We start from the raw sequence: 42,727 nt of genomic DNA on the forward strand, positions 1-42,727 counted from the left end.
CTTTCTTTCGCAATAAACACCCCAGCGAGAGCCGAGTCGCCGCTGGGGTGTTTATTACTGTCTCCGTGGGGGTTTAGCTCAGCTGGGAGAGCGCGGGCTTTGCAAGCCTGAGGTCAGGGGTTCGATCCCCCTAACCTCCACCATGATGGACCTGTAGCTCAGTTGGTTAGAGCGTCCGGCTGATAACCGGGAGGTCACAAGTTCGAATCTTGTCAGGTCCACCATCAAAACTGTGAAGAGCCCCGGGGTGTTGCCTCGGGGCTTTTTTCTTACCTACTGAAAGTAGTCAAAAAAGCCCCGTCCCAAATTAACTACTTTGATTTTGTGTGCTGTGCGAAAGTTTGGGTAGTATAGCTATTCAATGCGGCGGGCTGCCGCGTGTTAACCGCTACGTACCGGAGGTGTTCCATGGTTCGTGTCGACATAGAGACCATCGTCATGGCCGCCGGTCCCGTGCCATCGCTTATCGTACTTCGTGAGCGCAGCAGCAAATCGGACTCGCCCGCGCCGCTGCGTTCCCTTTCCATTCAGACTGGTTCGTTTGAAGCTGCTGCCATCAGCCGCGGCATCGATAGCGGCCGCGCCGAGCGCCCGATCACCCATGACCTGTTGCTCGATACCGTTGACGCCCTGGGCGCCAAGCTCGAGCGCATCGAGATCGTTCGCGCCGAGCCGCCGGTGTTCTACGCGACGATCGTCGTACTGGCCGATGGCGAGGAGCGCAAGATCGACGCTCGTCCCAGTGATGCCATTGCCCTTGCCGTGCGCAGCAATGCCCCCATGTTTGTGGAGGACGACATCATGAATCGCCTGGGCACTGTTTCTACCCACGCCGAGGAAGTCGACGACGAGCAGGAGTTCGAGAAGTTCGACGAGTTCGTCCATACGCTCTCCCCCGATGACTTCTAAATGCGGGGCGGCAGAGTTGCGGAGTGTTCGCTGATGGCCGGCGGTATGTCGGCTGAGGCGGCGGCCATTGCGCGCGAGGCCCAGATGCGCTCGGAGGCTTCTGAGGCGGCACGCATTGCCTATGTGACGCAGGCCCGCACGCTTCGCGAGCGCCGCGGCTCGTTTATCAAGATGGTTGTCGTCTCCGCCCTTGTCGCGGCAATCTGCTCGCGCCTTCGTGGTACAGTTGGTGCGCTTGGGTTTTCGATTTCAACAGGCTTGGTAATCTGGGGTGTGGTCGATGCAGTAATGCTGACCAACCAGATCAAAGTACTCGACAAGCGCGCGATGGATATGATGCGCGCCCGCGACGCTGCCGCCAAGATCGCTGCCGAGGCACAAGAACTGTAACGACGCCAGACTCGATGGGAAGGTCTAAAGATGGCACAGGATATGCAGGACGCCGGTAACGTCTCCGCCGAGCTCGACGCCATGGTGTGTGACCTGATTGGTGCGTTCTTGGACGACCTTGCCGCCGGCGAGAATCCGGGCGTAGTTGTGGCGATCGAGGACGCTGCTTCCAACCGTTATCTGGCGGCGCTCGATGAGGATGGCGAGGAGGCGTGCCTCGAGGCGGCCACCAACTTTATCTCCGAGCACAAGATGGGTCTTAAGGACGAGGGCCTGGGCCGCATCGCCCGCTATGCCATCGGCTACACCGGTTGTGTCGAAATTGACGGCGGCTATCACGACGCCCTGCTCGTGAGCTTCTTCGAAACCACGCTCGAGAGCGGTTTTTCGGCATACGTGTTGTATGAGGGCATGGGTGCCGGCGATGGTTTTATGTGGAGCGACCCTGAACCTGCAGGTGAGGAAACCCCTCTCATCTAAAATCGCTAAAATAAACGAGTTTTCGGTAAAAGGCTCAATATTCCCGCTGAGCGTTGTGTCGCTGGGCGGGCCGCATACGCGTGCCGTTTGTATATGGATAGAAGATAGGGGAACTACATGCGCGTAGACAATCTGAGGAACATCGCCATCATCGCTCACGTCGACCACGGCAAGACGACGATGGTCGACAAGCTCCTGCGTGCCACGGACGCCTTCCGTGCCAACCAGCAGGTCGAGGATCGCGTTCTGGATTCCAACGACCAGGAGCGCGAGCGCGGCATTACGATTCTCGCCAAGAACATCTCTATCGAGTACAAGGATGTCAAGATCAACGTCATCGACACCCCGGGCCACGCTGACTTTGGCGGCGAGGTCGAGCGCGTGCTGCGTATGGCCGACGGCGCCCTGCTGCTGGTCGACGCTTTTGAGGGCCCCATGCCCCAGACTCGCTTCGTGCTGCGTCACGCTATCGACACCGGCCTCAAGATCATGATCGTTATCAACAAGATCGATCGTCCGGGCGCCAACCCCGAGAAGGCCTACAACGACTGCCTGGACCTTATGGCCGACCTGGGTGCCACCGACGACCAGCTCGAGTTTGCCATGGAGCACGTCATCTACGCCAGCGGCGTCAACGGCTTTGCCCGCCTCGATCCCAATGACGGCAACATGGATATGTATCCGCTGCTCGATATGATCATCGACGACATGCCCGCTCCTGAGGTTGACGAGAACGCCCCGCTGGCCATGCAGTGCGTGACCATTGACCACTCCAACTTCGTTGGCCGCATCGGCATCGGTCGCGTGTACTCCGGCACCATCCATCAGGGCGATCAGATCCTGGTCGTCAAGAACGACGGCTCCAGCGCCACCGCTACCGTCAAGCAGCTCTTTACCTTCGACTACCTGGGCCGCACCGAATGCCAGGAAGTCGGCGCCGGCGACATCGCCGCCGTCGTGGGCATCGACCGCACCGATATCGGCGATGTCTACACCGATCCCGAGAACCCCGTCGAGCTCGAGCCCATCGAGATCGACCCGCCGACCCTGTCCATCGTCTTTGAGGCTTCGACCTCCCCGCTCGTCGGTCGCGACGGCGACATCGTGGGCGCCCGTCAGCTCAAGGAGCGCCTGTTCAACGAGGCCGAGAACAACGTAACCATGAAGATCGAGGAGCTCGAGGACAAGAGCGGCGTCGAGGTCTCGGGTCGCGGCATCCTGCACCTGTCCGTTCTGATGGAGTCCATGCGTCGCGAGGGCTTTGAGTTCCAGGTTGGCCGTCCCCGCGTTCTGTTTAAGAAGGACGAGAACGGCAACAAGATGGAGCCCGTCGAGCAGGCCGTCGTCGAGTGCCCGGACGAGTACTCGGGCAAGGTCGTTGAGGTCTTCGGTACCTCCGGCGGCATCATGACGAGCATGGATACCTCGGGCATCGTGACGCACCTCGAGTTTAAGATCCCGACCCGCGGCATCATGGGCCTTAAGAACCGCATCATGAACGTCACCCACGGCGAGGGCGTGTTCTACCACACCTTCTTGGAGTATGGCCCCTACGCCGGCGAGATCGGCAACCGTCAGAACGGCGCTATGATCTCCATGACCACCGAGAAGGCCGTTGCCTACGCCCTGGGTACGCTGCAGGAGCGTGGCCAGCTGTTTGTTGAGCCGGGCACCGAGTGCTACGAGGGCATGATCGTGGGCGAGCGCAGCAAGGCTGGCGACATGGTCGTCAACATCGCCCGCACCAAGAACCTGGGCAACCAGCGTTCCTCGACCTCCGATATCTCCGTCCAACTGGTGCCGCCTCGCACCTTCTCGCTGGAGGAGGCGCTGGAGTACATCGCCGATGACGAGCTGGTGGAGATCACTCCCAAGAATATTCGCCTGCGCAAGCGTCTGCTCAATGCCACCGACCGCAAGAAGGCCGCCGTCCGTGCCGGTCAGGTCAACAAATAAGCGCTGGGGCTTATAACCGCCAATAAGAAAGGGCGTCGACCGCGATGGTCGGCGCCCTTTTTGGTGCAAGGGGGACAGGTTCGCTTGCACCACCACAAAGGTGCCTGTCCCCTTTGTGGTGGTTGGCAGCTAGGCGGTGGGGAGTTCCGGCGTATTAGCCGGCTGTTGCGACTTGAGGTGAGCGTTGCGCCAGATGATCTGGATAACATAGCCGAGCGTGAAGACAAAGGCCACGCCGCTGATGAAATCGCCTACGAGGGGGATTGCCGTAAGTGCACCTGCGATCACGCCGCCGGCGGCCGCCATGGCGTAGCGGTTCTGGCTGTGTCCGACCATGCGCGCGATCGCGCACCCTGCAAAGGCACTCGACACCAGCGCGATGCCAATAACACCGCACATGAGGGCTCCGGCAAGCGACGGACCAGCGATAGAGATAATTAGCAGTAGGACGGCGGGGACGATAGCAATCGTGCCCAGAAGACCGCTCACCCACAGGGGCATGGGGCGCTGGTGGAGCATGCCGGCGGCGCTGGCGGTTGCGCGCGGAAAGACGAGTTCGAGCAGTAGGGCGACAAAGCAGGCCGAGAGTGCCGCGGCGACGATACCGCCGATGACATCGTTAACGGTGGAAGTATCCTCGCTCTCGGTGCGGTCGATCTTGAGCGCGCCGACCTCGGCTCCCGCGGCGCGCTCGGGGTCCTCGGAGACGTGCGCGTTCACGGTGCCGGTGATGTGGGCGTTCTTGCCCAGGATGAGCTTATCGGCCCAAACCTCGACATCGCCCTCGACGGTGCCATCGATAGTCACCGTATCGCCCGCAAGCGCTGCCGACTTGGTAGAGCCGCGCAGGGCAACCGTCTCGCCTATCGCATAGAAACAGTTGGTGGTGCTGTCGGAATTGAGCACGACATGCTGGCCGGCAACGGTCACGCTGCCATCAACCGTAGTCTTGGCAATGTCGATGGTGCGCGCCGCCAAGCGGACGGCGCCGCCCACCGTGCAGTCGCGGATGGAGAGGCTCTCGCCTGCTGCAATTATGTCGCGGCCGATGGACGCATCGTCCAAGTTGAGGGCCTGACCTGCCCAGTACAGGTCACCTTCGACGCCGGACGAATTGGCGTCATTGTCGGTCGCAAGTACGTTGCCTGCGGTGTCTGTGCCGGCGAACGACGCCGTGGGAAGTGCGGTGACCGCTAGGGCGACGAGCGCGAATAGGATCGTGATGCGGACCCACGCTTTACGGCGCTGGGTCGACGGGAATTGATTACAGGGCATAGTGAATCCTTCGTCAGATGCTCGACATACACCTAACAGGGTACCCAACGCGTGGGCGCTCTAAAAGAACCTCTCGGTTGCATTTCGAAGGGTCGTGCCGTGCTGTTTACTTTTTACGGTGCAAGAAGCGCGCGATATCTTCTTCGGTGGGGCTTTTGATGTCAAAGCGCAGCGAGAGCCAGCGCAGACCCATGGTCACGACAACGCATACGACCAGCGCGGCGACATTGCTCATAATGCCGCTCATAACGAGACACACATAGCTTGTCGATCCGGCGATGGCGGCGATGGCATAAAAGTTAGTACGTTGGAAAATGCCCGGAACCACGCCCATAAAGCCGTCGCGCAACATGCCGCCGCCCACCGCGGTGAAAAAGCCCATCATGATGCACACCGCCGGTGCAAAGCCGTAGACCAGCGCCTTGTCTGCTCCAGTGGCGGCGTAGATGCCGACCGAGATGATGTCGAGCAGGGGAATGAGTTTTTCGGGCTTGTCGACGATTGCCGGGAAAATATAGATGATGGCTGCCGTGGCAATGGAAAGCGGCAGCGCCATTGGCTGGTTGAGGATGTAGACGTTGCCCACCTGCAGCGTCATGTCGCGTAAAAGACCGCCGCCCAAGCCACAGACCACGGCAAGCGCGACCGCGCCCACCAGATCGAGCTTGTGCTCGCGCGCGACCAACACGCCCGAGATTGAAGCCGCGACGACGGCGAACATTTCGAGCCAAAACGGGATGGCGACCATGGCATCTGTGGCGTGTGAGGTAACGGTCATAGCGGCGACGACGGGCAAGATGGGGTCCTTTTGGTTGCGGGTTTAGACAATGCCCGTACATAGTACATGGTTGGCGGGCGTGGTGATCCTATTGCTCGGTAAACGGTCGGGACTGGGTGGGGGCGTAGGTTCCATGTTTGGGGATCTGGGTCGATGCTGAACGCGATGGGGGCGTGGCTGAATAGGAGGGATGTCCAAATTTTGAGCAGCGCTCAAAATTTATCCGGTCGGCTTACGCCGACCGCGCTGCGCTAAAAACGCGCCACTGGCGCGTTTTCTTTACGCTTTGCGCCCTGGCGGGTTCGAATCCCTCCTCCTCCGCCGTATTTGCTTGTAAGGGACTCTAAACAAAAAAGCCCCCGTTTTCGGGAGCTTTCTCAACCAAAATGGCGGAGGAGGAGGGATTCGAACCCTCGTGACCTTATACAGGCCAAACGGTTTTCGAGACCGCCGCATTCAACCACTCTGCCACCCCTCCGCGTGGGGTAAAAACAAAGCAGGCTCGAAGGCCTGCTTTGGAATTAACTGGCGGAGAGTCAGGGATTTGAACCCTGGAGACGCTTTTGACGCCTACACGATTTCCAATCGTGCTCCTTCGGCCACTCGGACAACTCTCCGTTAAATGCGAAAGTCAGTATACACGAGGAACCGCAAAGTGCAAACAGAAAAGTTGGCATTTTTTAAAACGCTTGGCCGCGCTTGTCGTTGCAGTGGGGTTTGAGGTGCCAAAAAACGGCTTCCGACCAGCGTGGTTGATTAACTCAATTGTTCAAAAGGGGTATTCATAAGCGACTTGGCAATGAATTTAAAAATCTTTGGGTGGTGCTGTGGGCCACTGGTATGCATTTTGCGACCACAGCCTTGTGCCCGTTGACCTGCGGCTTGGCTCAGCTTGTCCCCACGGCACCGTATCTTGTCAACAGATCCGTCAAGCTTTTGGTCAGCATTTGGTTGGAATGCGCATGAAACGTGGTGCGAGCATGGGCATATGTGGAGGTCATGAGGTTGTAGCTGCATATTCTTGCAGCCTAGGAGGTTGAAAGATATTATTACCAAGTCTTTTCCTGCTTCAGGCGCACCTTCACGACCTGAAGCCACATTTGCCCAGAGGAGGTGACAATATGAAGGCTTATGAACTGCTGTTCTTTGTTGACCCGTCGCTCGACCCCGAGACTCGTCTCGCTGTTATGAAGCGTATCGATACCACGATCGCTGAGGGCGCTGGCAAGGTCGACTCCGTTGACGAGTGGGGCAAGCGCAAGCTCGCCTACGAGATCAACGACCTCACCGATGGTGACTACACCCTCATCAACTTCCACGCAGATCCTACCCAGATCGCCGAGCTTGATCGCGTCCTGCGCATCACCGACGCTGTGGTCCGCCACATGATCGTCCGTCGCGACGACCAGGAGTAAGACTGTCGTTTTGGACTGGGCTTGTGCCCCAAGAGGAAGTAGTGAGTTATGAGCATCAATCGAGTGAACATCACCGGTAACCTCACCCGCGATCCCGAGCTGCGCGCCACCGCCGGCGGAACCCAGGTTCTGTCCTTTGGCGTCGCCGTGAACGATCGTCGCCGTAACGCGCAGACTGGCGAGTGGGAGGACTATCCCAACTTTGTCGACTGCACTATGTTCGGCACCCGCGCCGAGGCCGTGAGCCGTTTCCTGGCAAAGGGAAACAAGGTCGCGATCGAGGGCAAGCTGCGCTACAGCTCTTGGGAGCGCGACGGTCAGCGCAGGAGCAAGCTTGAGGTCATCGTCGATGAGATCGAGTTTATGAGCTCCCGTGGTGGCCAGGGTGGCTACGATCAGGGCGGTTACGCCCCCGCAGCTCCCGCGCCCGCAGCACGTCCTGCCGCACCGGTGGCTACGCCGCCCGCGGTCGACGTCTACGATGAGGACATCCCGTTCTAAGGGTTGTTCACCTATTTTTGAGTGAGAGGCTGCTTCGGTTCGCCGAAGTTGCCAAATGAAAGGTATTTTGACATGGCTAATGATTTTTCTGCACGTCAGCCGCGTCGTAAGTACTGCCAGTTCTGCAAGGAGAACACTGAGTTCATCGACTATAAGGACACTCAGCTTCTCCGTAAGTACATGACCGATCGTGGCAAGATCAAGCCCCGTCGCGTCACTGGCGCTTGCACGCAGCATCAGCATGACATCGCCAACGCCATCAAGCGCGCCCGCGAGATGGCTCTCCTGCCGTACACCGTCCCCGTGGTTTCCTCTCGTGGCAACCGCGACCGCGGCTAAGAAGGGAGACGCATCATGAAGGTTATTCTTCTCGATGAGATCAAGGGCAAGGGCGGCGAGGGTGACGTCGTAGAGGTCGCTCAGGGTTACGCTGAGAACTTCCTGTTCCCCAAGAAGCTCGCTGTTGCCGCCACCAAGGGCAACCTCAAGCAGCTTGACGAGCGTCGCAACAACATCGCCAAGCGCGAGGCCGTCCGTCTGGCTACCGCCAACGAGACCAAGGCTGCCTTCGAGGGCAAGACGGTCACCGTTGACGTCAAGGTCGGCGACGAGGGCATCCTCTTTGGCTCCGTTACCGCCGCTATGATCGCTGACGCCATCAAGGCTCAGCTCGGTATGGACATCGACCGCAAGCGCGTCGAGCTCGGTAAGCCCATCAAGGTTGCCGGTGCCCACACCGTTGCCATCTCGCTGTACCGCGAGATCAAGGCCGAGGTTGTCGTTCTCGTCGGCGTTACCGCCGAGGAGCTCGCTGCCGAGGCTGAGGTCGAGGAGGCCGCTGAGGTCGCCGAGGCCGAGACCGCCGAGGTCGAGACTGAGGCTGCTGCCGAGTAGCATTTGCTGCAACGCAACAATCTTGTTCTAAGAAGGGCGCTCTGGGAAACCAGGGCGCCCTTTTGTTTTATTTGCGCTGAGTGAGTGTCATGGTGAACGTTGCGTCGAAGTCCTATATACAGGACCGTTCATCCGTTTGGTTCGGTGATGATTGGCGGCGCGCGGCGCGTTTTGGGACCGTGGCTGATACTATGGATGCTCGCAAGCGATATGAATGAGGATGCTCATGGCATACGACGATAGGGAGACCGGGCTGACGGTTGAGGACCGCGGCTCAAAGTTGGGTCTTCCCCAAAACCAAGATGCAGAGGCCAATGTACTGGCCGCTATGCTGCTATCGCCCGAGGTGGTCGAAGAAGCCCAGGTCGAGCTGCAGCCCGATGACTTCTACCGGCCCATTCACAAGACCATCTATACCGCGATGGTCGATATGTACAACAGCCGCATTCCCATCGACTCCATCTCGCTGATCGATTACCTGCGAAGCATCAATAAGCTCGATGCCGTGGGCGGCGAAGCGTACATTTTGGAGTTGATGGGTCAGACCCTGTCGCTCGTCAACTGGCAGCATCATGCCGCCATCGTTCGCCGCGATTCGATGCTGCGTGAGCTGATCGGCGCCACCAACGAGATCAACGCGCTGGCATATAACGCCCCCACCGATACCAAAGAGGTTGTCGAGCTGGCCGAGAGTAAGCTGCTCAAGGTCACGGCACGCGAGGTCAAGTCGAGCTACAAGACGCTGACCGAGTTTATGGTCGAGGCCTATAACGAGGCCGAGGAAGTGTGCCAGGCCGGTGGCCAGGCTGCGGGCGTGCCCACGGGCTTCCCGTCGCTCGACCGCATGCTCATGGGTTTTCGCGAGGGCCAGCTCATCATCATCGGCGCCCGCCCTGCTGTGGGTAAGACGTCGTTCGCTCTAAATCTGGCGCTCAACGCTGCCGCTGCCGGTTATACCGTCGGCTTCTTCTCGCTGGAGATGTCGGGCAAGGAAATTGCCCAGCGTCTGATTTGCGCCTACGCCATGATTTCGATCAGTGACTTCCGCATGGGCCGCATTAGCCCCGAGCAGTGGGCCAATATCAACGAGGCCACGCAGACCTTGTCCAAGCTCGATATTCTGATTGACGATACGCCCGGCACCACAGTGACCGAGATTCGCGCCAAGAGCCGCCGCATGCTCCACAACAAGGAGAAGGCCATCATCATCCTGGACTACCTGCAGCTGGTGAGTCCTCCGCCGGGACGCCGCTCCGAGAGCCGTACCGTCGAGGTCTCCGAGATGTCGCGTGGTCTGAAGATCATGGCCAAGGAACTCAAGATCCCGCTCATCGCGCTGTCGCAGCTCTCGCGTCAGGTCGAATCCCGTACCGGCAAGCGCCCGCAGCTTTCCGATCTTCGTGAATCGGGCTCCATCGAGCAGGACGCCGATATCGTTATGTTCTTGGACCGCTCCGCCGATGAGGCCGAAGCCTCGCGCGACGATCGACCCGACGAGGGCGTTACGCGTATCGTCGTGGCCAAGAACCGTTCGGGCCCGATCGGCGACGTCGACCTGATGTTCCTGCCGGCATCCACCAAGTTCTATGAGCTTGATGGGGCACATGCCGAGGAGTAGGACAGGCGCCCGTTGCACGGGTATACTGGGAATGTTTTGTGCTTCTGCGTGCCGGCGTGGCGCGTAGACAGTCCATGAATGTAAGGAGTAAACATGCCGTCAACCGTTTTGGTCGGTGCCCAGTGGGGCGATGAGGGCAAGGGTAAGATCTGCGACCTGGTCGCTGGCGACTTCGATGCCGTCGTGCGCTACTCGGGCGGCAACAACGCCGGCCACACCATCGTCGTCAACGGCAAGAAGTACGGCCTGCACCAGGTGCCCTCCGGCATCATGTATTCCGACCATGTGTCGGTGATCGGTAACGGCTGCGTCGTCAACCCCAAGGTTGTCCTTGAGGAGATCGACATGTTCGAGGCCGACGGCATCACCACCAAGAACCTCAAGATTAGCGGCAACGCGCATGTCATCATGCCGTACCACATCGACCTGGATGGCGCCTTTGAGCAGAAGCTCGGCAAGAAGAACATCGGTACCACCAAGCGCGGTATCGGTCCGTGCTATCAGGACAAGATGGCCCGCATTGGCCTGCGCATGCAGGATATGCTGGACGAGGCGCTGTTCCGCGACAAGCTGGAGACCGCTCTCGCCCGCGTGAACCCCGAGCTTGAGCTCATCTACAACCTGCCCACCTACACCGTGGACCAGATTTGCGACGAGTACCTGCCCATGGCCGAGCGCCTGCGTCCCTACATCACCGAGACGAGCCTGCTGCTCAACAACATGATCGATGAGGGCAAGGACCTGCTGTTTGAGGGCGCCCAGGCGACGTTGCTCGACATCGACCACGGCACCTATCCGTACGTGACGTCTTCCAACTGCACCGCCGGCGGCGCCATCACCGGCTCCGGCGTGGGCATGAAGAACGTCGACCGCGTGCTGGGCGTCATGAAGGCCTATATCACCCGCGTCGGTTCGGGCCCCATGCCCACCGAGCTTTCCTATGAGTCCGAGGCCGGTCACACGCTGACCGAGGAGGGCTATGAGTACGGTGTGACCACCGGTCGCCGTCGTCGCTGCGGTTGGTTCGACGGCCCCATCGCCAACTACGCCTCACGCGTCAACGGCCTCACCGATATCGCCCTGACTAAGCTCGACGTGCTTTCGGCTTTCGACACCATCAAGGTGTGCGTGGCTTACGACGTCGATGGCGAGCGCTACACCAGCGTGCCCGAGCATCAGGTGCGCTTTGAGCATGCCAAGCCCATCTACGAGGAGCTCCCCGGCTGGAAGTGCGACATCACCGGTTGCCGCAGCTTTGATGAGCTGCCGCAAGAGGCTCAGGACTACGTGGCGTTTATCGAGGATCTGGCACACACCCGCGTGACGTTTATTGGCGTTGGCGCTGGTCGCGAGCAGATCATCAACCGATTCTGGAAGTAATCGGGACTATTTGGTTATTGCGATATACCCCTTTGCAGCCCGGACGGGCGGCCGAGGGGTATATTTGCTTGCAAAGGGCTCGCGCGGAGCGGGCCATTCATCCATAGAGGAGGCACCCTTGAAGGCGGACACTCAAACCATCGACATCCTGTTGTTGGGCAGCGGCGGCCGTGAGCATGCTTTGGCAGCTAAGCTTGCAGCATCACCGCGCGCCGGCAAGCTCTACATCGCGCCGGGCAACGGCGGCACCGCGAGCTGCGGCGAGAACGTTGTTCTCGACGACTGCGATCCTGCGGCCGTGGCGGCGTTTGCGCAGAGCCACGGATGCGGACTCGTGGTAATTGGCCCCGAGGCTCCGCTCGTGGCGGGCGTGGCCGACGCCGTGCGCGCGGCGGGTATTCCCTGCTTTGGCCCGGGTGCCGAGGGCGCCCAGATGGAGGGCTCTAAGCTGTTCTCCAAACAGCTCATGGAGCGCGCCGGTATTCCGACGGCCGCCTACGGCTCGTTTACCGACGAGGCTTCGGCTCTTGCTTATGTGCGTGAGCAGGGCGCTCCGCTGGTCGTCAAGGCCGACGGCCTTGCCGCGGGCAAGGGCGTTATCGTGGCGACCGAACTTGAGCAGGCCGAGGAGGCCGTGCGCGAGTGCTTTGGCGGCACCTTTGGTGATGCCGGCAACACCGTGGTTATCGAGGAGATGCTGACCGGTCCCGAGTGCTCGCTTTTGGCCTTTACCGACGGCAAGACCGTGCGTCCCATGGCCACCTCGCAGGACCACAAGCGCGCGCTCGAGGGCGACAAGGGCCCCAACACCGGCGGCATGGGTGTCTACAGCCCGGTGCCCGTCGTGACCGACGAGGAGCACGCCACCATGGTGAAGGTCATGGAGCAGACCGTTGCCGAGCTTGCTGCCGAGGGCATCGACTACCGCGGCTGCCTGTACGGCGGCTTTATGCTCACGCCCGCCGGCCCCAAGGTGCTGGAGTTCAATGCCCGCTTTGGCGACCCCGAGACACAGGTCGTGCTGCCGCGCCTTAAGAACGACCTGGTTGAGGTCATGCTGGCCTGCGCCAACTGTGAGCTCGATCAGATTGAGCTCGACTGGCGTGACGAGTGGGCCGTGGCCGTTGTCCTGACGAGCGCGGGCTATCCCGGCAGCTACGAGAAGGGCAAGGTCATCACCGGTATCGCCGACGCCGAGGCCATGGAGAACGTGACCGTGTACCACGCGGGCACTGCCGTGGTGGACGGCCAGCTCGTGACCAATGGTGGCCGCGTGCTTGCCGTGACCGCTCTGGGCGACACGTTCGAGAACGCTCGCAACCTTGCCTACGAGGCCTGCGAGAAGATTGATTTTGAGGGTAAGACCCTGCGTCACGACATCGGCCTGCGCGCGCTGCGCGGCCGCGACGCCTGGGATGCCTAAAGTCCGAGAGGAATGAGACGGATGGACGAAAAGAACGAAGAGCTCGTGGATGCGCAGATCGTCGAGGAGGACAGCCGCGTGTATGGGCACGCCGAGGGCGAACCTGGTGGCGAGGTCGCTGACGAGTCGGCGCTGGTGCTGGGCGACGATGACCCGCACGATGCCGAGCTGCACGAGAAGATTCTTTCGGAGGAGTGCGCCTGGAAGGGCAAGATCCTCGACGTCCACCGTCTTGAGGTTGAGCTGCCCAACGGTCGCCGCAGCGCCCGTGATATCGTTCGCCATCCGGGTGCGGCGGCCGTTGTGGCGCTGACCGAGAGCGGCAAGATCGTACTGGTGCGTCAGTACCGCACCGCCATCGACCGCGTGACGGTCGAGATTCCCGCCGGCAAGCTCGATCCAGGCGAGGACCCGCTCGATTGCGCCAAGCGCGAACTGCATGAGGAGACGGGCTTTAGGGCTGGTCGTATTCGCTTTTTGACGTCGATTGTCACGTCCTGCGGTTTTTGCGATGAGATCATCCACATCTACTTGGCTACCAAGCTCGAGTTTGATGCGCCCAACCCCGACGATGACGAGTTTGTCAACGTTGACCTGGTGCCGCTGCACGAGCTGATCGACGCCGTGCTCGACGGCAAAATCGAAGACGCCAAGACCGTCGTGGGCGCCTTGGCCTGCGATAGCATCGCGCACCGCTTGGGCGGAGCGGAGCTCTAGGTTACGCGGTTTTACCAAACCGCGTAACGAGTCGACGCTGCAAACGCCCCTAAGCGGCAATCTGCCTTTCAATCGTCGCTCGCGTACCGAAGTACGCGTCGCTCCTCTTTCAAGGCACCTTGCTCGCTTAGGGACGTTTTCGCTGACGCTGCCAGAACATCGGCGTTATGCTTGTTGGGACGTTTTGTTTTCAGCCTGACCGGTTCAACCGGATTTCTCACGCTATTTATTTCTCTTCGAGGATTGCATGTTTAAAAGGTTTCTTTCGTATTACAAGCCCCAGATGGGGCTTTTTGTTGCTGATACTGTTTGTGCTCTGGTGCTTGCCGCCATTGACCTGGCGTTCCCCATTATCCTGCGCAATTTGACCGGCGGGTTGTTTACCCAGGGTCAGGCTGCCATTATGCAGGCGCTCGGTATGATCGCGGTGGGTTTGGTGCTGATGTATGTCATCCGTTGCGCCTGCCGCTACTTTGTGAGCTACTGGGGCCACGTGATGGGCGCGCGCATGGAGTCCAAGATGCGCGAGGACCTGTTCGACCAGTATGAGCGCTTCAGCTTTGCGTACTTCGACTGCAACAGCTCGGGCGACATGATGAGCCGCGTGGTCAACGACCTGTTCGATATCTGCGAGGCGGCGCATCACGTGCCCGAGTGGATCATCATCTGCGGCATCGAGATTATCGGCTCGTTTGTGATCCTCTTTACCATCGCCCCGGTTCTGGCGCTCGCCATGGCCGTGGTGACGGCGGCGTTTGCGGTCATTATGTTTTGGCAGAACATGCGCATGCGCGAGGTCTTTAGCGACAACCGCAAAAAGATCAGCGGCATCAATGCGCAGCTGCAGGATTCGCTGGCGGGCATGCGCGTGGTCAAGAGCTTTGCCAATGAGGAGACCGAGCGCGCCAAATTCCGTGCCTCTAACGACCGCTACCTTTCGTCCAAGGAAAACATGTACCACGCCATGGGCGTCTATACTGCGACGTATGGCCTGCTCTCGGGCGTGCTGTACGTGATCGTGGTGCTGCTGGGTGGTTGGCTCGTTGCCCAGGGTCAGCTGCAGGCGGTCGATATGGCGACGTTTGCACTCTACATTTCGCTGTTCTGCACGCCGCTCGAGACACTCGTCAATTCGGCCGAAACGTATCAGAAGGCCATTGCCGGCTTTAAGCGTATGGACGAGGTGCTCTCGACCGCGCCGGATATCCAGGACAAGCCGGGCGCCACGGATCTGCAGGTGACCGCCGGCGCCGTGGATTATCACGACGTGTGCTTTAACTACGAGGATGTTGAGCTGGGCGAGGGCGATGCCGACGAGCGTCCCGTTATCGACCATATGGATCTGTCCATCAAGCCCGGGCAGACCATCGCTTTGGTTGGCCCTTCGGGCGGTGGCAAGTCCACGACCTGTTCGCTGCTGCCGCGCTTTTATGACGTTGCTGCCGGATCCATTAGCATCGACGGTCAGGACGTGCGCGATGTGACGCAGCAGAGCCTGCGCCGCGCCATCGGCCTGGTACAGCAGGATGTCTACCTGTTTGACGGAACAATCGGCGAGAACATAGCCTACGGCAAGCCGGGCGCCACGGCAGAAGAGATCGCCGGAGCCGCCCGTCGTGCCAACATCGATGTCTTTATCGAGTCGCTTCCACAGGGCTATGACACGGTCGTGGGCGAGCGCGGCAGCCGTCTTTCGGGCGGCCAAAAGCAGCGCGTTGCCATTGCGCGTGTGTTTCTCAAGAACCCCAAGATCCTGATTTTGGACGAGGCGACGAGTGCTTTGGATAACGAGAGCGAGGAGGCGGTGCAGGAGTCACTCGAAGAGCTGGCACGCGGCCGCACCACGATTATCATCGCCCATCGTCTTTCGACCATTAAGCATGCCGATGAGATTGCGACCGTTGAGCATGGTCGCGTTGTGGAGCGTGGCACGCACGAGGAGCTTCTCGCCCGTGGCGGCACCTATGCCCGTTACTATCGAATGCAGTTCGAAGGTGCGCGTGCGCACGAGCTCGACTGATTGATATGACAGGAAGTTTATGGCTGACAAGAACCCTTTGACTCCGGAAGAAGTGACGGAGTTATTCTCCGAAATCGATGCATCCGGTGTCTTGGATCCCACGCTTGCCAAAAAGCGCACCGAGCGCATGCGTGAGAAGGAGGCTGCGGCCAAGCGCGGTGACAAAGCGGCGCTAGCGCAGCTGCGCAGCGAGGACCGCGCGAGCCAGGCAAAACATATCGACCCGCTGTCCGAGGACGACCCTTCGGGCTCGCAGGTGAGCCATACCATTACGAAGACTGCCATGGCCGTGGTCATTGGCATCTTGGTGCTGATTGTGGGCATGCAGATTGGCTACGGCGTGATGCGACGCCTGAACACCGCCAACCTGTCCGAGAGCGTTTCGGTGGATACCGTTTCGACGGCGCTGAAGGGCGGCCTTGAGTGGGGCAACGGCTTTACGCAGTTCCCGCTCGACTTTACCGTCGATGAAGCTGATGAGCGTACGGGCACGGTCGAGGTGACGGTGTTGGACACATCGTCTGCCAACGAGCTCGAGCTGCTGTCCAACGGGCAGATTCAGGCCGCTGCGCTTGCGACCAACGCGCTGCTCAACGATAAGATCGACCGCGTGGTGTATAACGTTCACGCCTATATCGACGAGGATAGCAACATTCAGCACGATTCCTTCTTTGGCATGTTTCCCGCGCGGGGTCATCAGAGCGCCATTTTGACGTTTGTGTGGACCAAGAGCTCATCCAACGCCACGAGTATCGACTGGAAGATGCGCATCGTAAGCATGGACGACACCATTGCCGAGCGCATTCAAAAACAGGTGAACTCGGTTTCGTCGCTGATCGAGGACCCGGTGGTGAGCCAGACCAAGATTGACGAGGAAAAGGCCGAACGTGACCTGGAGCATCGTCTGCATGGCCGCGAGATTTTCCGCGGCGGCAAGCCCGATCGCTCACCGTCCGATCTGCTGGAACAGGACAAGCAAAAGTAAGAGGCCATTATCCCGCGTGAGCCACAAGCCCACGCGGGATAATTTTTCTGGGACGGGGATTAAATAATCATTATGCATAGAAAGTCATAATTATCATTTCGTAAACATTTCGATGAAATTAACGCCATGAGGCATGCTTGCGGTTACAATACCGCGAGGCCTAACTACACACCTTTAAGCCGGTCCTGTGAGACCGGGAAGGAGAATTATGGCGAACAACCATACCGCGGGCGCTGCCGCCCGCACCTTCGCGCCCAGCGAGCTTTGCCAGCGTATGCTGGCCAAAACCAGCAAGGGCACCTGCGGTCCCTGTATCCTGTATCTTGAGGATGGGACCATTTTTTATGGACGTGCATGCGGCGCCGAGGGCACCGCGACCGGCGAAGTCTGCTTCAACACCTCGCCCGAGGGCTACTTTGAGGTCATGACCGACCCGAGTTATGCCGGCCAAATTGTAACCATGACCTATCCGCAGATCGGCAATTACGGTATCGACGAGACCGATGTCCAGTCGGCCTTCCCCGGCGACGCCGTGCGCCCTGCGAGCGCTCCGGCTATGCGCGGCATGATCGTTCGCGATATGTGCGCCACGCCTTCTAACTGGCGCTCGGCCGTCAGCGTGCCGGAGTACCTGCGCGCTCACGGCATCGTCGCTATCGAGGGTATCGACACCCGCGCTCTGGTGCGCCATCTGCGCGACAATGGTTCCAAGATGGGCATTATCTCGACCGAGATCTTCGACGTCGACGAGCTTGCCGAGCGCTTGTCCGCTGCGCCCACGCTGGTAGGCGAGAACCTGGTCAAGACCGTAAGTTGCCCCGCGCCTCACGAGTTTGTGGCCGCCGACCTGCCTGCCACGCATGACTTTGCGCTTGCGGCTGCCGCTCCTGCCCGTCACAAAGTGGTCGCCTACGACTGCGGTGTGAAGCGCGGTATTCTGGAGGGCCTGGTCCGTGCCGGCTGCGATCTCACCGTCGTGCCGTGGGATACGCCCGCCCAGCAGGTACTCGACATGAATCCCGATGGCGTCTTTTTGTCCAACGGCCCCGGCGACCCCGATGCCGTGGTGGAGACCTATGAGCAGGTGCAGCAGCTGATCGGCAAGGTGCCGGTCTTTGGCATTTGCCTTGGTCACCAGATGATCAGCTTGGCGGGCGGCGCCCAAATGGAAAAGCTTAAATTCGGTCACCGTGGCGGTAACCAGCCGGTTATGAATCTGGTGAGCCGTCGCGTGGAGATCACCGCGCAAAACCACGGCTTTGGTCTGCTGTTCCCCAGTCTGGGCAAACTGATTCCGGAGCTTTCCGGCGGCGAAACCGAGCATGCGGCCGATGGCGACCTGCGCGCCTGGGTGCGTCGCGGCATCGCGCCGGTCGTGATGAACGAGCGCTTTGGTCGCATTCGCCTGACACATGTGAACCTCAACGACGGCACCGCCGAGGGCATCCAGCTGCTCGACGCCCCGTGCTTCTCGGTCCAGTACCACCCCGAGGCTTCGCCTGGCCCCACCGATGCCCACTATCTCTTTACCGCCTTTACGCGACTCATGGACGGCGAGGAGAACTACCTGGACATCGACACCGCGAAGGACCGCCTCGCCGGCTGGAATTTCGCCGAGTCCGAGAACGCTGCGACCGAGGAGAACTAACAATGCCGAAACGTACTGACATCAAGCGCATCCTCGTCATTGGTTCTGGCCCCATCGTTATCGGTCAGGCCTGTGAGTTTGACTACTCCGGCGCACAGGCCTGCAAGGTGCTCAAGGAGGATGGCTTTGAGGTCATCCTGGTCAACTCCAACCCGGCGACCATCATGACCGACCCCGGTCTTGCCGACCGCACCTATGTTGAGCCCATCACCGCCGAGTTTATCGAGCGCGTGATCAAAAAGGAGCGCCCGGACGCGCTGCTGCCTACGCTGGGCGGCCAGACCGGTCTGAACGCCGCCGTCGAGCTGGCAAAAGACGATACGCTCGACAAATACGGCGTCGAGATGATCGGCTGCGACCTGGCCGCTATCGAGCGCGGCGAGGACCGCAAGCTCTTTAACGAGGCCATGGCCGAGATTGGCCTGGAGGTCGCGCGCTCGGGCTACGCCTACAGCGTGGCCGACGCCGAGGCTATCGCCGAGCGCGTGGGCTATCCCTGCGTACTGCGCCCGAGCTTTACCCTCGGCGGCGCCGGCGGCGGCATCGCTCACACCCACGAGGAGCTCGTCTCCATCGTGGGTCAGGGCCTCGAGCTCTCGCCCGCCCACGAGGTGCTGGTCGAGGAGTCCATCGAGGGCTGGAAAGAGTACGAGATGGAGGTCATGCGTGACCACGCCGGCAACGGCATCATCGTGTGCTCCATCGAGAATCTCGACCCCATGGGCGTGCATACCGGCGACTCCATCACCGTGGCGCCGGCGCAGACACTAAGTGACCTTGAGTACCAGCGCATGCGTGTCGCGTCGCTCGCCATTCTGGAGAAGATTGGCGTCGAGACCGGCGGCTCCAACGTGCAGTTTGCCGTGAACCCTCAGACCGGCCGCCTGATCGTCATCGAGATGAACCCGCGCGTGAGCCGTTCGTCCGCGCTGGCCTCCAAGGCCACGGGCTTCCCCATCGCTAAGGCCGCCGCGCGCCTGGCCGTGGGCTACACGCTCGACGAGATCGTCAACGACATTACCAAGGCAACGCCTGCCTGCTTTGAGCCCACGATTGACTACTGCGTGGTCAAGGTGCCGCGTTTTGCCTTCGAGAAGTTCAAGGGTACCGACCCCACGCTCACCACGCGCATGAAGGCCGTGGGCGAGATCATGGCGATCGGCCGCACCTTTGAGGAGGCCTTCGGCAAGGCCATGCGTTCGCTGGAGGACGGGCATCAGGGCATTTGTGCCGGTGGCAAGGAAGGTGCCGACAAGCTGAGCGACGATGAGCTCGCTCAGGCCGTGGCAACCCCGACCGAGCATCGCATCTTCTTTGTGGTCGAGGCCCTGCGCCGCAGCTGGGACGTTGCGCGTATCCATGCCATTTGCGGCATCGACCCGTGGTATCTCAACCGCATCAACGACATGGCGCAGGTCCAGGAGAGCATCCGCGGCCTGCGTGTGGAGGATATCGACGCCGATGCGATGCGCCTGCTCAAGCAGTACGGCACGAGTGACGCCGAGATTGCCGCGCTGACCGGCTCGGACGAGCGCTTTGTGCGCGCTTACCGCAAGAGCCTGGGCGTGGTTCCCAGCATGAAGACGGTCGATACCTGCGCCGCCGAGTTCTCGAGCGCCACGGAATATCACTACAAGACGTACGAGAACATCTACCGCACGAGCCCGGACGCCAAGAAGTGCGTGGCTCCCGACGAGACCACGCCGGCGGACAAGCCCAAGGCGATGATCCTGGGCGCCGGCCCCAACCGCATTGGCCAGGGTATCGAGTTCGATTACTGCTGTGTGCACGCGAGCTACGCGCTGGCGGCCCGCGGCTTCGAGACCATCATGGTCAACTGCAATCCCGAGACCGTCTCGACCGACTATGACACGTCCGACCGTCTGTACTTTGAGCCGCTCACCTACGAGGACGTCATGGACGTTATCGATGTCGAGCGCCCCGACGGCGTCGTGGTGACGCTCGGCGGCCAGACCCCGCTTAAACTGGCGCGCATGCTCGAGGAGAGCGGCGTCAACATCATGGGTACCAAGCCCGACGCCATCGACTTTGCCGAGGACCGCGAGCGCTTTGCCGCCCTACTCGACAAGCTGGGCATTATGTATCCGCCGGCGGGTCAGGCAACCTCGTTTGAGGAGGCCGAGACCGTGGCCGCGCACATCGGCTACCCGCTGCTGGTGCGTCCGAGCTACGTGCTGGGTGGCCGCGGCATGATGATCGCCTACGATGCCGAGCATCTGCGCGATTACATGGGCGAGGCTGCGCGCATCAGCCCCGACTACCCGGTGTATCTGGACCGCTTCCTGGAGGGTGCGATCGAGTCCGATGTCGACGCCCTGTGCGATGGCGAAGAGGTATACATCGGCGGCATCCTGGAGCATATCGAGGAAGCCGGTATTCACTCCGGCGACTCTGCGACCTGCATCCCACCGTTTAGCTTTAGCGAGAGCCTGCAGGCGAAGCTCCGCGAGACCACGCGCCGCATCGCGATGGCGCTGGGAGTCCGCGGTCTGGTCAACGTGCAATATGCCATCAAGGGCGAGACCGTCTACGTGATCGAGGCCAACCCGCGCGCCAGCCGTACCGTGCCGTTTATCTCCAAGGCCACCGGTGTGCCGCTGGCCAAGTGCGCGGCGCGCATCATGGCAGGCGATTCCATCGCGAGCTTGGGCCTGCCGAGCGACGAACGTCAGCTGGACTGGTTCTGCATGAAGGAAGCCGTTATGCCCTGGGGCCGTTTCCCGGGCGCCGACGTTATCCTGGGGCCTGAGATGAAGTCGACGGGCGAGGTCATGGGTATCGCCAAGAGCTATCCCGAGGCATACGCCAAGACGCAGCTGGCGATCGACTACAAGCTGCCCGACCCGAGCGCCGGCAAGGTGTTCATCAGCGTGTGCGACCGCGACAAGCGCCACATCCTTTCGGTCGCGCGTATCCTGCGTTACCTGGGCTTTGACATCTGCTCCACCGAGGGTACGGCGCGCGTGCTGCGCGGAGGCAACGTGACGTGCGAGATCGTGGAGAAGATTAGCGGCCCGCACGACGGCGAGCGCCCCAACATCGTCGACCTCATCGCCGATGGCAAGATCGCGGTGATCATCAACACGCCGTACGGTCCGGGCTCGCGCGGCGACGGCTATCTGCTGCGCACCGAGGCAGTGCGACGCGGTGTGACCTGCGTGACCGCGATGTCTGCCGCCAACACGTACGTGAGTGCCATCGAGGCGGTGCGCGAGGACCAGCAGGGTCACGGCAGCGCCAACGACATGGGCATGGACGTCATCGCCCTGCAGGACCTGCCGCAGTACACGGTGTAGCGTGGGCTGTCCGGCCGGGGCGGGAGGGGCGGAGATTTCCCCCTTTCGCTCCGGCTGCAAGCAGAGTCGCTCAGGAGGAAACTCCGCCCCTCCCGCCCCGGCCTGCGGTGACTCGGCTGCACCGTGTGCTGCCGAAGGGGCTTTGCGCGATGACTAGGGCTAAATAGAAAATGAGTGTGGGCGCCGTCGTTCGTTTGAACGACGGCGCCCGCGTTTTGGATTTATTGGGCTGTGGCGGTGAAGGTTGTTTTGTCGGCGGCGATGTGCACGTGCAACTTTGCCTGACCGTCGCAGCTGATGAGCACGCCTACCTCGAACGGGGTTCCCGTCTTGTCGTAAGTCGAACGCACGATGCGCATCGCCGCCTTACCGGTGTTCTGTCCCAAAAGGCGCGCCTCATGCTTGTCGAGGTTGACCGTCTCGTAGACGGCATCGACGCTTGCGGGCAGGATGCCGGTCTTTTCCGCGATGTAGGCGTAGAGCGAGCCATCCACGTCTTTGCGTGTGAGCTCGGGGCAAAGTGACACGGGGATATAGACGTAGTTGAGCTCCATGGGTTTGTCGTTGGCGAGACGCAGGCGGCGAATCTCCCAGACGGGTGTCCCTTCGGGCACTTTGAGCCCGGAGGCGATGCCGCGGACGGCCGGTATGCTTGAAAAGGCGAGAATCTGTGAGCTCGGAACCCGTCCCGCTTCGCGCATCCGCGCGCTGAAATTCAGGGCCAGGTCGATGCCGGGCGCTGAGGTTTGGGGCTTGATGAACGTGCCCTGCCCGCGTTTGCGCACCACGCGCCCCTCGATGACGAGATCTTGGAAGCAACGGCGCACGGTCGCGCGCGATAACTCCAGCCGCTCACAGATTTCGAGCTCGCGTGGCAGCGGCGTCTTGGTGTCGAACGCCTGGCTGGCGATAAGCAGGGCGATTCGATGTTTAAGTTGGACATAGAGCGGCGTATCACCGCTGCGATCGAAGGGTTCGGAGGCGAGAAACGAGATCATGTCCATGGGGTACCTCCATGTCGTGAGCATACGTGACATGGTCTGACACTGCGGGACAAACCGGTGATGTCAGGCCCGATTCTTGTCGGTATGTATGGTACATAAGGAACATAAAACATTTACCAGGCAATCTACCTGCTATTTTAAAAATAATTGGAAGAAAAAATAATTTAGGCACAAAAATAGTTGCTACCGTTAACCGATGAATAGTTGCCGTTCGCAACTATTTTCTTGTACCGAACATGCCCCGGCGCAACAATAATCTCGGCAAAAAGCAAAGCCGTGCGACACACGGCAGGTCGAGAGGAGACCGCATGCGGTATCTGGTAATGGTCAGTCACGGAACGCTCGCTCCCGGACTGCACAGTGTCCTCAAGATGCTCGGCAATGACGCCCCGAACATCTTGTCGACGAGTCTCGTGGACGGCATGGGCGCTGACGAATATGTCGAGAACGTCAAGGCGATGGTCGCTCCCGTTACCGCCGATGACGAGGTTGTCCTGCTCGGTGACATCCTGGGCGGATCGCCGCTCACCAATGCTATGAACACGATGGCCGAGAAGGGCTTGCTCGCCCACACCATTGCCTTCGGCGGTATGAATCTGCCCATGGCTATGACCGCCATGATGGGGCTTGCCACCATGGACCTGGATTCTCTCAAGCAGATGATGCTGCAGGAGGGCAAGAACGGTATGTCCGAGCTTGTGGTCCCGACCGATGACGCCGACGACGAGGACGACGACATCTAGGCCGCACCAAGGTTTCATCTAGCTGCAAACGTTAGGAAGAAGGGGCCGCGACCGCGGGCCTCATGAAGGAAAGGGGAGAACGTATGATTTCGTTCATCCGTATTGACGACCGTATGATCCATGGACAGACCGTTACCCGTTGGGCCCTCGAGTATCCCTGCGACGGTCTTATCGCCGTCAACGACGCCGCGGCGTCCAACCCCGTGCTCAAGGAGGCCTACAAGAGTGCCTCGGGCAAGAAGACGTTCGTGTGGACCAAGGAGCACTTCAAGGAGGTCTCCGAGAAGGTTCTCAAGTCCAACACCAAGTACTTCCTGATCACCAAGAACCCGCTCGACATGAAGGAACTTCTCGTCGATTTTGGCTTTAAGCCCGGCATGGACCGCATCATCGTCGGTCCCTGCAACGATCGTCCCGGCACCACCAAGCTCGGCAACAACCAGTCGATCACGCAGGAAGAGGCCCAGGCGCTCGAGGATCTCACCAACGCCGGCTACACGGTCGAGTTCGCCCTTATCAAGGAGAAGTCCATCGGTGAGTGGCCCAAGTTCCGCGGTCAGTTTGGCTTCTAGTTAGGCGCCAGCCGCATTTTGGTACCTACAGCCCTGGGGGAAAGGGCTGAGGAATAAAGAAAGGGGAAAGCATGGCAATCAATGCATTCCAAGCCGCGCTGTTCGGCCTGTTCGCCTGCCTGGCATCACTGCCTGGCATGGGTGGCACGACGATCGGCAACTACACTCTGGGTCGTCCTCTGGTCGCCGGCCTCATCGTCGGCATCATCATGGGCGATATGCAGACGGGCATCCTCGTCGGCGCTGCCATCCAGGTTGTCTACATCGCTCTCGTGACCCCCGGCGGAACCGTCTCCGCCGACGTCCGCGCCGTGTCCTATATCGGCATCCCGCTGGCGATCCTCGCCATCAAGAACTCGGGCATCGATCCCGCCTCCGCTGAGGCTGCCGGCATGGCCGCATCCCTCGGTGCCGCCGTCGGCACGCTCGGCACTGTGCTCTTCTATGGCACCGCCACCATTAACCTGGTATGGCAGGGCATGGGCTGGAAGTGGCTCGAGAAGGGCGACCTCCACAAGCTCTACCTGGTCAACAACGTTCTGCCTTGGATCGGTCACATCGTCTGCTCGTTCCTCCCGACGTTCATCATCACCATGGGCGGCACCGCCATGGTCGACCTCATGAAGACCTACATGCCCATGGACGGCATCGCGATGAAGACGCTGTTCACCGTCGGCTCGCTGCTGCCTACCGTCGGTATCGCCATCCTGCTCAAGCAGGTCATCTCCAAGCCGACGGACTTCCTCACGTTCTTCTTCGGCTTCACCCTGTCCGCTGTCATGGGATGCAACCTGATTGCCGCCGCCGGCATCGGCTGCTTCTTCGCCCTGATCAACTATGAGATCGCTTCGCTCAAGATCGACCTCGCAAACGCTCCCAAGGCAGCTATCGCCTCGGGCTCCGATGATGAGGAAGAGGAGGACATCTAATGGCAGAGAAGAAGAAACTCTCTAAGAAAACGCTTGCCAAGTCGTTCCGCAACTGGTCCTATGGCAACCTGACTTGCTTCTCGCAGGAGCACATGCAGACCTTCGGCTACCTGTGCGCCATGCTTCCGATCGTCGAGGAGCTCTACGACACGCCCGAGGAGCAGAAGCAGGCCCTCCAGACCTACTCCGCGTTCTTCAACACCGAGCCGCAGATCGGCACCATGATTGTCGGCGTCACCGCCGGCCTCGAGGAGGCTCGCGCAAACGGCGAGGCCATCGACGACGACGCCATCAACGGCATCCGCGCCGGCCTCATGGGCCCGCTCGCCGGCCTTAGCGACTCGCTGATCGTCGGTACCCTGATCCCGATCCTGCTCGGTATCGCCCTCGGTCTCTCGACCGGCGGCTCTCCGCTCGGTGCCATCTTCTATATTGTCGTGTGGAACCTGCTCATGTTCCTTGGCATGCGCTTTGCCTACAACCAGGGCTATGAGCTCGGCGGCAAGGCGGTCGAGGCCCTCGTCGGCCCCAAGGCCAAGGCTCTGCGTGATTCCATCGTGATGGTCGGTACCATGGTCATCGGTGCAGTCGGTGCTACCTGGGTCTCCATCACCTGCAGCCCCAATCTGGTGCTGCCCGGCGGCGGTAAGTTCCAGGACACGCTCGACGGAATCTATCCGCACCTGCTGCCCATGGTCTTCATCATCTTCTGCTGGTACATGATGACCAAGAAGAAGGTCAACCCCATCGTTATGATGCTGATCCTCGTTGTGATCGCATTTGTGGGCGTTCTCATTGGCTTCTTCGACCCGGCACTGAGCTACTAGTCATCATCCCCTGGCCCCCTGTAAGGCCGTGCGGCCTCAACCGCACGGCCTTCTGATTTTGCGCCGCCCTTCAAGGGCAATATGGCCAGCGACCTCCATCGCCTACACGACACCCGCTATATTGCTCTTGAAAGATGACGTATTCGACAAACGATGCACTTGCGCATGATGCACACTTTGCACGAGGAGGACCATATGCACGAGAAACATGGACACGACCTTTCGCGCGACGACTTGATTCGCGAGGCAAAGATGCAGACCGATGCTATTCAGCGGCTCAATGTTTGGCTGCGCCTGGGCTATTCGCTCGTGGCGATTGGCTTTTTGATGGGGATGTGGGGTATGCAGGGCGGCCCCGGCTGGGGTGTCCCCGTGGGCATCGTGTGCCTGGTGGTGGGCACTCCGCTTTCGATCGTGCTTAAGGTCGGCACGACCAACGCCAAAAAGAATGTCGAGCGCATGCTCGAGGCCGCTGGTGTCGACGTTGAGGAGCTTATGCGACGCAAGAAGGACGAGCAATAGACTTCCGCGTTGGGGTATCATAAATAAATGTTGCGAATGTTAACTAATGTACGGCAAATGACGGTTTTATGGCCCTTCTAGAGTTGCAAAGGACAATATCCCCAGTGGATTACGATGACGTCGCTCGAAAACTGATTGTGTACTCACGTTCCCTTGCCAAGGGATCCTTGAGTGCTGCCGGCGGCGCCAGTGTGGGCGAGGCACCGGTTTTACAGTATCTATCGGGTATTGACGGTGATGTCATTCCCTCCGAGATTGCCAAGAAGCTGAAATTCTCCCGTGCGCGCATGTCGCATATCTTGGATTCACTCGAGAGTAAGGGTTACGTTCAGCGCGGGACTGATCCAAACGATCGTCGGCGTGTGCTGGTGAGCATTACCAAGGAAGGCCGTGATTTCGCGGCGAAAAAAAATGCCGAGAGTGTGGCATCGCTCTCGAAACAACTCTCAGCGCTCGGCGAGCACGATGCCCAGGAGCTCGTGCGCATCCTGAATAAAGCTTACAGCCTTACCTATGATGCCGACGACTACCTGGACAATCTATAAGGATAAAGACAGACATTTAGGTGCATCTTGAAATGCACCCGGGACAGTTGTGCCCATCAGCCACCGTCAACCTCTCATTCCAAACCAAATCAGCCAACGTACGTCATGGCAATCCCCGGTAGGTTGCAGGATGGCGGCTGAGCTTTTCTCTCGGGAAACTTCGCGAAGCCCAGTTCCCGAGGGAAAGGTATGGTCTGTGTAATACCAGATAAACAGTACATTTTTGCTAGATTGGTATTTGACTGAAGAACCAATTGGTATGGCTTATTAAGCCCACCTTGCCGTTGACGCTCATTTTACTGCCGCTGGTGGACTTCCGAACTTGGTTGCGCAAGTGCTCCCATATATTGATATGACCTAGTAGGTGGCTATCTGGTTACTACCAGTTGGCCCCTTGGTAACGGGTGGCCCCATTGTGCGGAATGTACCGAACATCCCCGTTTGATACGTTTTCCCATGCTGCCGGGGGGGGGCGTCCTCGGCACCTCAGCATCTCTGGAGAAAGGAGACCAGGTGCGTAGGAATTCCATTTTTACGAAACGGTGGGTGAAGGGAAGCGCGGTCCTCGTTGCCACTGCAGCGACGCTCGTGTTTGCCAATCCCCAGCAGGCGATTGCCACGCCACTCAAGGGCGTCGACTCAGCGACCGTGTCCCAGTCTGCCTCGAATGTCGTCGACATCGATTTCGCTGACGGCATCAAGGGCCGTATTACGTTCCTCGAGGACGGTATTTTCCGTTATAACGTCGACCCCAAGGGTGAGTTTTCCGATTACGCCACACCGCGCAGTAAGTCCCACACGGCTAAAATCCAGGCTCAGCCCGATACCTCGGACACCTACAGCAAGCCGAGTGCGACGGTTGCCGACAAGGGCGACACTATCGAGATCACCGGCGGAAAGGCGACCGTGATCCTGGACAAGGCGACTGGCAAGATGAGTATCAAGTCAGGCGACCGTGTCGTGGTTTCCGAGTCCGCGTCCCTCGACCTTGATAAGAAGGGTACCGTCCAGACGCTCGCCAAGGAGAAGTCCGAGAACTTCTTTGGCGGCGGCACCCAGAACGGACGCTTCCTGCACACCAACCAGACCATCGCCATCTCCAACACGAACAACTGGACCGATGGCGGCGTTGCCTCGCCCAACCCGTTTTATTGGACGAGTGACGGCTACGGCGTACTCCGAAACACGTTTGCAGAGGGTTCCTACGACTTCGGTTCCACGGACTCATCGACGGTCACGACTTTGCACAGCGAGAATGAGTTTGATGCCTACTACTTCGTGGCGACCAACGAGGGCGCTTCGAACGTGGCAACCGAGATGCTGCAGGACTACTACAAGGTGACCGGTAACCCGGTGCTGCTGCCCGAGTACGGGTTCTACCTTGGTCATCTTAATGCCTATAACCGTGATGGCTGGTCAACGACCTCGGGTCAAAAGAAGTGGGAGACCAAGGGCAGCAAGTCCTCGAGCGAGAAGGGCGACGTTAAGTACGAGTCTGGCATGTCGACGGGCTACAAGCTCGACGGCACACTTGCGGCCGAGACGCTCAACGGTAAGGGCCCTTCGGTTGATACCGAGAACATGAAAGCGACCGATTTCGACCGCCAGTTCTCTGCTCGGCAGGTTATCGATGACTACGAGGACAACGACATGCCGCTCGGTTGGTTCCTGCCGAACGACGGCTACGGCGCCGGCTATGGCCAGAATGGTTACTACAAGACCGGCGGCGTCAACTCCGACGGAACGAGCTCGGCTGACCGTCTTAACGCTGTGCGTGCCAATGTCGACAACCTTAAGAAGTTCACCGAGTATGCCAACTCCAAGGGTGTGAGCACGGGCTTGTGGACCCAGTCCAACCTTGAGCCCGACAGCAACTCCGAGACCCCGTGGCACCTGCTTCGCGACTTCGACGCCGAGGTCAAGACGGGAGGCATCTCTACCCTTAAGACCGACGTCGCCTGGGTTGGATCTGGCTACTCCTTTGGTCTTAATGGCATCAAGACAGCTTATGACACGGTGACGACCGGCGCCAACAAGCGCCCCAACATCATCACACTCGATGGTTGGGCCGGCACGCAGCGCTTTGGCGGCATTTGGACCGGCGACCAGTATGGCGGTAACTGGGAGTACATTCGCTTCCATATCCCCACGTATATCGGTCAGAGTCTTTCGGGCAACCCCAACATCGGCTCCGACATGGACGGCATCTTTGGCGGCGACCCCATCATCTCTGCGCGTGACTACCAGTGGAAGACGTTCACGCCCTCTATGCTCGACATGGACGGTTGGGGCACCTACCGTAAATCGCCCATGACGCACGGCGATCCCTACACAGGCATCTCGCGCTTCTACCTCAAGCTCAAGGCGCAGCTCATGCCCTATATCTACACGAGCGCGGCTTCGGCGGCCAACATCGACACGGGTAACGGCGATGCCGGCCTGCCCATGATCCGCGCCATGCTGCTTTCCGACAACTCCGAGTACGCCGCAAGCACTTCGACGCAGTACCAGTATATGTTCGGTGAGAACTTCCTAGTGGCACCGGTGTATCAGGATACCCAGGCAGACGAGAACGGCAACGACATTCGCAATGGGATTTACCTCCCCAACTACGGCACCGACGAGAATCCCACCATCTGGATCGATTACTTCTCGGGTAAGCAGTATCGCGGCGGCCAGGTTCTCAACAACTACGAGGCTCCGCTTTGGAAGCTGCCGCTGTTTGTGAAGGCCAACGCTATCGTGCCGATGTACGCCGAGAACAACAACCCCGAGGCAGTGAGCGACACCAACACCAAGGGTACCGACCGCAGTCAGCGTATCGTCGAGTTCTTCGCCACCGAGGGCGACGGCACCTTTACGCAGTACGAGGACGACGGCTCCTCCATCGAAAACAACACGACTGAGGACGATTCCTACGGCACGATCGACAATATCTCCTACGGTGAGCATGTGAGCACCGTCTACAGCTCCAAGGCCGCAGGCGGCACCGCGACCTTTACCGCCGAGGCCTCGCAGGGCGGCTACAACGGCTACGACTCCAACCGCACCACGACCTTCGTGGCCAATGTGTCCGCCAGGCCCACGAGCGTTGTCGCCAAGAACGGCGGATCCGCACTCAACGTGGTTGAGGTCGACTCGCAGGAGACCTTTGACGCCACGACTCCCGAGGCCGGCCAGGCGGTCTACTTCTACAGCGAGACCCCCAACCTCAACCACTACGGCAGCGATGCGGACGGCACCGAGGCCGAGCAGGGCGAGAGCTTCAACAACACCAAGATCACCACGAACCCCAAGGTCTACGTCAAGTTCGCGAAGACCGATGTTGCTGCAGCGGCGCAGACGCTTGAGCTGGGCGGTTTCGTGAACGCCGACGTCACGCTCACAGCCGATCGCCTCAACGAGAACCTCTCCGCACCCACGAACCTTGCTGCCCCCGAGGACGTCACGACCCCAACGAGCATCAAGCTCACCTGGGGAAAGGTCGATGGTGCTACCTCCTACGACCTTAAGGTCGACGGCACTGTGTTTGCCGTGGGTGATGCGGCCGAGTTCACGCACACCGACCTCGCCTACAATAGCAAGCACACCTACCAGATTCGTTCGCGCAACGCCGAGGGTTACTCCGCCTGGAGCGATGTGCTCGAGGCGAACTCCGCACTCGATCCGTGGCGGAACGTCCCCGACGCCGAGCAAATCACCTGGGAGGGCTCACTTTACGGCAGCCATAAGGCCGAGCTCGCCTTCGACCATGAGTTCCAGTCGGGCGACGGCGGTTTCCACTCCGGTGGCAACGATCTGGGCAAGGCGCTTACCGTTGACTATGGACGCGCTTACAAGCTCGATAAGCTCGAGTACTATCCGCGCGATGACGCCGGCAACGGCACTGTGACCAAGATGCGTGTTGAGACGAGTCTCGATGGCGTCCACTGGACGAGCCAGGAGGTCGATTGGGCACGTTCCGCTGATTGTAAGACGGTAGCGTTTGACGGCACTGTGGCCGCCCGTTACGTGCGCATGACACCGCTCGCCTCGGTCGGCAATTTCTTCTCCGCGTCCGAGATTGCCATCTACAAGACCGACGGCACGGATGGCTTCGCCGTGGGCTCCAACCTCAACAAGGCCACGATCTCCGACGGAGACTACTCCAACATGAAGAACTATCTGGGCCTCGAGAATCGCGAGCCCGATACCCCGACGTTCGGTTCGCAGATCCGCGACCACTTCGCCGACCTCAACGATAACGGCGTTTACGACGTCTACGATTACTCGTTCACCATGGCGGGTCTTGACGGCGGCACTAAACAAAAGGGCAAGGTCGCAGGTTCGCTCGCGGTGATTCCGAGCAAGACCGAGGTCGAGGCCGGTGATGAGATCACCGTTGATGTCTATGCGGCCGACGCCAAGAACGTCAACGCCCTGGGCGCTCTCGTCAACTTCAAGAGCGACCAGTTCGAGTTTGTGTCCGAGAGCATCGCGCAGGACGGCTCGACTGCCGGCATGGAGAACCTGTCTCGCGAGAAGGTCCAGTTCGCGGACAGAACGCAGACTATCAATCTCGCCTTTGCCAACCGCGGCGATGGCAAGCTCTACAACGGTACCGGCGCGGTGGCGAGTTTCAAGCTCAAGGCCAAGACCGCCGGCAAGGTCGAACTGCCCTCGACATCTTGGCTCATCGGTCCGGCATGCGACGCACTTGAGTTTGCGAGCGACGGCACGGTGACGATGCCGGATGTTCCTCAGCCAACGGTCGCCGAGTACGGTCAGGATGCCTTCAACATCACGATGACCAACGATGAGCTCACGACCGACGACGGGACCAACGTCGAGAAACTTATCCAGCAGAAGAGCTATAACGCGCTGTTCGATAATAACGAGGGCGACAACGGCTTTGAGTTCCTATGGAACTGGAGCGGCAACTGGGACAGCGAGGGTAAGCTTCCGAGTTACGTGAAGCTTCCCACCACGATGACATTCGCATTTAAGACGCCGTCGAAACTCGATAGTGTCGAGGTCGTTAACCGCAACGGTGGCAACGGAACCGTGCAGAAGATCAAGGCTGTCGTGACGTTCGAGGATGGCTCGACCCAAGAGTTCGCGGGCGGGGAGTACGATTCCTTCCGGGCTCGCTACGCCTTTGGCCTCTCTGCCGAGAACAAGGGCAAGAAGGCGACCAAGGTCGAGGTCACGCCGCTTGAGGCATCGGGTGACCAGATGCTCACACTGCGTGAGGTCAACTTCAACTACACGCAGGGTGTCGAGGCCATCGAGGGTGTCGAGCTAGGCAAGAACCAGACCGAGTTCTTTGAAGGCGACGTTACGCTCGTCGACGCCAAGGCCACGCCTGAGAGCGCCGGCTACCCCTATGTGACGGTCGAGAGCTCCGACCCCTCTGTGGTAAGCGTCTCTGCTGTTCAGGCTGGCGATAGCGTGAGCTACTACCTGCGTGCCAACAAGGCCGGCAAGGCAGAGATCACGGTGGCGTCGGTACTCGACCCCTCCAAGACCGCATCCTATGAGGTCGAGGTCAAGGCTGGTGTCGATACCTCTGCGCTCGTGGCAGCGCTTTCCAAGGCCGCGGGCTACAGCGAGTCCGTCTACACTAAGGATTCCTATGCAGCTCTCACCGCTGCGGTCGAGGCGGCTCAGAAGCTTCTCGACGGCGGCCAAGGCAGCTATAGCAAGAAGGATGTCGCAGACGCCACGGCCAAGATCGAGAAGGCAATCGACGGGCTCAAGATGCGCCCTGTCGATGAGAAGATTCTTATCAACACGCCCGAGAACCGCAAGAACGTCAAGGTGGCCGGCTTCTCGAGTGAGGCCGACTACGAGGGCAGCAACGCCGTCAACGCTCTCGACGGCGACGAGCGGACGCTTTGGCACAGCGACTGGGCCCATGGGACCGGTATGCCCCAGTATCTGAGTGTCGACCTGGGCCGCGACTACGATCTCACCGACGTTACATTCCTGCCGCGCCAGGACGGCGGCACTAACGGCGATATCTTTGAGGCCGAGATACTGGTCTCCGACACTGCCGACGGTTATAAGATGGGCACCGCCGCATCGATGGGTACGTTCGCCTTCGACAACGACGGCCGCGTGCTCACCGACCGTGGCGACTGGAAACAGATGAGCTTTGGCGCCGCGCGCGGTCGCTACGTGACCGTCAAGGTGATTCACGCCGGCGGTGGCAACGTTGATGCCTACTGCAGCATGGCGGAGCTCAAGTTCTACGGTACGGCCGTCCCCGATCCGGTGGCGAAGGATGATCTCGCTACCGCGATCGAAAAGGTTGATGCCGAGGTTGCTGCTGGCGACCTCAAGGCCGGTGACTACACCGAGGCCTCCTGGACGGCGCTCGAGAACGCCCTGGCGAGCGCCCGCGCCATCTTGAGCGACAAGAACGCCACGCAGGACGAGGTCGACCAGGCGCTCAGGGCGCTCGAGAGCGCCCGCGGCGCGCTCGAGAAGACCCCGGTGGCCCCGGTCGAGAATCCGACTAAGAAGCAGCTCAAGGCCCTGGTCAAGCAGGCGAAGGAGGCTGACACCAGGGGCAAGACGGCCGAGTCTGTCAAGGCCCTGACGGATGCCATTACCTACGCCGAGGACGTCTTGGGTGATGAGAATGCTTCCGACACCCGGCTCCAGGCGGCCTATGACCAGCTCAAGCTGGCTATTGAGAGCCTCAAGGATGCCGATTCCGGCAATCAGGGCGGCTCGGGCAACCAGGGTTCCGGCAATGGCTCGAACGGCGGCAACCAGGCGGGCAAGCCCGCAGGCGACAAGGCCCAGGGCAGCAAGAAGAACGGTTCGGCGATTCCCAATACCGGAGACCAGACGGCGGCGACCGTCGCGACCGTCGGTGGTCTTGGCGCCATCATCGCCGCGATCGGCGCTTTCTTCCATCGTCGCAGCAAGGCTAAGTAGCCCCAGCAACAGCTAAGCAAGCGTGCCCGCCGTCCCACCCAAGGACGGTGGGCACGCTTTTTGAATGTGGGCGGAAAGCTCCGACCCTTCGGCCTTAATCTCGCAAAGCGTTCCGTCTCCCGCCGAACACATCAGCATCGGCGGCTATACTTGAATTATTTGCAGTTAAGGGTCGCGGATTCGCCGCGTCACCGCTCTCAACAGGAGGTCTTTGTTTATGGCAGATCAGAAGCCGGTTGTCGGGATCATCATGGGCTCCAAGTCCGATCTGGGCGTTATGGAAGGTTGCACCGCCGAGCTTGAGGCGCTGGGCGTGCCCTATGAGCTCGTGATTGCAAGCGCCCACCGTACGCCGGCGAAGGTCCATGAGTGGGCCTCGACTGCTGCTGACCGCGGCATCAAGGTGATTATCGCTGCTGCCGGCAAGGCTGCTCACCTGGGCGGTGTCGTGGCGGCCTTTACGCCGCTGCCGGTCATCGGCGTGCCTATGAAGACGAGCGATCTGGGTGGTATGGACTCGCTGCTGTCGATGGTGCAGATGCCTTCGGGCGTGCCCGTTGCCTGTGTGGCCATCAACGGTGCCAAGAACGCCGCCATTTACGCCACGCAGATTCTGGGCGCATGCGACCCCGAGTACCGCAAGGTTATCGAGAAGATGAAGCAGGAGATGGCTGACGCCTAAGCGCTCTGCCAGTCCATTTGCAGCATAAGGAGAGCCATGTCCGACTATCAGGGAAAGCGTTTTTCGGCTTCTCGGATTCCCGATCCAGCCACGTCGGGAGCAGTCCGCGCGCCGCAACAGGGTCGGACATCCTCTCCTCAGCAGCCGCGCGCGCCGCGCCCCGTGACGCCGGCGAAGCATCGCCGTCAGGATACACCTGCTGCTTATCGCCCTTCGTCATACAGTACGGCCAAGAAGTCACCTCGCTCTTCGGCGCATACCGCGCCATCGAGCTATACCGAGACGCCGCGCAAAAAGCGTCGCTCCGTTATCCCCATCTTGCTCATCATCATCGGCATTGGCCTGATCGTTGCTGCTGCCGCCATCTTTATCAACGCTCAGATTGGCTACAAGCAGGCGAGCGAGTCGTATCAAAAGATCGAAAAGCAATATGTGAGCGACAAGGACGCCAGCGGCGTGCCGATTATCGACTTCAATGCGCTTGCCCAGACAAATCCCGAGGTTGTGGGTTGGATTTACGCGCCCGGCACCAACATCAACTACCCCGTGGTACAGACCAACAACAACTCCAAGTACCTCAACACGCTGTTCGACGGCACCGCCAATGCCTCGGGAGCCATCTTCTTGGATAGCGACGACACCGCGCCGGGCATGGTGGATCAGCAGACCACGATTTACGGTCATCACATGAACGACGGTTCGATGTTCAACGTGATTTCGGGTACGACCGATCAGGCGACGTTCGACAGCATAGAATACGTGTACTACATTACGCGCGATGCGACGTATAAGTTGCGCCCACTGGCGACCAAGGTGGTCGAGGACACGTATGCCAAGGCGCGCACGCCCAACTTTGAGGGCGATGACGGACTGAAGAATTACCTGTCCGAGATGCTTGCCGGTGCCTCTGCCGTGGCGAGCGATGCCACCGATCGTGCCGCTTCGGCAACCAAGGTCGTAACGCTTGTGACCTGCCGCTCGCTGTCATTTAGCAATACGCGCGCCGTCATGGTGCTCACACCGGTCGAGGAATAAAGTGTCCGGGAGCCCCGTCCCAAAAAGACTGCCCTGGAAATCAAAAGGAGAAATGATGCTTGAGAACGGTAAATCGATGCCTTCGGTTGATGCTTGGCTGCGCGAAGCCAAGGCCGATGTTTCGGCGGCTGATTGTGGGATGTACCTGACACACAACGGCGTGGTGCGCGCGACGCCCAAGGCCGAGGTGCGCGGAGTCGAGACCGATGGCGTGGCGCCGGGCCACAAGGTGGGCGGCATGGTGTTTGGCTTCGATGCCGAAAAGGTGCAGGCCGCTATCGAGGCAACGCGCGCGATGCCGGGTATCGGCTACGTGCGCGTGTGGCTGGCGAGCGGCGAGCTCGCTGTGGGCGACGACATCATGCTCGTGCTCATTGGTGGGGACATTCGCCCGCATGTGGTCGATGCACTGCAGGCGCTCGTCGGTACCATCAAAAATGAGTGTGTGAGCGAGGTCGAGCGCGAGGCGTAGAGGCTTGCGTCGATAGAAGGCTCGTTTATAAAAATGCCCGCCGGTACGTGTTGATACCGGCGGGCATTTTGCGTTTTGGGCGCGGTGGGCGCTACACGCGCGTCGCATCCTTGGGGCTCATGGTCATGCTCTGGAAGCGGTTCTCCATATAGTCGTTATCGAAATACTTACCGTAGAACTGCGCGACGGGAATATCCGGCTCCGTGCCGTTGACGCGCTGGTACCAGTAGTCGAGCGATTGCAGCGTCATGACGCCGTCGACCAGCATAATGACGGTAAAGATGACGGTGGCCGAGTAGCGACTCTTCCAGGGAATCATGTTGATAAGCTTGAGCAGCCTCGGCAGCAGCAGCTTGATCCAGATGAGGCCGCCCAGGCCCCATAGGCAGGCAAAGCCCGTGCAGGTGCGTCCGCCCGTGAGGACCACGAGCGGGTCGGGCATGCCGAACAGCGTTATGTGCGAGTAGCTCCACGAGACCACGCCAAACGCGGTCTGCATAAACCAGCCCACGAACACCTCGAAGCTCGCGCCGAGCAAGGCGCTCACCAGGAAAATGATGACGGGGTTCTTTTTATAGAAGCGGTTGAGCACCATGGTCATGAGTACGGCGCCAAATCCGTAGATGGGGCTGAAGGGGCCAAACAGCATGCCGGCGCGGTCCTGGTAGACGCCGGGATCGTCGACCGTCATATGCCAGATATCCTCCAGGATCAGGCCGAGTACGCAGCAGACAAAGAATACCCAAAACAGGTTGAAGTAGTTGAGTTTGATGTAGCCTTCGCCGGTCTCATCGCGGCCGAGCATGCCCTCGGCCGCGGCGTCGCGGTCGAGCATCTCCCGCAGGCGGCGCTGCAGTTCGCGCTCCTGGCGCAGCGTGGGATCGACGGTGGCTGAAAGCGCGATGAGTATACCGAGCTGAATAGCGGGACGAAGTAAGAAGAGCCCGATACCCTGGAGCATCACGTCGACCAAAAGCTCGACGACGGTGAATGCAATAAGGATGTAGGACAGGCGGGCGGCGTTGCGGCGCTGGTTTTTGATAAGGTCCAGGCCAAAGATAGTCAGGATGACGGCACTTGCCGCAGAGAGCATGATGCCGGCGACGATGAGTCCAACCGCGACCAGCATATTGTCGCCGAGCTTTTCGGCGGCGTTACCGTTGATGAGTGCGGTGATGACCTGCCACATAAAGGCGGCGACCGACGGGAGCGTGCCCACGCCGGACAGGATGCACAAGACGGCGTACACCTTAATGATGAGCGGGATCTTCTTGACCTCTGTGGCGCTGGGGACGCTGGGGTCGAGTTCGTTCCGATCCATAGGCAACCTTTCTCGTTTTGTTGTAGGTTACAAGGATACGCCGCCGACCAGCCAAAAGACAGGACGAACGTCCCAATTGCAACAATGTAACCCTCAACGGTGGGCGAGGCGCTGCGCTGGCGTCCATGTCGCGTAGCCAAATAAATGTTTGGTTACAAAACGGATAATTAGCTCGGTGGGCTTTTAAAAAGCGCTGTTCATGCACGGGAGAGCGCGTCGTGCCGTGCGTATAATAAGGCGGGTAACGCCAAAAAAACGAGGCTCTGAGGGGATGCCATGTCTCAAGAAACCATCCGCGCGGCCGAGCGTGCCGCGGGACAGGTGAAGACCATGTCGACGTATGATCCGGACTCCGACCAGCTGCATGAGGAATGCGGCGTTTTTGGTGTGTGGGCACCCGATCGCGACGTGGCTCGACTGACGTACTTTGGCCTGCGTGCACTGCAGCACCGTGGCCAGGAATCGGCGGGAATCGCCGTGGGCGACGGCGGCACGGTTATGGTTCGCAAGGACCTGGGCCTGCTCGATCGCGTGTTCTCCAACGCCGACCTGTCAACGCTCTCCGGCCAGCTGGCTGTGGGTCACGTGCGCTATGGCACCGCCGGCGCCAAAAGCTGGGAAGCCTCGCAGCCACATCTTTCGACCATTAATAGCGTCATCATCGCGCTTGCGCACAACGGTACCCTCGTCAACACCGACGAGCTGCGCCGTCAGCTCATCGAACTGGGTGTGCCGTTCCTCTCCAACTCGGATTCCGAGGTCGCGACCAAGCTTATCGGCTACTTTACCCAGCGTACGGGCCATCTGCGCGAGGGCATTCGCAAGACCATGGAGCTCGTGCGCGGCGGCTACGCTATGACGCTCATTAATGAGCAGGCGCTCTACGCCTTCCGCGACCCGCACGGCGTTCGCCCGCTCGTGCTGGGTAAACTCGTGGACGAGGGCCTGGACCAGGCCGACGCCGCATCCGTTTCGCAGCTGCCGTCGCAAGACGACGCCGCGACGGTCGGCGCTGCCACTCATGTCACTCGCGCTGGCGGCTGGGTCGTTGCCTCCGAGACTTGTGCACTCGATATCGTGGGCGCCGAGTATGTCCGCGACGTCCGTCCCGGCGAGATCTTGCGCATCAGTGCCGAGGGTCTGGTATCCGAGCAGGGTGTGCCCGCTGCCGAAGAGCCCGCTAACTGCATCTTTGAGCAGGTTTACTTTGCCCGCCCCGACTCCATCATGAACGGCAAGAGCGTCTATGCCTGCCGCTACGACATGGGCCGTCAGCTGGCGCACGAGGAGCCCGTCGAGGCCGACCTGGTCATCGGCGTGCCCGACTCCGGCCTGCCGCCCGCGGAGGGCTATTCGCACGAGAGTGGCATTCCCTTTGGTGAGGGCCTTATCAAGAACCGCTACGTGGGCCGTACGTTTATCGAGCCTACGCAGGAGCTGCGTGCCATGGGCGTGCGTATGAAACTCAACCCGCTGCGCGACAACATCGAGGGCAAGCGCCTGGTCGTCATCGACGACTCCATTGTGCGCGGCACCACCATGGTGCAGCTCGTAAAGATGCTGCGCAACGCCGGCGCCAAGGAGATTCACATTCGCATCAACTCGCCCGAGGTCATCTGGCCGTGCTTCTACGGTATCGATACCGACGTGCAGTCGCAGCTCATCAGCGCCAACAAGACGGTCGATGAGATCTGCGAGTACATTGGCGCCGATTCGCTGGCCTTCCTTTCGGTCGAGGGCCTGCTGAAGGTCATGCCCAAGGGCGGCTACTGCGACGCGTGCTTTACCGGCCGCTATCCCGTGGCGATTCCCGAGAGCTTTGGCCGTGACAAGTTCATGGAGGGCTTTAAGCCCCGCAACCTGGACAAGCCGCTGTACTTTGACGACGACGCCGTGGTCGAGAAATATGTCGACCGCAGCTGGGAAGAGGAGCACGGCGAGGTCTAAAACCTGCCATGTAGGGACAGGTTTATTTTGGTAGGTTTTACCTGCTGTTTTGTTGATATGACGGCGCGTGCTGTTATGGCGCGCGCCGAAATGGCGCAACTATGAGCACCGTTTGGCGCCTGCTCGTCAGACGGTAATGGGAGAGGAAGACTCAGATGAGCGACAGCAAGCATGTGACGTACGAGGACGCCGGCGTCGATACCGCCGAGGGCGGCCGCGCCGTCGACGCTATTAAGCAGATGGTCAAGGACACCAACCGCCCCGAGGTCATCGGCGGCATCGGTGGCTTTGGCGGCCTGTTCTCGGCCGCCGCGCTTAAGGATATGGAAGACCCGATCCTGATTAGCGGCACCGACGGCGTGGGCACCAAGCTCGTGCTCGCCCAGATCATGGACCGTCACGAGACGGTGGGCCAGGACCTGGTCGCCATGTGCGTCAACGACATTTTGGCTTCGGGCGCCGAGCCGCTGTTCTTCCTGGATTACGTTGCCATCGGTCACATTGAGGCCGAGCACATGGCAAAGATCATCAAGGGTGTGGCCGACGGCTGCAAGCTCGCGGGCTGCGCGCTCGTGGGCGGCGAGATGGCCGAGCACCCCGGCGTCATGGCTCCGGCCGACTACGACCTCGCCGGCTTTACCGTGGGTGTTGTCGATCGTCCCAAGATGCTCGACCCCGCGAACGTCCGCCCCGGCGACGTGATCCTGGGCCTGCCTTCCACCGGCGTGCACTCCAACGGCTACTCGCTCGTGCGCAAGGTCATCGGCGTCGACGGTATTAAGCCGGGCACGCCCGAGGCCGCCGCTAAGGCCGAGGAGCTGAGCCGTCCGCTCGAGGAGCTCGGCGGCGCATCGCTTGCTGACGCCCTGCTCGCTCCCACGCGCATCTACGTCAAGCCGATCCTTGAGCTGCTGCGTGGCGGCGCTCCGGTGCACGCGATTGCCCACATTACCGGCGGCGGCATTACCGAGAACCTCAACCGCGCGCTGGCCGACGACGTTGACGCTGTGGTCACCCGCAATGGCGCCGAGATGGGCTGGGACGTTCCGCCCGTTATCACCTATGTGTCGCGCCACGCCGAGCTCGCGCCCAACGAGGCGTGCAAGACGTTCAACATGGGCGTTGGCCTGTGCCTGATTGTCGCCCCCGAGGACGAGGCCGCGGTTACCGAGGCCCTGGTCGCGCTGGGCGAGAAGCCGTTCCGCGTGGGCGAGTGCGTCGAGGGCTCTGGTAAGGTTGTGTACTCCGATGAGCGCTAACGAGCAGATGACTGCCACCGAGGGCCTGGACTTTGTGCCCTATACCCGTCCGACCGGCACCGATACGGACGAGCCGCTCAAGATCGGTGTGCTTATCAGCGGTTCGGGTACCAACCTGCAGGCGCTGATCGATCTGATCGCCGCCGGCAAGCTCAACGCCTCGATTGAGCTTGTAGTGTCGAGCCGTCCTTCGGCCAAAGGCTTGCAGCGCGCCGAGCGTGCGGGCATCCAGACGCTCACGCTGTCCAAGGATATCTATGCCGACCCCATCGCGGCTGACGAGATCATCGCGCATGAGCTGCTCGAGCGCGGCTGCGAGTACGTGGTGATGGCCGGCTATATGCGCATGGTGCACACGCCGCTGCTGGCGGCGTTCCCCAATCGCGTGGTCAACCTGCATCCGGCGCTGCTGCCGAGCTTTACCGGTGCCCATGCGATTGACGATGCGTTTGCTCGCGGTGTCAAGGTGACCGGCGTGACCGTGCACTTTGCCAACGAGATCTACGACAACGGCCCCATCATCGCCCAGCGTGCGCTGGCTGTTGAGGAGGGCTGGGACGTCGACACGCTCGAGGAGCACATCCATGCGATCGAGCATGTGCTGTATCCCGAGGTCGTACAAATGCTCGCCGACGGTCGCGTCCACGTGCTGGAGAACGGCAAGGTGGCAGTTGACCCGGCGCGCTAGTCGCTTGAAAAAGGGTCTCCTTGGTTTCCTTGAGATGTAAAAGCTTCATCAGAACCAAGAAATCTGATAGGGCCTCGTCCGTGTGCGGGCGGGGCCCTTTTGCGTGGCCTTTCATGTTTGCTATACTGCTAGCAGATAGAGAGGAGCCGCTATGGGTACAGCAACGGTGCAGCTCAACACGCGAATCGATCCTATGCTCAAGGCTGGTGGCGACGCGGTCCTAACTCGCAATGGATTGGGGGCGAGCGATGCTATTCGTGCGCTTTGGGTCTATCTTGTCGAGCATCAAACGTTGCCGGGATTTATGGTGGCGGATAAGCGCGAGGCGCCCCGTGCGGAGAGCCTGGCCGAGCAGGGGTGTGGCCTAGCTTTTTCCTCGTTGGGGCTAAGCGCTTCGGATTTTGCGCCAGGTGGATCATCTGCGGAAGACTGGGATGCCGTACGAGATGATATGTATGACGCGATGATTGCCGACATCGAGGCGAATTGCCGATGATCGAGGCAAAGCGGCTCTTGGTGGACACGAATGTTTGGCTTGATTACTACCTGCAAGAGGGCGCATTCGACAACGTGAGAAGATTGGTTGAACTGGCCGAAGCGGGAAAGATCGACCTTCTGTACGCGCCAACGACGGCAAAGGACGTGTTCTACATCTTGCCTCGGCGTCTAGCTCGACGGAATGTGAATGGGATTAACGCTTCGTTCGGTCCGGCTGCATGGGCATGCGTCGAGCATATGATGCAGGTGGCAACGGCTTCCCCGCTTTCGATGGCGGAGTGCGAGATGGCGCGCATGCTTGGCAAGCGCATGCCGGACCTCGAGGACAATCTCATTATCGCCTCGGGCGATACGGCGGATGTTGACTACGTAGTCACGAGCGACCGACGCATGTTGGAGACGATGCCCGAGGTATGCTTGACGCCCGCGCGCGCACTCGAGCTCATCGGGATCCTCGGCTAACCTTGCATACCCCGTTTCGCTATCATATTGAGCATTGTGGCCCTCATGCAACTTTGGAGGACGGTATGGCGGATAACGAAGCACTGTTTACGCCTGAGCTGGTGTTTTTTGATTGGGAGTGTGCGACGCCCGCCGAGGTGTTTGCGCGACTCGAAGGCGAACTTGCCCCACGCGGCTACATCTGCACCGGTTGGCTCGACGCCGTCCGCACGCGCGAGGATGCCTATCCCACGGGCCTTGCCATGCCGGCGGCCAACATCGCCATCCCACACACCGACCCGGGGTTTGTGGCCAAGCCCTATATCGCGGTGGTAAAGCCCGCCGCGCCCGTGACGTTCAATGCTATGGCCGGCATGGGTGCCCCCGTGCCGGCGCAGATCGTCATCAATTTGGGTATTGCCGAGCCGGGCGGCCAGGTCGAGGCCCTGCAAGCGCTCATGAATATCTTTATGGACGCGGACGTCGCAGCCGATGTGCTCGGCCAGACCACGCCCCAAGGCATGGTCGACGCCATCCGCCGCCACTTTTAAAGCCGGCACTTGGGGACTGTCCCTAACTGCCGGCAGAGACGATATGAGCAGGACATAA

Annotated in this window: 36 protein-coding genes and 4 tRNA genes; 34 read left to right on the forward strand and 6 right to left on the reverse strand. The window is 60.2% G+C overall.

What is annotated here, in order from left to right:
• Positions 1 to 67 precede the first annotated feature (67 nt).
• The 6 genes from DW151_RS08115 (at position 68) to typA (ending at position 3,735) form a co-directional block, all read left to right on the forward strand.
• Positions 68 to 143 (forward strand) — tRNA-Ala (locus DW151_RS08115).
• A 4-nt stretch (positions 144 to 147) separates the two neighbouring features.
• Positions 148 to 224: transfer RNA gene (locus DW151_RS08120), tRNA-Ile, on the forward strand.
• A 184-nt stretch (positions 225 to 408) separates the two neighbouring features.
• Positions 409 to 909, forward strand: a complete 501-nt coding sequence (locus DW151_RS08125) for a bifunctional nuclease family protein (RefSeq protein ID WP_099432413.1) — start codon at positions 409 to 411, stop codon at positions 907 to 909.
• A 33-nt stretch (positions 910 to 942) separates the two neighbouring features.
• Complete coding sequence (locus tag DW151_RS08130; RefSeq protein ID WP_117735835.1) at positions 943 to 1,299, forward strand: hypothetical protein; 357 nt, start codon at positions 943 to 945, stop codon at positions 1,297 to 1,299.
• 30 nt (positions 1,300 to 1,329) lie between these two features.
• Positions 1,330 to 1,779 carry a hypothetical protein gene (locus DW151_RS08135; RefSeq protein WP_089572580.1) on the forward strand — a complete coding sequence of 150 codons (450 nt, stop codon included), beginning with the start codon at positions 1,330 to 1,332 and terminating at the stop codon, positions 1,777 to 1,779.
• Between the two features lie 117 nt (positions 1,780 to 1,896).
• The gene (typA, locus tag DW151_RS08140; RefSeq protein ID WP_089572581.1) at positions 1,897 to 3,735 is read left to right on the forward strand and encodes a translational GTPase TypA; all 1,839 of its coding nucleotides are present in this window, start codon (positions 1,897 to 1,899) and stop codon (positions 3,733 to 3,735) included.
• 129 nt (positions 3,736 to 3,864) lie between these two features.
• Here the strand turns inward: typA and DW151_RS08145 are convergent, their stop codons facing one another.
• The 4 genes from DW151_RS08145 to DW151_RS08160 all read right to left on the reverse strand — a co-directional run bounded on the left by DW151_RS08145 (position 3,865) and on the right by DW151_RS08160 (position 6,405).
• Positions 3,865 to 5,010: a polymer-forming cytoskeletal protein gene (locus tag DW151_RS08145; protein ID WP_118335325.1), complete on the reverse strand. Its 1,146-nt coding sequence runs from the start codon at positions 5,008 to 5,010 to the stop codon at positions 3,865 to 3,867.
• Positions 5,011 to 5,116: 106 nt separating this feature from the next.
• Positions 5,117 to 5,806, reverse strand: coding sequence for a trimeric intracellular cation channel family protein (locus DW151_RS08150; RefSeq protein ID WP_229057814.1), 690 nt, complete (start codon positions 5,804 to 5,806; stop codon positions 5,117 to 5,119).
• 369 nt (positions 5,807 to 6,175) lie between these two features.
• Positions 6,176 to 6,266, reverse strand: a tRNA-Ser gene (locus DW151_RS08155).
• Positions 6,267 to 6,314: 48 nt separating this feature from the next.
• Positions 6,315 to 6,405 (reverse strand) — tRNA-Ser (locus DW151_RS08160).
• A gap of 504 nt (positions 6,406 to 6,909) precedes the next feature.
• On the opposite strand from DW151_RS08160, the gene rpsF reads away from it, so the two are divergent.
• The 12 genes from rpsF (at position 6,910) to carB (ending at position 21,706) form a co-directional block, all read left to right on the forward strand.
• On the forward strand, positions 6,910 to 7,203 hold the full coding sequence (gene rpsF / locus DW151_RS08165; RefSeq protein ID WP_006235831.1) for a 30S ribosomal protein S6: 294 nt from the start codon (positions 6,910 to 6,912) through the stop codon (positions 7,201 to 7,203).
• A 48-nt stretch (positions 7,204 to 7,251) separates the two neighbouring features.
• Positions 7,252 to 7,704: a single-stranded DNA-binding protein gene (locus tag DW151_RS08170; protein WP_006235830.1), complete on the forward strand. Its 453-nt coding sequence runs from the start codon at positions 7,252 to 7,254 to the stop codon at positions 7,702 to 7,704.
• A 72-nt stretch (positions 7,705 to 7,776) separates the two neighbouring features.
• The gene (gene rpsR, locus DW151_RS08175) at positions 7,777 to 8,043 is read left to right on the forward strand and encodes a 30S ribosomal protein S18 (RefSeq protein WP_006235829.1); all 267 of its coding nucleotides are present in this window, start codon (positions 7,777 to 7,779) and stop codon (positions 8,041 to 8,043) included.
• 15 nt (positions 8,044 to 8,058) lie between these two features.
• Positions 8,059 to 8,598 carry a 50S ribosomal protein L9 gene (rplI, locus tag DW151_RS08180; RefSeq protein WP_022094073.1) on the forward strand — a complete coding sequence of 180 codons (540 nt, stop codon included), beginning with the start codon at positions 8,059 to 8,061 and terminating at the stop codon, positions 8,596 to 8,598.
• Between the two features lie 220 nt (positions 8,599 to 8,818).
• The gene (gene dnaB / locus DW151_RS08185) at positions 8,819 to 10,216 is read left to right on the forward strand and encodes a replicative DNA helicase (RefSeq protein WP_006235827.1); all 1,398 of its coding nucleotides are present in this window, start codon (positions 8,819 to 8,821) and stop codon (positions 10,214 to 10,216) included.
• A 93-nt stretch (positions 10,217 to 10,309) separates the two neighbouring features.
• The gene (locus tag DW151_RS08190) at positions 10,310 to 11,596 is read left to right on the forward strand and encodes an adenylosuccinate synthase (protein WP_055251352.1); all 1,287 of its coding nucleotides are present in this window, start codon (positions 10,310 to 10,312) and stop codon (positions 11,594 to 11,596) included.
• A 118-nt stretch (positions 11,597 to 11,714) separates the two neighbouring features.
• Complete coding sequence (gene purD / locus DW151_RS08195; RefSeq protein ID WP_118335326.1) at positions 11,715 to 13,019, forward strand: phosphoribosylamine--glycine ligase; 1,305 nt, start codon at positions 11,715 to 11,717, stop codon at positions 13,017 to 13,019.
• 21 nt (positions 13,020 to 13,040) lie between these two features.
• Positions 13,041 to 13,736 carry an NUDIX domain-containing protein gene (locus DW151_RS08200; protein WP_192934495.1) on the forward strand — a complete coding sequence of 232 codons (696 nt, stop codon included), beginning with the start codon at positions 13,041 to 13,043 and terminating at the stop codon, positions 13,734 to 13,736.
• 247 nt (positions 13,737 to 13,983) lie between these two features.
• Positions 13,984 to 15,756 carry an ABC transporter ATP-binding protein gene (locus DW151_RS08205; protein ID WP_118335328.1) on the forward strand — a complete coding sequence of 591 codons (1,773 nt, stop codon included), beginning with the start codon at positions 13,984 to 13,986 and terminating at the stop codon, positions 15,754 to 15,756.
• Positions 15,757 to 15,775: 19 nt separating this feature from the next.
• Entirely contained in the window at positions 15,776 to 16,741 is a 966-nt protein-coding gene (locus tag DW151_RS08210) for a hypothetical protein (RefSeq protein ID WP_117564028.1), read from the forward strand.
• A gap of 208 nt (positions 16,742 to 16,949) precedes the next feature.
• Positions 16,950 to 18,389, forward strand: a complete 1,440-nt coding sequence (gene carA, locus DW151_RS08215) for a glutamine-hydrolyzing carbamoyl-phosphate synthase small subunit (RefSeq protein ID WP_118335329.1) — start codon at positions 16,950 to 16,952, stop codon at positions 18,387 to 18,389.
• Positions 18,390 to 18,391: 2 nt separating this feature from the next.
• Positions 18,392 to 21,706 carry a carbamoyl-phosphate synthase large subunit gene (gene carB, locus DW151_RS08220; RefSeq protein WP_118335331.1) on the forward strand — a complete coding sequence of 1,105 codons (3,315 nt, stop codon included), beginning with the start codon at positions 18,392 to 18,394 and terminating at the stop codon, positions 21,704 to 21,706.
• A 221-nt stretch (positions 21,707 to 21,927) separates the two neighbouring features.
• Here the strand turns inward: carB and DW151_RS08225 are convergent, their stop codons facing one another.
• The gene (locus DW151_RS08225) at positions 21,928 to 22,710 is read right to left on the reverse strand and encodes a GntR family transcriptional regulator (RefSeq protein ID WP_158551165.1); all 783 of its coding nucleotides are present in this window, start codon (positions 22,708 to 22,710) and stop codon (positions 21,928 to 21,930) included.
• 308 nt (positions 22,711 to 23,018) lie between these two features.
• Here DW151_RS08225 and DW151_RS08230 point away from each other — a divergent pair, with 308 nt between their 5' ends.
• The 10 genes from DW151_RS08230 to DW151_RS08275 all read left to right on the forward strand — a co-directional run bounded on the left by DW151_RS08230 (position 23,019) and on the right by DW151_RS08275 (position 35,964).
• Entirely contained in the window at positions 23,019 to 23,453 is a 435-nt protein-coding gene (locus DW151_RS08230; RefSeq protein ID WP_117769736.1) for a PTS sugar transporter subunit IIA, read from the forward strand.
• Between the two features lie 83 nt (positions 23,454 to 23,536).
• Positions 23,537 to 24,025 (forward strand): PTS sugar transporter subunit IIB, encoded by a 489-nt coding sequence (locus tag DW151_RS08235; RefSeq protein WP_117716198.1) that lies wholly within the window; start codon positions 23,537 to 23,539, stop codon positions 24,023 to 24,025.
• 71 nt (positions 24,026 to 24,096) lie between these two features.
• Positions 24,097 to 24,954, forward strand: coding sequence for a PTS sugar transporter subunit IIC (locus tag DW151_RS08240; protein WP_089572605.1), 858 nt, complete (start codon positions 24,097 to 24,099; stop codon positions 24,952 to 24,954).
• Positions 24,954 to 25,781 carry a PTS system mannose/fructose/sorbose family transporter subunit IID gene (locus DW151_RS08245; RefSeq protein ID WP_118335332.1) on the forward strand — a complete coding sequence of 276 codons (828 nt, stop codon included), beginning with the start codon at positions 24,954 to 24,956 and terminating at the stop codon, positions 25,779 to 25,781. Before DW151_RS08240 ends, DW151_RS08245 begins: the two co-directional genes overlap by 1 nt.
• Before the next feature lie 195 nt (positions 25,782 to 25,976).
• On the forward strand, positions 25,977 to 26,303 hold the full coding sequence (locus DW151_RS08250; protein ID WP_117646153.1) for a hypothetical protein: 327 nt from the start codon (positions 25,977 to 25,979) through the stop codon (positions 26,301 to 26,303).
• Between the two features lie 104 nt (positions 26,304 to 26,407).
• Complete coding sequence (locus tag DW151_RS08255) at positions 26,408 to 26,848, forward strand: MarR family winged helix-turn-helix transcriptional regulator (protein ID WP_158571680.1); 441 nt, start codon at positions 26,408 to 26,410, stop codon at positions 26,846 to 26,848.
• Positions 26,849 to 27,361: 513 nt separating this feature from the next.
• A complete protein-coding gene (locus DW151_RS08260; RefSeq protein ID WP_158571681.1) occupies positions 27,362 to 33,775 on the forward strand; it encodes a discoidin domain-containing protein in 6,414 nt (2,137 codons plus the stop codon).
• Positions 33,776 to 33,992: 217 nt separating this feature from the next.
• Positions 33,993 to 34,457, forward strand: a complete 465-nt coding sequence (gene purE, locus DW151_RS08265; RefSeq protein ID WP_006235810.1) for a 5-(carboxyamino)imidazole ribonucleotide mutase — start codon at positions 33,993 to 33,995, stop codon at positions 34,455 to 34,457.
• Between the two features lie 36 nt (positions 34,458 to 34,493).
• On the forward strand, positions 34,494 to 35,492 hold the full coding sequence (locus DW151_RS08270) for a class B sortase (protein ID WP_118335337.1): 999 nt from the start codon (positions 34,494 to 34,496) through the stop codon (positions 35,490 to 35,492).
• A gap of 55 nt (positions 35,493 to 35,547) precedes the next feature.
• Positions 35,548 to 35,964 (forward strand): molybdenum cofactor biosynthesis protein MoaE, encoded by a 417-nt coding sequence (locus DW151_RS08275; protein ID WP_233543374.1) that lies wholly within the window; start codon positions 35,548 to 35,550, stop codon positions 35,962 to 35,964.
• 91 nt (positions 35,965 to 36,055) lie between these two features.
• On the opposite strand, the gene DW151_RS08280 is transcribed toward DW151_RS08275, so the two are convergent.
• Complete coding sequence (locus tag DW151_RS08280) at positions 36,056 to 37,285, reverse strand: putative ABC transporter permease (protein ID WP_118335340.1); 1,230 nt, start codon at positions 37,283 to 37,285, stop codon at positions 36,056 to 36,058.
• A gap of 276 nt (positions 37,286 to 37,561) precedes the next feature.
• On the opposite strand from DW151_RS08280, the gene purF reads away from it, so the two are divergent.
• The 6 genes from purF (at position 37,562) to DW151_RS08310 (ending at position 42,669) form a co-directional block, all read left to right on the forward strand.
• Entirely contained in the window at positions 37,562 to 39,232 is a 1,671-nt protein-coding gene (gene purF / locus DW151_RS08285) for an amidophosphoribosyltransferase (protein WP_118335341.1), read from the forward strand.
• A 155-nt stretch (positions 39,233 to 39,387) separates the two neighbouring features.
• Positions 39,388 to 40,491, forward strand: a complete 1,104-nt coding sequence (purM, locus tag DW151_RS08290; protein WP_118335343.1) for a phosphoribosylformylglycinamidine cyclo-ligase — start codon at positions 39,388 to 39,390, stop codon at positions 40,489 to 40,491.
• A complete protein-coding gene (purN, locus tag DW151_RS08295) occupies positions 40,481 to 41,179 on the forward strand; it encodes a phosphoribosylglycinamide formyltransferase (protein ID WP_118335344.1) in 699 nt (232 codons plus the stop codon). Before purM ends, purN begins: the two co-directional genes overlap by 11 nt.
• Positions 41,180 to 41,330: 151 nt before the next feature.
• Positions 41,331 to 41,675, forward strand: coding sequence for a type II toxin-antitoxin system RelB/DinJ family antitoxin (locus DW151_RS08300; protein ID WP_117629795.1), 345 nt, complete (start codon positions 41,331 to 41,333; stop codon positions 41,673 to 41,675).
• The gene (locus DW151_RS08305; RefSeq protein WP_199408615.1) at positions 41,672 to 42,139 is read left to right on the forward strand and encodes a PIN domain-containing protein; all 468 of its coding nucleotides are present in this window, start codon (positions 41,672 to 41,674) and stop codon (positions 42,137 to 42,139) included. The genes DW151_RS08300 and DW151_RS08305 overlap by 4 nt, the downstream gene beginning before the upstream one ends.
• A 65-nt stretch (positions 42,140 to 42,204) precedes the next feature.
• Positions 42,205 to 42,669, forward strand: a complete 465-nt coding sequence (locus DW151_RS08310) for a PTS sugar transporter subunit IIA (protein WP_117634664.1) — start codon at positions 42,205 to 42,207, stop codon at positions 42,667 to 42,669.
• Positions 42,670 to 42,727 lie beyond the last annotated feature (58 nt).

It is taken from the genome of Collinsella sp. AM13-34, assembly GCF_003473055.1.
Lineage (GTDB): Bacteria > Actinomycetota > Coriobacteriia > Coriobacteriales > Coriobacteriaceae > Collinsella.

Excerpts from the sequence above, each read along its gene's own strand:
- DW151_RS08205 (WP_118335328.1), top strand. The coding sequence starts at position 13,984 with ATGTTTAAAAGGTTTCTTTCGTATTACAAGCCCCAGATGGGGCTTTTT.
- DW151_RS08235 (WP_117716198.1), top strand. The coding sequence starts at position 23,537 with ATGATTTCGTTCATCCGTATTGACGACCGTATGATCCATGGACAGACC.
- carA (WP_118335329.1), top strand. The coding sequence starts at position 16,950 with ATGGCGAACAACCATACCGCGGGCGCTGCCGCCCGCACCTTCGCGCCC.
- DW151_RS08275 (WP_233543374.1), top strand. The coding sequence starts at position 35,548 with ATGCTTGAGAACGGTAAATCGATGCCTTCGGTTGATGCTTGGCTGCGC.
- DW151_RS08170 (WP_006235830.1), top strand. The coding sequence starts at position 7,252 with ATGAGCATCAATCGAGTGAACATCACCGGTAACCTCACCCGCGATCCC.
- DW151_RS08250 (WP_117646153.1), top strand. The coding sequence starts at position 25,977 with ATGCACGAGAAACATGGACACGACCTTTCGCGCGACGACTTGATTCGC.
- DW151_RS08125 (WP_099432413.1), top strand. The coding sequence starts at position 409 with ATGGTTCGTGTCGACATAGAGACCATCGTCATGGCCGCCGGTCCCGTG.
- DW151_RS08135 (WP_089572580.1), top strand. The coding sequence starts at position 1,330 with ATGGCACAGGATATGCAGGACGCCGGTAACGTCTCCGCCGAGCTCGAC.
- rpsR (WP_006235829.1), top strand. The coding sequence starts at position 7,777 with ATGGCTAATGATTTTTCTGCACGTCAGCCGCGTCGTAAGTACTGCCAG.
- DW151_RS08200 (WP_192934495.1), top strand. The coding sequence starts at position 13,041 with ATGGACGAAAAGAACGAAGAGCTCGTGGATGCGCAGATCGTCGAGGAG.
- DW151_RS08190 (WP_055251352.1), top strand. The coding sequence starts at position 10,310 with ATGCCGTCAACCGTTTTGGTCGGTGCCCAGTGGGGCGATGAGGGCAAG.
- DW151_RS08270 (WP_118335337.1), top strand. The coding sequence starts at position 34,494 with ATGTCCGACTATCAGGGAAAGCGTTTTTCGGCTTCTCGGATTCCCGAT.
- DW151_RS08280 (WP_118335340.1), bottom strand. The coding sequence starts at position 37,285 with ATGGATCGGAACGAACTCGACCCCAGCGTCCCCAGCGCCACAGAGGTC.
- DW151_RS08130 (WP_117735835.1), top strand. The coding sequence starts at position 943 with ATGGCCGGCGGTATGTCGGCTGAGGCGGCGGCCATTGCGCGCGAGGCC.
- DW151_RS08300 (WP_117629795.1), top strand. The coding sequence starts at position 41,331 with ATGGGTACAGCAACGGTGCAGCTCAACACGCGAATCGATCCTATGCTC.
- dnaB (WP_006235827.1), top strand. The coding sequence starts at position 8,819 with ATGCTCATGGCATACGACGATAGGGAGACCGGGCTGACGGTTGAGGAC.
- DW151_RS08230 (WP_117769736.1), top strand. The coding sequence starts at position 23,019 with ATGCGGTATCTGGTAATGGTCAGTCACGGAACGCTCGCTCCCGGACTG.
- purM (WP_118335343.1), top strand. The coding sequence starts at position 39,388 with ATGAGCGACAGCAAGCATGTGACGTACGAGGACGCCGGCGTCGATACC.
- DW151_RS08245 (WP_118335332.1), top strand. The coding sequence starts at position 24,954 with ATGGCAGAGAAGAAGAAACTCTCTAAGAAAACGCTTGCCAAGTCGTTC.
- DW151_RS08310 (WP_117634664.1), top strand. The coding sequence starts at position 42,205 with ATGGCGGATAACGAAGCACTGTTTACGCCTGAGCTGGTGTTTTTTGAT.
- typA (WP_089572581.1), top strand. The coding sequence starts at position 1,897 with ATGCGCGTAGACAATCTGAGGAACATCGCCATCATCGCTCACGTCGAC.
- purE (WP_006235810.1), top strand. The coding sequence starts at position 33,993 with ATGGCAGATCAGAAGCCGGTTGTCGGGATCATCATGGGCTCCAAGTCC.
- purN (WP_118335344.1), top strand. The coding sequence starts at position 40,481 with ATGAGCGCTAACGAGCAGATGACTGCCACCGAGGGCCTGGACTTTGTG.
- DW151_RS08145 (WP_118335325.1), bottom strand. The coding sequence starts at position 5,010 with ATGCCCTGTAATCAATTCCCGTCGACCCAGCGCCGTAAAGCGTGGGTC.
- DW151_RS08305 (WP_199408615.1), top strand. The coding sequence starts at position 41,672 with ATGATCGAGGCAAAGCGGCTCTTGGTGGACACGAATGTTTGGCTTGAT.
- DW151_RS08225 (WP_158551165.1), bottom strand. The coding sequence starts at position 22,710 with ATGGACATGATCTCGTTTCTCGCCTCCGAACCCTTCGATCGCAGCGGT.
- carB (WP_118335331.1), top strand. The coding sequence starts at position 18,392 with ATGCCGAAACGTACTGACATCAAGCGCATCCTCGTCATTGGTTCTGGC.
- DW151_RS08240 (WP_089572605.1), top strand. The coding sequence starts at position 24,097 with ATGGCAATCAATGCATTCCAAGCCGCGCTGTTCGGCCTGTTCGCCTGC.
- rpsF (WP_006235831.1), top strand. The coding sequence starts at position 6,910 with ATGAAGGCTTATGAACTGCTGTTCTTTGTTGACCCGTCGCTCGACCCC.
- DW151_RS08210 (WP_117564028.1), top strand. The coding sequence starts at position 15,776 with ATGGCTGACAAGAACCCTTTGACTCCGGAAGAAGTGACGGAGTTATTC.
- purF (WP_118335341.1), top strand. The coding sequence starts at position 37,562 with ATGTCTCAAGAAACCATCCGCGCGGCCGAGCGTGCCGCGGGACAGGTG.
- rplI (WP_022094073.1), top strand. The coding sequence starts at position 8,059 with ATGAAGGTTATTCTTCTCGATGAGATCAAGGGCAAGGGCGGCGAGGGT.